General features: G+C 66.1%; 45 protein-coding genes (1 of these 45 only partly in view). 28 read left to right on the top strand and 17 right to left on the bottom strand.

Annotation, left to right across the window (positions count from 1 at the left end):
* The first annotated feature begins 263 nt into the window (after window positions 1-263).
* The 3 genes from ACFU4Z_RS03545 (at window position 264) to ACFU4Z_RS03535 (ending at window position 3,671) form a co-directional block, all read left to right on the top strand.
* The gene (locus ACFU4Z_RS03545; RefSeq protein ID WP_379059435.1) at window positions 264-2,594 is read left to right on the top strand and encodes a transglycosylase domain-containing protein; all 2,331 of its coding nucleotides are present in this window, start codon (window positions 264-266) and stop codon (window positions 2,592-2,594) included.
* Window positions 2,595-2,777: 183 nt separating this feature from the next.
* Entirely contained in the window at window positions 2,778-3,236 is a 459-nt protein-coding gene (locus tag ACFU4Z_RS03540) for an effector binding domain-containing protein (RefSeq protein WP_328407426.1), read from the top strand.
* Window positions 3,237-3,245: 9 nt separating this feature from the next.
* The gene (locus tag ACFU4Z_RS03535; protein ID WP_379059434.1) at window positions 3,246-3,671 is read left to right on the top strand and encodes a GyrI-like domain-containing protein; all 426 of its coding nucleotides are present in this window, start codon (window positions 3,246-3,248) and stop codon (window positions 3,669-3,671) included.
* 558 nt (window positions 3,672-4,229) lie between these two features.
* Here the strand turns inward: ACFU4Z_RS03535 and ACFU4Z_RS03530 are convergent.
* From ACFU4Z_RS03530 to ACFU4Z_RS03515, 4 genes are all read right to left on the bottom strand, one after another.
* Window positions 4,230-5,318, bottom strand: coding sequence for an inositol-3-phosphate synthase (locus ACFU4Z_RS03530; protein ID WP_379059432.1), 1,089 nt, complete (start codon window positions 5,316-5,318; stop codon window positions 4,230-4,232).
* A complete protein-coding gene (locus ACFU4Z_RS03525) occupies window positions 5,311-5,868 on the bottom strand; it encodes a PadR family transcriptional regulator (RefSeq protein ID WP_379059431.1) in 558 nt (185 codons plus the stop codon). The genes ACFU4Z_RS03530 and ACFU4Z_RS03525 overlap by 8 nt, the downstream gene beginning before the upstream one ends.
* A 126-nt stretch (window positions 5,869-5,994) precedes the next feature.
* Window positions 5,995-6,804, bottom strand: coding sequence for a DUF1707 domain-containing protein (locus ACFU4Z_RS03520; RefSeq protein WP_379059430.1), 810 nt, complete (start codon window positions 6,802-6,804; stop codon window positions 5,995-5,997).
* Window positions 6,805-6,811: 7 nt separating this feature from the next.
* On the bottom strand, window positions 6,812-7,930 hold the full coding sequence (locus ACFU4Z_RS03515) for a DUF1707 domain-containing protein (protein ID WP_379059429.1): 1,119 nt from the start codon (window positions 7,928-7,930) through the stop codon (window positions 6,812-6,814).
* Between the two features lie 114 nt (window positions 7,931-8,044).
* Here ACFU4Z_RS03515 and ACFU4Z_RS03510 point away from each other — a divergent pair, with 114 nt between their 5' ends.
* On the top strand, window positions 8,045-8,461 hold the full coding sequence (locus ACFU4Z_RS03510) for a DUF5318 domain-containing protein (protein WP_328407434.1): 417 nt from the start codon (window positions 8,045-8,047) through the stop codon (window positions 8,459-8,461).
* A gap of 436 nt (window positions 8,462-8,897) precedes the next feature.
* Window positions 8,898-11,372: a transglycosylase domain-containing protein gene (locus ACFU4Z_RS03505; RefSeq protein WP_379060311.1), complete on the top strand. Its 2,475-nt coding sequence runs from the start codon at window positions 8,898-8,900 to the stop codon at window positions 11,370-11,372.
* A gap of 134 nt (window positions 11,373-11,506) precedes the next feature.
* Here the strand turns inward: ACFU4Z_RS03505 and ACFU4Z_RS03500 are convergent, their stop codons facing one another.
* On the bottom strand, window positions 11,507-13,174 hold the full coding sequence (locus tag ACFU4Z_RS03500) for an amidase (RefSeq protein WP_379059428.1): 1,668 nt from the start codon (window positions 13,172-13,174) through the stop codon (window positions 11,507-11,509).
* A 458-nt stretch (window positions 13,175-13,632) separates the two neighbouring features.
* On the opposite strand from ACFU4Z_RS03500, the gene ACFU4Z_RS03495 reads away from it, so the two are divergent.
* Window positions 13,633-15,339, top strand: a complete 1,707-nt coding sequence (locus ACFU4Z_RS03495; protein WP_379060309.1) for a glycosyltransferase family 87 protein — start codon at window positions 13,633-13,635, stop codon at window positions 15,337-15,339.
* 27 nt (window positions 15,340-15,366) lie between these two features.
* Here the strand turns inward: ACFU4Z_RS03495 and ACFU4Z_RS03490 are convergent, their stop codons facing one another.
* Window positions 15,367-16,974 (bottom strand): TerD family protein, encoded by a 1,608-nt coding sequence (locus tag ACFU4Z_RS03490; protein ID WP_379059427.1) that lies wholly within the window; start codon window positions 16,972-16,974, stop codon window positions 15,367-15,369.
* Window positions 16,975-17,005: 31 nt separating this feature from the next.
* Window positions 17,006-18,376, bottom strand: a complete 1,371-nt coding sequence (locus tag ACFU4Z_RS03485; RefSeq protein WP_379059426.1) for a TerD family protein — start codon at window positions 18,374-18,376, stop codon at window positions 17,006-17,008.
* A gap of 209 nt (window positions 18,377-18,585) precedes the next feature.
* Here ACFU4Z_RS03485 and ACFU4Z_RS03480 point away from each other — a divergent pair, with 209 nt between their 5' ends.
* From ACFU4Z_RS03480 to ACFU4Z_RS03470, 3 genes are read left to right on the top strand one after another with little or no spacing between them, the layout of a single operon-like run.
* On the top strand, window positions 18,586-19,209 hold the full coding sequence (locus tag ACFU4Z_RS03480) for an AIM24 family protein (protein ID WP_328407445.1): 624 nt from the start codon (window positions 18,586-18,588) through the stop codon (window positions 19,207-19,209).
* A gap of 9 nt (window positions 19,210-19,218) precedes the next feature.
* A complete protein-coding gene (locus ACFU4Z_RS03475) occupies window positions 19,219-19,917 on the top strand; it encodes an AIM24 family protein (RefSeq protein WP_379059425.1) in 699 nt (232 codons plus the stop codon).
* Between the two features lie 3 nt (window positions 19,918-19,920).
* Window positions 19,921-20,685 carry an AIM24 family protein gene (locus ACFU4Z_RS03470; RefSeq protein ID WP_379059424.1) on the top strand — a complete coding sequence of 255 codons (765 nt, stop codon included), beginning with the start codon at window positions 19,921-19,923 and terminating at the stop codon, window positions 20,683-20,685.
* 68 nt (window positions 20,686-20,753) lie between these two features.
* On the opposite strand, the gene ACFU4Z_RS03465 is transcribed toward ACFU4Z_RS03470, so the two are convergent.
* The gene (locus ACFU4Z_RS03465; protein ID WP_379059423.1) at window positions 20,754-21,452 is read right to left on the bottom strand and encodes an HAD family hydrolase; all 699 of its coding nucleotides are present in this window, start codon (window positions 21,450-21,452) and stop codon (window positions 20,754-20,756) included.
* A 129-nt stretch (window positions 21,453-21,581) separates the two neighbouring features.
* On the opposite strand from ACFU4Z_RS03465, the gene ACFU4Z_RS03460 reads away from it, so the two are divergent.
* A complete protein-coding gene (locus ACFU4Z_RS03460; protein ID WP_379059421.1) occupies window positions 21,582-22,019 on the top strand; it encodes a MerR family transcriptional regulator in 438 nt (145 codons plus the stop codon).
* 43 nt (window positions 22,020-22,062) lie between these two features.
* Here ACFU4Z_RS03460 and ACFU4Z_RS03455 read toward each other — a convergent pair whose 3' ends face one another.
* Window positions 22,063-22,809, bottom strand: coding sequence for an IclR family transcriptional regulator (locus ACFU4Z_RS03455; RefSeq protein WP_379059420.1), 747 nt, complete (start codon window positions 22,807-22,809; stop codon window positions 22,063-22,065).
* Between the two features lie 114 nt (window positions 22,810-22,923).
* On the opposite strand from ACFU4Z_RS03455, the gene ACFU4Z_RS03450 reads away from it, so the two are divergent.
* From ACFU4Z_RS03450 to ptsP, 4 genes are read left to right on the top strand one after another with little or no spacing between them, the layout of a single operon-like run.
* On the top strand, window positions 22,924-23,673 hold the full coding sequence (locus ACFU4Z_RS03450) for an MIP/aquaporin family protein (protein ID WP_379059419.1): 750 nt from the start codon (window positions 22,924-22,926) through the stop codon (window positions 23,671-23,673).
* 11 nt (window positions 23,674-23,684) lie between these two features.
* On the top strand, window positions 23,685-24,686 hold the full coding sequence (dhaK, locus tag ACFU4Z_RS03445) for a dihydroxyacetone kinase subunit DhaK (RefSeq protein ID WP_379059417.1): 1,002 nt from the start codon (window positions 23,685-23,687) through the stop codon (window positions 24,684-24,686).
* 2 nt (window positions 24,687-24,688) lie between these two features.
* A complete protein-coding gene (dhaL, locus tag ACFU4Z_RS03440; RefSeq protein ID WP_379059415.1) occupies window positions 24,689-25,303 on the top strand; it encodes a dihydroxyacetone kinase subunit DhaL in 615 nt (204 codons plus the stop codon).
* Window positions 25,300-28,020 carry a phosphoenolpyruvate--protein phosphotransferase gene (gene ptsP / locus ACFU4Z_RS03435; RefSeq protein ID WP_379059414.1) on the top strand — a complete coding sequence of 907 codons (2,721 nt, stop codon included), beginning with the start codon at window positions 25,300-25,302 and terminating at the stop codon, window positions 28,018-28,020. The genes dhaL and ptsP overlap by 4 nt, the downstream gene beginning before the upstream one ends.
* A 68-nt stretch (window positions 28,021-28,088) precedes the next feature.
* On the opposite strand, the gene ACFU4Z_RS03430 is transcribed toward ptsP, so the two are convergent.
* From ACFU4Z_RS03430 to ACFU4Z_RS03415, 4 genes are read right to left on the bottom strand one after another with little or no spacing between them, the layout of a single operon-like run.
* Window positions 28,089-28,937: an HAD family hydrolase gene (locus tag ACFU4Z_RS03430; RefSeq protein WP_379059412.1), complete on the bottom strand. Its 849-nt coding sequence runs from the start codon at window positions 28,935-28,937 to the stop codon at window positions 28,089-28,091.
* Complete coding sequence (locus tag ACFU4Z_RS03425) at window positions 28,934-31,582, bottom strand: phosphoribosyltransferase (protein WP_379059411.1); 2,649 nt, start codon at window positions 31,580-31,582, stop codon at window positions 28,934-28,936. Before ACFU4Z_RS03425 ends, ACFU4Z_RS03430 begins: the two co-directional genes overlap by 4 nt.
* On the bottom strand, window positions 31,579-32,790 hold the full coding sequence (locus tag ACFU4Z_RS03420) for an HpcH/HpaI aldolase/citrate lyase family protein (RefSeq protein WP_379059409.1): 1,212 nt from the start codon (window positions 32,788-32,790) through the stop codon (window positions 31,579-31,581). The genes ACFU4Z_RS03425 and ACFU4Z_RS03420 overlap by 4 nt, the downstream gene beginning before the upstream one ends.
* Before the next feature lie 13 nt (window positions 32,791-32,803).
* Window positions 32,804-34,018, bottom strand: coding sequence for a hypothetical protein (locus tag ACFU4Z_RS03415; protein ID WP_379059407.1), 1,215 nt, complete (start codon window positions 34,016-34,018; stop codon window positions 32,804-32,806).
* A gap of 204 nt (window positions 34,019-34,222) precedes the next feature.
* Between ACFU4Z_RS03415 and ACFU4Z_RS03410 the strand changes: the two genes are divergently transcribed.
* The 3 genes from ACFU4Z_RS03410 to ACFU4Z_RS03400 all read left to right on the top strand — a co-directional run bounded on the left by ACFU4Z_RS03410 (window position 34,223) and on the right by ACFU4Z_RS03400 (window position 36,803).
* A complete protein-coding gene (locus tag ACFU4Z_RS03410; protein WP_379059405.1) occupies window positions 34,223-34,798 on the top strand; it encodes a TerD family protein in 576 nt (191 codons plus the stop codon).
* 191 nt (window positions 34,799-34,989) lie between these two features.
* Entirely contained in the window at window positions 34,990-36,090 is a 1,101-nt protein-coding gene (locus ACFU4Z_RS03405) for a DUF475 domain-containing protein (RefSeq protein ID WP_379059404.1), read from the top strand.
* An 89-nt stretch (window positions 36,091-36,179) separates the two neighbouring features.
* A complete protein-coding gene (locus ACFU4Z_RS03400; RefSeq protein ID WP_379059402.1) occupies window positions 36,180-36,803 on the top strand; it encodes a Tellurium resistance in 624 nt (207 codons plus the stop codon).
* Between the two features lies 1 nt (window position 36,804).
* Here ACFU4Z_RS03400 and ACFU4Z_RS03395 read toward each other — a convergent pair whose 3' ends face one another.
* Window positions 36,805-37,704 carry a DMT family transporter gene (locus ACFU4Z_RS03395; RefSeq protein ID WP_379059401.1) on the bottom strand — a complete coding sequence of 300 codons (900 nt, stop codon included), beginning with the start codon at window positions 37,702-37,704 and terminating at the stop codon, window positions 36,805-36,807.
* Between the two features lie 83 nt (window positions 37,705-37,787).
* Here ACFU4Z_RS03395 and ACFU4Z_RS03390 point away from each other — a divergent pair, with 83 nt between their 5' ends.
* Window positions 37,788-38,327 (top strand): CGNR zinc finger domain-containing protein, encoded by a 540-nt coding sequence (locus tag ACFU4Z_RS03390; RefSeq protein WP_379059399.1) that lies wholly within the window; start codon window positions 37,788-37,790, stop codon window positions 38,325-38,327.
* 24 nt (window positions 38,328-38,351) lie between these two features.
* Here the strand turns inward: ACFU4Z_RS03390 and ACFU4Z_RS03385 are convergent, their stop codons facing one another.
* Window positions 38,352-39,740, bottom strand: a complete 1,389-nt coding sequence (locus tag ACFU4Z_RS03385) for a hypothetical protein (RefSeq protein WP_379060307.1) — start codon at window positions 39,738-39,740, stop codon at window positions 38,352-38,354.
* Between the two features lie 224 nt (window positions 39,741-39,964).
* On the opposite strand from ACFU4Z_RS03385, the gene rpsF reads away from it, so the two are divergent.
* The 5 genes from rpsF to ACFU4Z_RS03360 all read left to right on the top strand — a co-directional run bounded on the left by rpsF (window position 39,965) and on the right by ACFU4Z_RS03360 (window position 45,391).
* Window positions 39,965-40,252, top strand: coding sequence for a 30S ribosomal protein S6 (gene rpsF / locus ACFU4Z_RS03380; RefSeq protein WP_328407491.1), 288 nt, complete (start codon window positions 39,965-39,967; stop codon window positions 40,250-40,252).
* An 83-nt stretch (window positions 40,253-40,335) separates the two neighbouring features.
* The gene (locus tag ACFU4Z_RS03375) at window positions 40,336-40,887 is read left to right on the top strand and encodes a single-stranded DNA-binding protein (RefSeq protein ID WP_379059398.1); all 552 of its coding nucleotides are present in this window, start codon (window positions 40,336-40,338) and stop codon (window positions 40,885-40,887) included.
* A gap of 56 nt (window positions 40,888-40,943) precedes the next feature.
* Window positions 40,944-41,195, top strand: a complete 252-nt coding sequence (gene rpsR / locus ACFU4Z_RS03370; RefSeq protein WP_328407495.1) for a 30S ribosomal protein S18 — start codon at window positions 40,944-40,946, stop codon at window positions 41,193-41,195.
* A 17-nt stretch (window positions 41,196-41,212) separates the two neighbouring features.
* Complete coding sequence (gene rplI, locus ACFU4Z_RS03365) at window positions 41,213-41,665, top strand: 50S ribosomal protein L9 (RefSeq protein ID WP_379059396.1); 453 nt, start codon at window positions 41,213-41,215, stop codon at window positions 41,663-41,665.
* Window positions 41,666-42,295: 630 nt separating this feature from the next.
* Window positions 42,296-45,391 (top strand): replicative DNA helicase, encoded by a 3,096-nt coding sequence (locus ACFU4Z_RS03360; protein WP_379059394.1) that lies wholly within the window; start codon window positions 42,296-42,298, stop codon window positions 45,389-45,391.
* A gap of 358 nt (window positions 45,392-45,749) precedes the next feature.
* Here ACFU4Z_RS03360 and ACFU4Z_RS03355 read toward each other — a convergent pair whose 3' ends face one another.
* On the bottom strand, window positions 45,750-46,994 hold the full coding sequence (locus ACFU4Z_RS03355) for an esterase/lipase family protein (RefSeq protein WP_379059393.1): 1,245 nt from the start codon (window positions 46,992-46,994) through the stop codon (window positions 45,750-45,752).
* 493 nt (window positions 46,995-47,487) lie between these two features.
* Between ACFU4Z_RS03355 and ACFU4Z_RS03350 the strand changes: the two genes are divergently transcribed.
* Window positions 47,488-47,781, top strand: a complete 294-nt coding sequence (locus tag ACFU4Z_RS03350) for a hypothetical protein (protein ID WP_379059392.1) — start codon at window positions 47,488-47,490, stop codon at window positions 47,779-47,781.
* 449 nt (window positions 47,782-48,230) lie between these two features.
* On the opposite strand, the gene ACFU4Z_RS03345 is transcribed toward ACFU4Z_RS03350, so the two are convergent.
* Complete coding sequence (locus tag ACFU4Z_RS03345; protein WP_379059391.1) at window positions 48,231-48,956, bottom strand: helix-turn-helix domain-containing protein; 726 nt, start codon at window positions 48,954-48,956, stop codon at window positions 48,231-48,233.
* 281 nt (window positions 48,957-49,237) lie between these two features.
* Here ACFU4Z_RS03345 and ACFU4Z_RS03340 point away from each other — a divergent pair, with 281 nt between their 5' ends.
* The 4 genes from ACFU4Z_RS03340 to ACFU4Z_RS03325 all read left to right on the top strand — a co-directional run.
* Window positions 49,238-50,065: an alpha/beta fold hydrolase gene (locus tag ACFU4Z_RS03340; protein WP_379059389.1), complete on the top strand. Its 828-nt coding sequence runs from the start codon at window positions 49,238-49,240 to the stop codon at window positions 50,063-50,065.
* A 159-nt stretch (window positions 50,066-50,224) separates the two neighbouring features.
* Complete coding sequence (locus ACFU4Z_RS03335; RefSeq protein ID WP_379059388.1) at window positions 50,225-50,623, top strand: hypothetical protein; 399 nt, start codon at window positions 50,225-50,227, stop codon at window positions 50,621-50,623.
* A gap of 116 nt (window positions 50,624-50,739) precedes the next feature.
* Window positions 50,740-51,378 carry a TetR/AcrR family transcriptional regulator gene (locus ACFU4Z_RS03330; RefSeq protein WP_379059386.1) on the top strand — a complete coding sequence of 213 codons (639 nt, stop codon included), beginning with the start codon at window positions 50,740-50,742 and terminating at the stop codon, window positions 51,376-51,378.
* Window positions 51,379-51,756: 378 nt separating this feature from the next.
* Window positions 51,757-52,093, top strand: the 5' end (the start) of a protein-coding gene (locus ACFU4Z_RS03325) for a cutinase family protein (RefSeq protein WP_379059384.1). Its footprint extends 1,436 nt past the window's final position; 337 of the gene's 1,773 nt are visible here — the first part of the coding sequence; the start codon lies at window positions 51,757-51,759; the stop codon falls past the right edge of the window.

Genomic DNA, 52,093 nt, shown 5'->3' with positions numbered 1-52,093 from the left:
GCCGAGACTCGCGACTTCGTCGCATGCGCTTCGGCCGCTCGGACGCGAGTCGGCCGCGAACGGTCGCTCGTAAGACTCGCTCCGCGGTGGTCAATTCTTTCGGGATCACTCAGAACAAAAGCAGGCCGAAAGGGCCATTTGGGCTGACTTGCGGTGATATGCTCGCGGGTCGCTGCGGCCTGGCGGGGACGGCAATGTGCCAGGGTTGTAGCCCGGTTCCGATCGTTCCGTGCAGGTGAGTTTGACCGACGCTCCGGGAGGAGATGATCGTGAGCTCGTTCGGCAAGCGACGAAGACGCGGTAAACCCCGGCGTGCGCGGAGCAAACCGTCGGCCGCACCCTATGCCTCCATCGCCAGATGGAACGAGCGGACGAGCGCCTCCGCCGACCGCAAGCGGTCCACTCGCCCGCCGAGATCACGCCGTAAGACCACACCGGCCACGCCGGTCCCCGCCGCGGCCGAGCGGACGCAACGGACTCGCGGCGAACGATTCCGGCGGCTGCTGCTTGCCCTGTTCGTCATCTTCGTCGCGGTGCCGTCGGTGCTCTGTGTCCTCGTCTACTGGAGCGCGGAGATCCCCGATCCGACGTCGATGCAGACCAACCAGATCGCCACCATCCTCGCCTCGGACGGGACCACGGTCATCGCCAAGGTTGTTCCCCCCGAAGGCAATCGGACCCCGGTACCGCTGAGCGACGTACCGAAGCCGGTGCGCGACGCGGTGCTCTCCGCCGAAGATCGCAATTTCTACAGCAACCCCGGCTACTCGACCTCCGGATTCCTGCGCGCCGGTCGCGACAACCTGCTCGGGCGCGAGGACGCGGGCGGCGGTTCCACCATCACCCAGCAATATGTGAAGAACGCCTTCCTCGGCTCCGAACGCACCCTCACCAGGAAGATGCGCGAGCTGGTCATCGCGGGGAAGATGGCGCGGCAGTGGAGCAAAGACGACATCCTCGGCGCCTACCTCAACACCATCTATTACGGGCGCGGCGCCTATGGCATCGACGCGGCGGCGAAAGCGTACTTCGGCAAGCCGGTGCCACAGCTGACCCTGGCCGAGGGCGTAGTGCTCGCCGCGGTCATCCGCACGCCCTCGATCCTCGACCCGGAAACCCATCTCCCCGAGCTCACCGCCCGCTGGAAGTACGTGCTGGCCGGCATGGTCGAGATGGGGGCGCTCGCGCCGGGCGACCGCGACGCGACGGTGTTCCCGCCGATCGTCCCGATCTCCCAGATCCCCGACGAGAACGTGGCCCGAGGTCCGGAGGGCCTGATCCGCGCGCAGGTGTTGCGCGAGCTGCGCTCCTCCGGGATCAGCGAGCGGGATCTGAACACCGGTGCGCTACAGATCACCAGCACCATCGACGCGCGCGCCCAGCAGTCCGCGTTCGGCGCTGTGCGCGACCGGCTCGATCCACAGCCGCCCGAGCTGCGCAGTGCGGTGGTATCGATCGACCCGCGTTCCGGAGCGGTGCGCGCGTACTACGGCGGCGACGACGGCCTCGGCTACGACTTCGCGCAGGCGCCGCTGCAGACCGGGTCGGCATTCAAGGTGTTCGCCGTGATCGCCGCGCAGCAGCAGGGCATTCCGCTCTCACGCGTGCTCGACAGTTCACCGGTGACCGACCGCGGCATCAAGATCACCAATGTGGACGGCGAGTCGTGCGGCAGGTGCACCATGGCCGAAGCATTGAAGCGGTCGCTGAACACCAGCTTCTACCGGCTGACGATGACGATGTCCGACGGACCGAAAGCCATCGCGGACGCGGCCCATCAGGCGGGCATCCCGGAGGAGATCCCCGGTGTGGCAGGCACGACGCTCGCCGAGGAGGACGGACATCCGCTGAACGGAATCGTGTTGGGCCAGTATCTGGTTCGCCCCATCGACATGGCCTCCGCGTACGCGACGATCGCCAATTCCGGTGTCTACCACCAGCCCTACTTCGTACAGCGGGTGGTGACCGGCGACGGCCGGGTGCTGCTGGATCGCGGTGCGCCCGAACAGCAGATCGGCGAGCAGCGGCCGCCGGGACAGCAGCGCATCCCGCGCGCCGTCGCCGACAGCACCATCCAGGCGATGACGCCCATCGCCGCGTATTCGAATGGCCACAACCTGGCAGGCGGCCGCCCCTCGGCCGCCAAGACCGGCACCACCCAGCTCAACGACACGAAGTCGAACAAGGACGCGTGGATGATCGGCTTCACCCCGTCGCTGTCCACCGCGGTATGGATCGGCACCGAACAATCCCAGCCGATCCAGACCGCACGCGGAGCCGACATCTACGGTTCCGGGCTGCCCGCCGACATTTGGAAACAGACGATGGACGGCGCGCTCGACGACACACCCATGGAGCAATTCGCCGCCGCGGGCGGCCAAGAGGCGAGCAAGCCCTCCGATGGTAGCTACGACATTCTGAATCCGCCGAAGAGTCAGTCGCAGGAGCCGAGCAAGCCGTCCGGTGGTAGCTACGACATTCTGAATCCGCCGGAGAGTCAGTCGCAGGAGCCGGTCGTCGTAATCCCGCCCGCGCCGCGAGACCCCAAAAAGGTGGAGATTTTCCCAGGATTGAGCGTCCCGGTACCGGGATGATGTCGAATGTGCGCCCACGCTCCCACCGGGAACGGATGACGTGGCAGCATCGTTTGCCAGAGTGAGAGCGAAAGCGAGGGCGTCGACCCGGCACCGAACCGGGTCGACGCCGATGCCGCAGGCACGATGCGGAAGGATATGCGCTCGAGCGACGACGAAAGACTAGACATAGGGGCTACGCCGGTGGATTTCAATGTCGTTGACCGTCCCGAGACGCTGGTGGCGGGAACAGTACTTCGCAGCCCCGCGCTCGCGGTCGAGGGGCCGCGCCGCGCGAGGGTCGAAGAAGCGTGGAAGCGCAATCTGGCTCGCTCGTTGCCCGGGCCGCCGACGACCGCATATGTCGACCACGCGCCCGAGATCAACTCGTATCTGACCCACATCGTCGGCTACCGCTGCCGGTCCCTCGCCGACCTGCTGCCCGGTGATGTGCTCGCGCGGGTGCCCGCGGGCAGATTCGCCCGGTTCACGGCGAGCGGGGACAACCTCGGTGACACCATCGTGTCGATCTGGCGCGCGGTGTGGGACGCGGAGGCCGCAGGCCGGTTCGTGCGCGCCTACACCGGCGATTCGGAACACTATCCGGATGCCCGCACGGTCGAGGTGTTCGTGGCATTGGCAGACGATCAGATCGACGAGTAGGAACGGGCTGTGGACTTCGAGATAGTCACATTGGACGAGAGCCTGGTCGCCGGGCTCACGGTGCCGCTCGCCGGTCGCGAAGTGAGCGCACGCGACCTGGACCTGGTGAACTTCACCTGGGACAGGTACCTGGCACGAGAGAAGAACGTGTCGCGCGTAGCCGCCTACATCGGCCAGAACGATCACGCGGTCGCCGTGCTCGGATACGAGGTCGCGGCGATGGAGGACATGGACGCGGGCGACGTCGTGACCAGGGTGCCCCAGGGCCGCTACGCGAAATTCGTCGTCTCCGACAAGCCCTACGACCTGCTGCGCACCGCATGGGCCAAAGTCCGCAAGGCCGAGAGCGCGGGCACCATCACCCGCTCCCACACCGCCGAAATCGAGCGCTACACCGGCCCGACCTCAGTAGAGGTATACGTCTCACTGGATTAATGAGAGGTATACGTCTCACTGAATTAATGCCAGAAACGATTGCGGGCTGGGTGCGGAATCCGCACCCAGCCCGCAATCGTGCGCCGTCCTACCCACCCGGCAAGGGGCGGCCTGTGGAATCGCGAGATCCTCACCGACTCCCCCACTCAGCACGATGACACCGCCCGAACGCAGCGAGCCCCAGCCCTGGAGTGCGCTGCCGTCTCATGCCGGCAGCGCCCGAGGCGCCTCCACCGAAGTCGGCAAGTTCGCGACAGACACATCAGTTCGGCACGATGACGCCTGCCGAGCGAAGCGAGACCGACCACCAGAGATCGCGGCCCGCCTCGCGTCCACAACACCCGAGACGCGTCCACCAAAAGTCGCAAGCTCAGCCACCAACGCCCCCACTAGGCACGATGACACCTTCCGAGCGAAGCGAGACCGAGCATTAGAGTTCGCGGCCCGTCTCGCTTCCGAGCCGTCGAAGCGCATGCGACGAAGTCGCAAGTCTCGACGGTTCGGAAGCGAGACCAAGGGGGCCGCGAACACGCAGCGCCGCAGGCGCTGCCAAAAAACTCAAGCGCCGATGATGAATGCTTCGAGTTGGGTGCGGGCGACGTCGTCGGCCAGCTGCTTCGGCGGGGACTTCATCAGGTACGCCGAAGCCGGGATGACCGGTCCGCCGATGCCGCGGTCGAGGGCGATCTTGGCGGCGCGCACGGCGTCGATGATGATGCCCGCGGAGTTGGGCGAGTCCCACACCTCGAGCTTGTACTCCAGGTTCAGCGGCACGTCACCGAAGGCACGACCCTCGAGCCGGACGTAGGCCCACTTGCGGTCGTCGAGCCAGCCGACGTGATCGGACGGGCCGATGTGCACATCGTTGGCGCCGAGTTCCTTCTTCAGGTTGCTGGTGACGGCCTGGGTCTTGGAGATCTTCTTCGACTCAAGCCGCTCCCGCTCGAGCATGTTCTTGAAGTCCATGTTGCCGCCGACGTTCAGCTGCATGGTGCGGTCGAGTTGCACGCCGCGGTCCTCGAACAGCTTGGCCATCACGCGGTGGGTGATGGTCGCGCCGACCTGGCTCTTGATGTCGTCGCCGACGATCGGGACACCGGCATCGGTGAACTTGGCGGCCCACTCCGGGTCCGAGGCGATGAACACCGGCAGCGCGTTGACGAAGGCGACACCCGCGTCGATGGCGCACTGCGCGTAGAACTTGTCGGCCTGTTCCGAGCCCACCGGAAGGTAGGACACCAGGACGTCGACCTTGTTGTCCTTCAGCACCTTCACCACGTCGACCGGCTCGGCCTCGGACAGCTCGATGGTCTCGGCGTAGTACTTGCCGATGCCGTCGAGGGTCGGGCCGCGCTGCACGACGACGTCACTCGGCGGCACATCGGAAATCTTGATGGTGTTGTTCTCGCTGGCGAAGATCGCCTCGGACAGGTCGAAGCCGACCTTCTTGGCGTCGACGTCGAAGGCAGCGACGAACTTGACGTCGCGGACGTGGTACTTGCCGAACTTGACGTGCATAAGGCCCGGCACGGTCGCGGTTTCGTCGGCATCCTTGTAGTACTGCACGCCCTGGACCAAGGAAGAAGCGCAGTTGCCCACGCCCACGATGGCCACGCGAACTGTGTCAGCCTGGTTCGTTTCAGTCATGGCCGATGTTTCCCTCTTTCTGTGGTGCCGCATTCGTCGATTGCTCCGCTGCAATCAACTCGTTGAGCCAGCGCACTTCGCGCTCGCTTGATTCCAGACCGAGTTGGTGGAGCTGACGGGTGTAGCGATCCAGCGACCCGCTGGCCTTTTTGATCGCCTCCCGCAGTCCTTCTCGGCGCTCCTCGACCTGCCGCCGCCTGCCCTCCAGAATTCGCATCCGCGCTTCCGCGGGGGTGCGACTGAAAAACGCCAGGTGGACGCCGAAGCCGTCGTCGGTGTAGTTCTGCGGTCCGGTGTCGGCGAGCAGTTCGGTGAACCGCTCCCGCCCGGTCGATGTCAGCTGGTAGACCCGCCGCGCACGGCGCATGGCGACGCCTGCGGCGTTCTCCTCCGCGATCAGCCCGTCCGTCTGCATTCGGCGCAGCGTCGGGTAGAGCGACCCGTAGGAGAAGGCCCGAAACGGCCCGAGCAGTCCGGTGAGCCGCTTGCGCAGCTCGTACCCGTGCATGGGCGATTCGAGGAGCAGCCCGAGAATTGCCAGCTCTAGCATCGGGCTTCACCTCCCTGACTTGTGTACAGACCTAACCGATGGATGCGACTTCCCACTATATCGGAGCGATATAACCAGGGATAGTCTTGTGGACGGATGAGGTGTTCGCGCAGGTGGCGTGAAGTGTCAGTGACTGGAGGTGGAGACCCGGAGGGGCTCGCCGGTGAACGTTACGGTCACGAAGCCCGAGGCATTGGCCTCGTTCTTCGTATAGATCTGGAGGACGGGCTCGGCATCGGCAGGAGCGCTGGAGTCGAACTCGGCGCTGGCGTGGGTCACGGTGCCGCCCGGCGTCTTTGTCGTCTGCGCAGCGCCCGCGAGGAGCCCCGCCAGCGCACGCACATCCATGGCGGCGAGATCCAGGGTGCGCACATCGGGTTTGCGCCCGGTGGCTGTCGTCGGCTTCCGGAAACTTCCGTCGTAGTGATAGCGGGCGGTCACGGTCGGGGTGTCGGCCGCCTGCCGGTCGAAGAGCACGTATCCGGGATACAGCGTCACCTTGTCGACCTTCGTATCCCCGAATTCGGCGCGATATTCGGCGATGAAGTACGCGAGACCCGCACCGGTAGTGAGCACCGGCACGTGCTCCGACGAGCCGAGCGACCCGGGCCCGTCGGCAGCGCACCGGGTGACGCCGCCGACCGCCGCGCCGAAAACCGCGGCAGCGATGACGCCGGCCAACGACACGAACCAGCGCCGAGGGCGGCGGCGATCCACCCGGACCACGGGAGCATCGACGAGGTTGCCGGGGATCTGCAGATCCCCGGCAATGTCGTCCAACTCGCCGAAGGTCGTGGCCCGCATGGCCTTTGCGGTGCGCGCGGTGTGCTCGTCTTCGGTGAGCTGGCCCTCGGCCAGTGCGGCGTCGAGCAGGCCGCACACATCCGCACGGTCGGTGTCGCGGGCTCGGATTCCGCCGTAGCGCGTTGTCGCCATTACCTGGTCATCCTTCGAACGGCCACGCACGAGCGACCTCGCCCGCCGGGGTCAGAATCATGTGGCCGGACTCGCTGAACTTGTTGCTCGCATAGATCGAGACGAACGGCCGGTCCTTGGCGATGCCGTAGTAGCTGTAGGCGCCAGAATCGTTGACCTCGACCGCCATATGGGTCACCGCGCCGTTCGGCACCCGCAGGGCGCCCGGCGCTTTCGCAAGCGCGTCGGACAGCGCCGCGAGATTCAACTCGGCCAGATCGGCGGCGGGCGTGTCGGCCTTGCGGCCGGTGACCGCGCCGCTCTGCTGGAATCCACCGCGATAGTCATAAGTGACCACCCGGTTCGGCTGACCGGGCAGCGCACGTGAGATGCGGGCGTGCTCGTCGAACAGGGTCAGTTCGTCGACTTGCAGGTCGCCGAACTTTTCTCGGTATCGCCGCAAGAACAGCGTAAGACCCTCGGCGGTAAGGATATCGGGCGTCGCGACCACCACCGGTTGGACAGCGCCGAGATCGGGCGCGGGAGCGGCGACGGGCGCCACGGGCGCTGCATCGGTTTCCGAGACTCCGCTGGTCACCGTGAACCCGACGGCCGCCGCGCAGGCGATGGCCGCTGAGACCGCGATCAGGTACCACTGACGTCGACTCGAATGCGGCGGCCGCGCTAGCGGCGTCGCATCGGCCGGTCGCTGTAGATCGTCGACGAGTCCGGCCAGATCTCCCAGCGTTGTGGCCGCTGCGGCCAGTTCGGTGAGTGTCTCGTGTTCTTCCTCGCTGAGCTGGCCGTCGCGGCGCGCGCTGTCCAGTAGCTCGATGGTGGCGGCGCGATCGAGGTCGCCGGCCCGAGTGTGACCCGGATAACCATCCGCAGATCTGTCGCGGCGCAACAGATTTCGCGGCGGGGCCGGCCGGGCCGCGACGAGATCGCGGACAGCCGCAGGCATTTGCAGATCGCCGACGACCCGCTCCAGCTCGCCGAGCGTCTTCGCCGCCGTGGCCTGCGCTGTTCGGTCGTGATATTCGTCGGCGCCGAGCTGTCCTTCGGCATACGCGGCATCCAGCACGCTGCAGGTATTCGCGCGGTCGAGGTCACGCGCTCGCGTGCGCCCGGATGCGGCTGTGGACACAGCCGAATAGTAGTCGGCTCACACCCCCGACGCCCCAGTTCGGGCCCGGTTATCGACCCGGCAATCCCGCATTGCCCGGCGCGGCCCGTTTCCATCACCGCTACTCTGGTTCTCGTGCGAATTCAGCGGCAAGTGGTCGACTACGCGCTCCGGCGTCGGTCGCTGCTGGCTGACGTCTATGCGGGCCGTGTCGGTGTCGCCGAGGTGTGTGATGCGAATCCCTACCTGCTGCGTGCGGCGAAGTTCCACGGCCGGGGGAGCGAGGTCACATGCCCTATCTGCCGGAAAGAGCAACTCACGCTCGTATCCTGGGTCTACGGCGACGGCCTCGGGGCTATGGCAGGTTCGGCTCGCACGCCGGAGGAATTGGTCCGGCTCGCCGAGAGTCGCGAGGAGTTCTCCGTCCATGTCGTCGAGGTATGCCGGAGCTGCAGCTGGAATCATCTGGTGCAGTCCTACGTGCTCGGTACCGCTCCGGCGCCAACGCGCCGTCGCACAGGTACCAGGGCCAACCGGCGCGCTGCCGAATAATGTGCCTAGTCATCTGCCCACCGGATGACATGCGGAGCCTGCACGCGTCCGCCGCGGTGAACATGACCGCATCGAGCCATTCAGACCGTTACGAGTTATGGAGATCTTGTCAGTGAATTCGCCCTACGAGACTTCCCCCTACGGCGATGAACCGCACGGCGGCCGTACTCCGCGAAGCTCACAACCTCCGTACCCGAATCAGCGGCCTGCGGGTCCCCCGCCCGGCGGCGGCAGGCCGGTCCCGCCGCCCGGTGGACCGCGCCCGCAGCCGCAGGGTGGCCCCTACCCGGGCGAGCCGCGCGGCCCACAGCCGCCGCGCCGCCAGGGACCGCCGCCCCCGCAGCGTCCGCCGCAGGGTCGGCCGGTGCCCGGTGGCGCGCCCAATGCCGTCCAGCCGACTCATAAGATCCAGCGGCCCGGTTCGCTGACCGAGGCGGTGGCCGAGCGCAACCGACGCGCCGGGGCGCCGACCGGATCGCGACCGGCCACCGGTCCGCGGCCTGCCATGGACCGGCCCACCCGCGCCGACGGCGCTCCCGGCACGGGTCCCAACGGCGAGCGCCGTGTCAGGCCCGCAGGCGCACCGCCGTCCGGACCGCCGCCGCGCCGCAATGGTGGCGGTGACGACGGGTCCGACGGGCCTGGCAGGCGCGGTCCCGGTGCGAAGAAAAGGAAATCGCCGTGGCGGATCGTGCGCCGGGTGTGTTACGTCGGTCTCGCACTGGCCATCCTGCTGCCGAGCGCCGTCTTCCTGGTCGCCTATACGACCGTCTCGGTGCCGAAGCCGGGCGATCTCAAGACCAACCAGGTCGCGCTGATCTACGCGGCTGACGGCTCCACGGTGCTCACCAAGGTCGTTCCACCCGAGGGCAACCGCACCGACGTGACCATCGACCAGATTCCGCCGCATGTACGCAACGCGGTGATCGCCGCCGAGGACCGGGACTTCTACACCAACCCGGGCTTCTCCATCTCCGGTTTCGCCCGCGCCGCGAGGGACAATGTCCTCGGCAAGGAAAGTGCCGGTGGTGGTTCGACGATCACCCAGCAGTACGTGAAGAACGCGCTGGTCGGTGACGAACGCTCGCTCACCCGCAAGATGCACGAGCTGGTCATCTCGGCGAAGATGGCGCGGCAGTGGAGCAAGGACGAGATCCTCGCCGCCTACCTGAACACCATTTACTTCGGCCGTGGCGCGTATGGCATCGATGCGGCGGCCAAGGCTTACTTCGGCAAGCCTGTCCAGGATCTGACCTCCGCCGAGGGCGCGGTGCTTGCCGCCACCATCCAGCTGCCGTCGGCGCTGGATCCGGAGAAGAACCCCGAAGGCGCCAAGACCCGCTGGGGGTACGTACTCGACGGCATGGTCGCGGGCGGCAGCCTGAAGGCCGAGGAACGCCAGGGCATGCAGTACCCGCAGGTGGTACCGGTGTCCACGACCAAGGACAAGAGCCTGGATTCGGGTCCGGAGGGCCTGATCAAGTCTCAGGTGCTCACCGAACTGTCCGCCGCTGGCATCAGCGAACAGCAGCTCAATACGGCGGGCCTGCAGATCACCACCACGATCGATCCGAAGATGCAGGAAGCCACCGTCAACGCGGCGCGAAGCAAGATGCAGGGCGAGCCGGAGAAGCTGCGCACCGCGGTGGTGTCGGTGGATCCGAAGACCGGCGGCGTACGCGCCTACTACGGCGGCGAGGACGGCCAGGGCTACGACTTCGCCAACGCCGGTCTGCAGACGGGCTCCTCGTTCAAGGTGTTCGGTCTGGCCCAGAACCTGGAGCTCGGCATCCCGCTGTCGCAGATGTACGACAGCTCACCGGTGACGGTCAACGGCATCAAGATCACCAATGTCGAGGGTGAGGCCTGCGGCCAGTGCACGATCGCCGAGGCACTGAAGCGGTCGCTGAATACCAGCTTCTATCGGATGCAGCTGGACATGAAGAATGGTCCGGAGAAGATCGCCGCGATGGCGCACAAGCTCGGTATCCCGGAGCAGATCCCGGGTGTCGGCAAGACTCTCACCGAGCCCGACGGGTCCGGCCCGAACAATGGCATCGTGCTGGGCCAGTACCAGTCCCGGGCCATCGACATGGCTTCCGCCTACGCGACCTTGGCAGCGTCGGGCGTCTACCACGCACCGCACTTTGTGCAGAAGGTGGTGAGCGCCGAGGGGCAGGTACTGCTCGATCGGGGCGAGGTCGCGGGCGAGCAGCGGGTTTCGGCGGCGGTGGCCGACAACGTGACCGCCGCGATGAAGCCGATCGCCGGATACTCGCGCAACCACGGCCTGGCAGGCGGCCGAGAATCGGCGGCCAAGACGGGCACCGCCCAGCTCGGGGACACGGGCGAGAACCGGGACACGTGGATGGTCGGGTACACGCCGTCGCTGTCGACCGCGGTCTGGGTCGGTACCGAGCAGGGCGAGCCGCTGCGCAACTACGGCGGCGGCATGATCTACGGTTCCGGGCTGCCATCCGACATCTGGAAGGCCGCGATGGACGGTTCTTTACAGGGCACCACTAACGAGGCTTTCCCGAAGCCTGCCCCGATCAAGGGTCAAGCCGGTGTACCGGAGTGGACCGCCCCCTATACCGCACCGTCGACCACAGAGATGCCGTTCCTGCCGCCCGTTGTGGTCGTGCCGAGCCAGGTCGAGATCCTGCCCGGCATCACCATCCCGGTGCCCGGCGTGCAGCCGCAGCCACAGCCACAACAACGACCGCAGCAGCGACAAGAGACCGCACCGGGACCGCTGCCGGGGCAGCCGGTGGCGCCGGCCGATGGCTCGTCACCGACGGCGACCGGAGCGCCACGTCCCAACGGGAACGGGAACGGGAACGGGAACGGGAACGACAATTCCGGTGAGGGACAGTCGGGTAACGGGACCCAGCCGACGCGTAGCCGGTAGTTGCTCCTGGATGCAGCAGCGAACAGGCCCGTTCCCCGCTGGGAACGGGCCTGTTCGCTTGCCAACGGTGGTACTGCACGAGAATCCGGCGGGTCACCGACTCGCATACCGTCGCGTGTGCGACGCCTCGCGGCCTAAATCGGCGCGGTACTCGTCGTCGGGACGAAACTGAACGACGGTGCCGCAGCACCCGTGTTCGTCGGATCGGGGCCGGGCCCGGGTGCGCACACGGACACCTGGGGCAAGGCGCGCGCATTGGGCGACAGCGGCGGAATGTCACGCCAGACCGGGGCAGCAGCCTGCAGTTCGAGTCCGATCGCGATCAGCTCCGCTTCCGCCCATGGGCGTCCACCGAGCTGGACACCGAATGGCAGCCCGGTCACGGCGGAGCGTTCGGCCGGTAGCGAGAGCACCGGAACACCGGTGTAGTTCGCCCACGCGAAGGGAACGGTGCTCGCCCCGAGGATCGAGACGGCCGCGGCCGTGCGGCGCGGCAGACCATCGGTGATCGCACCGGGCAACACCACCGCGTCCAATCGGCTGTCCTCCAGCATTCGGTTGTAGTCACGCTGATAACTCGCGCGCGCTCGTGCCAGCTGCCACCAGTCCACGGCGGGCGAGGCCAGGGCGGCGAGGCCCATCCCGACGATCGCTGCGGTCGGTGGTTGGTAGGACGACAGCCGATCGGCCCACTGCCGGTGATACAAACCGACTTCCACCGCGTCCTTGCTGAGCAACCCTTCGGGCTCGGCGGGCATCGTGACATCACGGGTCTCGCCGCCCAACGCTGTGAACAGGTCCAGAAAGCGTGCGAACAAGGTCGCGAGCGCGGCGGGCAGCCTCTCGGTGACCTCCCTCGGCACACCGAGTCTCTTGCCTGCCAACGGTTTATCGCCACCCACCGCGGCGATCGGGAACCCGCCGTCGGGAACCGGCGGCGCGATAGCTGTCACCGGGTCGAACGCGTCGGCTCCCGTCATGTACGACAACAGCAACGACGCGTCGGCGATACTGCGTCCCAGCGGCCCAGGATGGTCTCTGGTCCAGACCACCGGAATGATGCCGTATTTGCTGCACCGCCCGAAGGTCGGCTTGATCGCACTGACGCCGCACCTGGAAGCCGGGATCCGGAGGGAACCACCCGTATCGGTGCCGATCGACAAAGGCGCGAACCTCGCGGCCAGTGCGGCCGCACTGCCGCCGGAGGACCCGCCGACGGATTCGTCGATGTGCCACGGATTCCCCACCTGCAGCGTGTCCGTCATGATCGCGAACTCGTCGTTGTGCACGTGCCCGAGCAAGACCGCGCCGCTATCGCGCAGACGCCGCCAGACCGTCGAATCACCCGCGGCGATATTGCCGTCGAGAATGCGACTCGATGCGGTGAGCGGAAGCCCGGCAACGGCATACAGGTCTTTCACCGCAATGGGCAGGCCGCAGATCAGCGGCGCGTTCCCGGCCGCGAGCCGATCAGCCGCACGCTCGGCCTGTTCGTGAGCGAGCTCGGGGTAGGTACGGACCCACACCCTGGTCGCGCCGTCGAATGCCGAGCTTCGCTCGATGCAGGCGTCCAGTAGCTCCACCGGGTGCAACTTTCGGGCCTGCAGCAGGCTGGCCGCCTCCACCGCGGACAGCATCGCCGGATCCGTCGCCGCAATGCTCGCGGCATCGGGAAGTCCCGGAGCGCGCCGAGCGATCGGCGGCGCTGCCGCGACCACGGCGTTGGTCAGCCCGGTCGCGGCAACTCCGGCGCCGATGCCCGCGGAGCGCACGAACGACCGCCGCGACAAAAGCAATTGCATTCCCATCCGAACCTCTGTCTCCGTGACCCACTGGAAGTCACGGTTTCGTTGGTGATGCGAGTAGCCCGGAAAACCCGGACTCGGCCCGATAATCGAAACACTGACAGGTTTTACACAAACATCACATTCAGTCGTTAACAGGCTGAAATCGACGCTTATTTCGCTGCAATATCTCGCGAAGATTCACAGATAATAGAATCCACATTCGGAAATGCAATATCGAATATCGAAGAACATTTTCGATCCTGGTAACATCTGTTACACATCTAATAAATCGACCTCCTCCTGAACCACCGGTCGATCATCGGCATACTACATCTATCGACCCGCCGAAAAGATGCATTTCCAGCCATGACGAGCCGCGACGGATGCGATCCACCATGGGCGAACAGCACCCGCTCGATCCGGACCGGCAGCCACGGCCGGTAGCCTCGGATGCCGTGACCGATCAGCAACTGATGGACGAGGCGACGAACGGGAGCGCGCCGAAGTTCAGTGGGGGGCAGTCCGCCGGGCCGCACTACACGGCCCCGGCCCCGCTCGCGCCGGATCTGCGGTCGGCCGACGGACGAGACCGGCCCAGCCGCAACGATTCCCTGACAGCGCAGCTGTGCACCGTGATCGGCGGCCCTGTCGGTGATCACGCACTGATCGGCCGCGTCCGGTTCTGGACCCCGATGCGGGTGCTGCTGGCCGTCACCCTGGTGTTCCTTGCCCTCGGGTGGACAGCCAAGGCGCCCTGTATCCAGCAGACCAGCACCGCGGACGGCTCGCTCACCCTGGACTGGAACAACGGACGCCAATACATAGCCATGTGCTATTCGGACACGGTGCCGCTGTACGGGGCGGAGCGCCTGAACGAGGGCGCGTTCCCCTACAAGAAGTCCTGGTCCGAGCAGACACCCGATGGCGGCACCGAGACAAGGTACATGGAGTATCCGGTGCTGTCGGGCCTTTATCAGTACATCTCCATGGAGATCGCCAAAACCTGGGACGCACTGCCGCTGCCCGGTGCGCTGCAGGTGGTCATCTATTTCAATGTCGTCGTATTCGGGCTCGTCATGGCCTGGCTGGTCACCGTATGGGCCTCGGCCGAACTGGCCGGGCGCCGGATCTGGGACGCGGCGATGATCGCCTGTTCGCCCTTGGTGATTGTGCACGCTTTCACGAATTTCGACGCGCTGGCGACGGCATTCGCGGCGACCGGTCTGCTCGCCTGGGCTAGGCGACGACCGCTGCTGGCCGGTGTGCTGCTCGGACTCGGCGGTGCGGCCAAGCTGTACCCGCTGCTGCTGCTCGGCCCGATCGTGGTGTTGTGCCTGCGCGCCGACCCGCTGCACCGGGTGCCGAGCGCGCAGGCCGGACTCCGGGTGCGCGATATCGACAGTCCGCACACCGCACTGGCCTGGCTGCGCGACCGCATGCAGCTGCTCAACTCACGCCCGCTCGGCGCCGCCGCACTCACCACCGCGGCCGCGGCAGGGACCTGGGGGGCAGTGAATCTGCCGATCGCCCTGCTATACCCGACCGGATGGCGCGAATTCTTCCGGCTCAACACCACCCGGCACGCCGACCCTGACTCCATCTACAACGTGATCACCTCGTTCACCGGCTGGGTCGGCTTCGACGGGGAGCTCACGCACAACCAGCCGCCGACCATCCTGAACGCGGTGTCACTGCTGGTGTTCGTCGCAGCCTGCCTGGTGATCGGCTACATCGCGCTTACCGCGCCGCGACGGCCGCGGCTCGCGCAACTGTGCTTCCTGGTGGTGGCCGCGTTCCTGCTGACGAACAAGGTGTGGAGCCCGCAGTATTCGCTGTGGCTGGTGCCCTTGGCCGCGCTTGCGCTGCCGCACCGGCGGATCCTGTTGGCGTGGATGACTGTTGATGCGCTGGTGTGGGGCCCCCGGATGTTCTACTACCTCGGCCTCGACCACAAGGGCCTGCCCGAGCAGTGGTTCACCGGCACCGTCGTGCTGCGCGATCTCGCGGTACTCGCCCTGTGCGTCTTGATTATTCGACAGATCTACCGGCCGGAGGAGGACCTGGTGCGCCGCGACTTCATCGACGACCCGGTCGGCGGCATCGTCGATCGAACACCGGACCCGCTGCTGCCATGGCTGCCCGAATCACTGCGCCCGAGAGTCACGGTGGCCCGCACCTGAATACACCGGGTGCGGACCGCCGCGGCGTCACTGATGCACGCGTAGGTAGCGCGCCTGCCGCTCGGGCTCACGCGGCAACAGGTCCAGATCCAGCTGCCATGGGCTGCCGGTCCACGGATCGAACAGCGGGGTGCCGTCGACTGTCGGGAGATGCCTGCAGGCTTGAGACAACGCCGCGACCACGGGATCGCTGGAATCGGATTCGTCGCTGCCGACGATCATGGTCGACAAACCGATCAGATCGCCGCGCACCATCAGCGACCCGATGCGTTGCGCATCGGCGGCCTGGTAGCCGTGCGGGAAATCCGCGGCGAGCAGTACTCGATGTTCGACCGGTGGCGTGAAAACCCCGCCTTCATAGGCCAGTTCGGCCAGTTCCGCCGCGGCGACAAGGGCCTGCAGCCGCGCCGAGATCTCGGTGTGGTCGGTAACCGGCGGTCCGTTCAGCACCGGTGTCAGCGGTCCGACCAGCCCACGGAACGCCCCGGTCAGATCGATCATGTCGACGCGCACGCGCCGCCCGGGATCGGCCGCGAGCAGCCGGGCCAGCAGTGCGCCGACGACCGGGGCTGCCGCACTGCTGGATTCGGTGTCTATCCACAGCGGCCGATTCAACGGCACCGGCACGCAGTACGGCACCCGCAGCGGGCCGCGCTCGATCGCGTGCAGCTCGCCGAGCCGGATTCCGTCGCTCACCGCGGGCGGACTGTCCCAAGCGGGCGACTCCCAGGACGCGAGCGACGGTGGCAGCAGCCGGTCCGCGTCGGCGAGTTCGCGCAGGAGGTGTTGGCTGTCGCGGTGGTGGTTGCCCTCGGCGATGGCGATCAGCTCGTCGCTGCGGCGATGCGCGGCCTGCCGCGCTGTCTCGGCGGCCGGGGTGTTCCTCGTGGTGGGATCCGATACCGCGGCGGACAATTCGTGATCGAGCCGTTGGGCGGCGTAGTCGCGGGCCGAGATGAGCGCGGCCGCCGAACGCGCGGCATCCTCGAAGATCATCCACAGCCGGTCGAGTCCGTGCGCGACCTCCACCGGCACGGGTCCGGCCGCGCGGGCATCGGCCCCCGGGCCGGAGATGGTGTCCTGACCATCCGATCGCGCGCCCGGCGAACCGGGACCATCCTGCGGCGCGGCCGTGGCGGCCTGGTCTATCACGCGGTCGACCTCGATCCCGTGCGCGGTCAGCAGCTGCGCGAGTCCACCCGCGTAACCCTGACCGACCGCACGCAGCTTCCAGCCGGTGCCGCGCCGATACACCTCCAGGCAGATCAGCGCGGTTTCCCCGGCCAACGGTGTGATCGCGAATTCCGCCGCGACCACGTCGTTTTCGAATAGCTCCGCCGTCACCGGCCCGAGACCGCCCGGCTGAGCAGGCGCAGCCGGATCGGCACTGACCACCAGCAGCACCGCGTTGGCGTCGGCGCGGACCTCGGCGAGCCGGATCGCCACCGATCCGTCGGACAGCGTGACACCCTGTGTCCGCGGCTGGTCGAGGAACACGAAGTCCGCTGCGGCGAGCACGCGCAGGTTCTGCGCCACCACCAGTGCGGAAACATCCAGCGCGGCACCGGCTTTCGCGCTGAATCGAACGACATCACCGGTCAGCGGCGTGTTCTGACCGGCCTTGAGCTGAATCACGTTGTCTGCCCCCGTTGTTCGTGCTGTCGTATCACCCGGCCGAAAGGAACCGGCCGAGCTGCGGGACCGCCTCGCCCGGATGCTTGGCCTGGAAGCCCTCACCGAGGGCCTGCATCTTCCAGTCGGCGCCGACGCGGTACACCTTGGCCATCGCCATGGCGGTGAACCGCATGCCGCCCGCCATGGTGTATCTGGCGAGTTCGGCGTTGTTGGTGCCGTCGACCAAGCGGCAGAAGGCATTCTGGACCTGCTCGAAAGTGTGCCCCTTGTAGGAGGTCACCATGAACAGCAGCGTGCTGACGTGCGCCGGGATACGGGTCAGGTCGACCAGGATCACCTCGTCGTCACCCTCGCCCTCACCGGTGAGATTGTCGCCCTGATGCCGGACCGAGCCGTCCTTGGAGGTCAGCTGACCGTAGTAGGCGACGTCGACGAGGTTCGCGTCGGCGAACATCGCGACCGAGGCGTCGAGGTCGACATCGACGGTCCGGTTGCCGAACATGCCTCGCGTCTGCACCGGATCCCAGCCCAGACCCATCTTGACGAAAGTCAGCGCCGCGCCGCCTTCCTTGCGGAGGGTGACCCGCTGGCCCTTCTGCAGGCTGACCGGACGATCCTTGCTCAGGCTCACCTCGGCGGGCGCCTGCTGCGGCGCGGCCTGCTGCGGGGGCGGCGGGTAGCCCGGCCCCGGTGCGGGCGGCGGCGGGTAGCCGGGCCCCGGCGGCGGGTAACCCGCGGCGGGCGGCGGCGGGTATCCGGGTCCGGGCTGGGCCGCCTGAGTCGGCGCGTACTGCGGCGCGGGCTGGGCCGGATAGGCGGGTGTGGTCGGCGGCGGGTAATTCGGCGCGGGCTGGGCCGGAGGCGGCGCAGGCGCAGCCTGCGGCGTCGCGGCAGGGGCGTCGTCGACTGACACGCCGTGGTCGGTGACCAGTGCCGCGAACCCACCCGCGTACCCCTGGCCGACAGCGCGGACCTTCCAGGAACCCTGCCGCCGATACAGTTCGAGCGCGATCACGATCGACTCGCTCTGCAAACCGTCAACCTGATACTCGTACAACCGATTACCGGACGAGTCCGACACGATCGCGGTCGGCGCGGGGAAGCGGCCGAAGCTGCTCGACGCGTCGTCGAGGGTGATCACCGCGCGAATCTGATCAATATCCGCGGGCACCGCGTTCAGCGACACCGCCAGCGACGCGGGCTGCCCGGACGGCGCGGGCTGCAGGTTCACACCAGGCCCGTTCGGCTGGTTGAAGAAGACGAAGTCCTCGTCGGAACGGACCTTGCCCCGCTCGGTAACCAGCAGCGCGGACAGATCCGCTGGTGCCGTGAGTTGGACGGAGATCACCACGTCGTTGGTGGCCAGTGGACCGTTCTGGCCCTTGGCGAGTGTTGCGGACAAGGTCGACCCTTCGCTTGTCGGTGCGTACGTTGCCACTCTACGAGAAACGAACCGAACGGATGCCGCCACGACACCGACTCCGCGAAAGCGTGGTCGCGCGCGAGTCGATAACGGACTGCGTCCGGCTATGTCCGTTAAGGTGACCGCAGGCAGTTGGAATGTGGCGAATACTCCCATGTTCCCGATCGAGACAGCAGGCAAACTCCCCTATGGCGCAACTTTTCGAGCAGTCGAAAAAGGTGATCGAGGCCCACCTCGCCGGAACGAGCATCCGTGCGATCTCCGGCTCGATGATCGCCTACGAAGGAAATGTGCAGTTCAAGTCTGCCGGTTTCGGCGGCGGTGACGGTGTGATCGCCGGGCTCAAGCGACGTGCCACCGGCGAGAAGCTGTCGCTGATGGAGTGCAACGGGCACGGCAGGGTCTTCTTCGCGGTGAACGGCCAGCACGTCACCGTGGTGAACCTCAACAACGAGACGCTGCAGGTCGAATCGCAGCAGCTGCTCGCCTTCGCGGGCAACCTGCGCACCGATGTGCGTTTCGCCGGGGTGCGCGGCGCCTCCACCGGTGCGGGGCTGTTCACCACCACGGTGTCGGGACAGGGTCAGGTCGCGCTGCTTTCGGCGGGCGGGCCGCTGATCCATCTCGAGGTGTCGCCGCAGTACCCGCTGGTCGTCGACCCCGACGCCTTCGTCGCGGCGCGCGGCAATCTCAACCACTCGTTCGTCACCGACGTGTCGTGGCGCAGCCTCGTCGGCCAGGACGCGGGCGAGGCGTTTTCGCTGCGCTGGGATGGTCAGGGCGTCGTGCTGATCCAGCCGGCGGAACGGTAGGGACGGGCGATGTTCGAGAAGGTCAACGGCAAAGTCGTCAAGGTCGATGTCAGCAGGGCGGGCGGCGTCGTCGCCCGCAACGGCGCGATGCTGTTCTACACCGGCGATATCTCCTTTGCGCCGCACCAGATTCCGGGCGGCCAGGGCATGGGCGGTGGCGGCGGGCTGATGCGGATGGCAGGCCGCATGATGGCCGGCGAGCACGAGCGCACCATGCTGGCCCAGGGCCCCGGTGAGGTGCACTACGGATTCGCCGGGCTCGAAGTGCACGTCGTCCACCTGCAGCAGGGCGCGACGCTGCGCGTCGAGGCCTCGCGACTGCTTGCCAACAGCGCGGGACTGCAGAGTTCGATTGTGTCGGTGATGAGTTCGGGTGGCGGCGGCGGTGGCGGCGGCCTGATGGGTGCGCTGCGCGGCGCCGCGGGCGGCGCGCTGACCGGGCAGGGCATGTTCACCACCCAGCTGGCGGGTCAGGGATCGGCGGTGCTGCTCGCGCACGGCGGATTCCTGGAACTGCAAGTGGGCGGGCCGAATCCGATCGTGGTCGATCCGCAGGCATTCGTCGCCACCTACGGCAATGTGCAGACCGAGCTGAAGACGGCGATGAGCTGGCGCGACGCGGTGGGACGCGGAGCGGGCGAAGCGATGCAATTGCACTGCGTCGGACAGGGTGTCGTGTATGTGCAGGCCTCCGAAGAGAAGTTGTGAGCCATGTCCCAGATTTTGAATCCGCTGAATCTCGGTGAGAGCGACAATATTCCGGGGAACAGCTACGCCTACTGCATCGACCTGAACAAGCCGTGGTTCATGCGCAAGGGCGCGATGATCGCCTACTACGGCGATATGCGCTTCCAGATGCTCACCCACGGCCTGCAGGGTGGACTGCTGCACATGGTGTCCCAGCAGTTCTCCGCACCATTGTTCACCGGTGACTACGTGGTCGCGGAAGGCCACGGCAAGCTCATCATCGGAGACCGCGGCTACGACATCAATTCCTATGACCTCGAGGACAACGGCAACCTCACCATCCGCGCGGCGAACCTGCTCGCCTTCGAGCCCGGCCTGTCGCTCAACCAGTCCATCGTCCCCGGGTTCCTCACGCTGATCGGCACGGGCAAGTTCCTCGCCTCGTCCAACGGCCCCGTCATGTTCGCGGAGCCGCCGCTGCGGGTCGACCCGGAATCCCTTGTCGGCTGGGCGGATTGCCCGTCACCAAGCCATCATTACGACCAGCGGTGGGTGACGAATTTCCTCGCGGCGGGCGCGGCCCGGTTCGGCGTCAACTCCGGCGAGGAACGACAGTTCGACTTCACCGGCAGCGGAACGGTATTGATCCAATCCAGCGAAAAAGTGCTCAGCGACTCCATGCTGGTGCGCACCATCGAGGGGCAGCTGCAGAGCGGCATGACAGTCGGCGGCCTGCAACGCTTGCAGGGTGTCATCGCCCAGCAGCTGGGTGGTCAGCACTACGACTGAGGCCGATCACGGGGCGTGGCCTGGTCTCGATGCGCGACGCAGACCGATTCACCACCGACCACGTGCGACTAACCGCGGATCAGCGGCGGCAGCTCGGTCAGACTCTTGATGCGCTTGGCCGGGGTGGCGACGCCGGTATCGCGGCGATCCAGCCAAATCCCCTGCAGCCCAGCGGCGATCGCCGCCTCGGCATCCGTCCGCAGACGATCGCCGATGTAGACGACCTTCGAAGGCGGCAACCGCAGTGCATCGCACGCGGCCAGGAAGATCGCCGGATGCGGCTTGGCGACACCTACCTCACCGGAGATGGTTACGTGGTCCAAAAGGCCTGTGAGACCGACCTTCGCGAGCTTGCGGCGTTGCTGTAGCGAATCGCCGTTGGTGATTACACCGAGCCGCAGCTTCCCGTTCTCTGTAGCGAGCGCCGCGAGGGCAGGCGCCACATCGGGATAGGTCCGCCACGCCGCCTCGTACTGCGTCAGATATTCGGCAAACCAGCTGTCCGCCCGGTCATCCGACCAAACGCCCTGGCCGAACTCGTCGGCGAGATGAGTGATTCGCAGGCGTCGTTGCTCCGTGAAAGTCAGTTCACCCGCCAGGTAGCGATCCATCGCCCATGTTTCCAACTCCCGCCACCGGCGCGCGAGACCGTCGCGATCGGGGACGTAGGGGAACCCCGCGCGGACCGCCGCCTCCGCGGCAGTCTCGTGGTCGACAAGCGTTCCGTCCACATCGAACAGGACGGCTTCGGCGGAAGAGGTCGGCACAACGATCCATTGTCGCAGTCGCAACGAAAGCGCAGAAGGATTCGGGGATCCTCCTTGGGATACCGCGACTTTGTCGGTCACCTGGACTAACCTCCAACTTGAAGCGCGATTCAAGTCAAGGAGAACACCATGGCCGACACCCTGCTGGATATCGCCGAGGTGGCCGAGCGCGCGGGTCTCGCCCCGTCTGCACTGCGCTTTTATGAGAAGCGCGGCCTCATCGCCGCCGACGGACGCAACGGACTGCGGCGCACCTACCGTCCCGACATCCTCGGCCGCCTCGCCTTGGTCGCTTGCGCACGCGGCGCGGGGTTCACCATCGCCGAAATCGCCCGCTTCATCCGAGCCACCCCCAGCGACACCGAACTGCGCGCCCGCATGGCCGACAAAGCCCGCGACCTCGACGACGACATCGCCCGGCTCATCCGGATGCGCGACAGCCTCCGCCACGCATCGACTTGCACCCATGAGCCCTTGGTCGAATGCCCCGACTTCAAGAGCACATTCGAAACCCCTGAATCCCAGGCCATTCGGACGCCGGTGACCGCGAGAACCGGACTGCGATAGCCAGCCGATCAAGCATCGCCGGGACGCGATCGCGGGCGCCGGATCACCGATCCGGGGTGGCGGGCCAGCGGGTGGAGCCGAGTTCACGTGAGATGGTGCGGGCGGTGGTGCGGACTGCGTCGACGGTGGCGTCGGAGGCGGGCCAATCCGGTGTCGGGATGACTGCGCCGACCGCCCCGACGACGCTGCCCGTGCGGTCGAAAATGGCTCCCGCCACACAGGATTCGCCGAGCACGGCCTCGTCGCATTCGTAGGCGAGACCCGACGATGCGACCGGTCGCAGGTGTTCGAGGAAGGCCACGGGATCGATGATCGTCTCGCCGGTCATGCTGCGCAGCGTCGTCGCGTCGAGCGGCGCCAGGAACGCGAGCATGGCCTTGCCGAGAGCACTTGCGTGGGAAGGTATTTCGATGCCGACCTCGGGCATTTGCCTACTGCCGTCCGGCCGGGGTTCGTGATGGATGATGACCACATCGTCGCCGAAGAGCACGCCGACCCGGACGGCGAGTCCGGTGGTCCGCGCCAGTTCGTGTGCCCAGGTGAGGGCTCTGGCCCGCAGGTCGAGCGTGTCGAGGTAGACGTTGCCCAGCCGCAGCACGGCGGGCCCGAGCTGATAACGCCCGCCGCCGTGTTCCTGCACGACGACACCGTGAGCGGCGAGCGTCCGGACGATGCCGTGCACCGTTGTCGCCGCGAGCCCGAGCTCCGCGGCGAGCTCGGACAGGGTCATCCGCCGCGCGCCCTGCAGCGCGAACAGTATGCGAACGGCCCGGTCGACCGACTGGATCACGCGACTTCCTCCATCGAATCCCACCGACTCTTGTGACCTGCGCTACATCCACGTACTCTACGAATTACATTCGACATTGTCGAATATCGTTCGAAACAATCTCGGGAGTCTCCCATGGATGGACTGCGGACGCCGCAGAAACTTGCGGCGGAAGTGCTCGGCACGGCGTTCCTCGTCTTCATCGGCGTCGGATCGGTACCTGCCACGCTCATGGTGAACGGCGACGCACCGTTCACGATGGCCGACCTCGGCATGATCTCGCTTGCCTTCGGCACCGTGGTCCTGGCCACCGTGTATGCCTTCGGGCACGTCTCAGGAAACCACATCAATCCGGCGGTGACCCTCTCGCTCGCGTTGAACGGGCAGTTCCCGTGGCGGCAGGTCCCGGCCTACCTCGCCGCCCAGGTCGCGGGTGCGGTGCTGGGCGCGTTCGCCATCATCGGGGTGCTCGGCGACCGTGCCAGCGAGGTCGGTCTCGGCGTCGCCGCCTACGGCCAAGGCGTCGGCGCGGGGCAGGCGTTCATCGCCGAGTTCGTAGGCACCTTCATTCTCGTGCTGACCGTGCTGCTCGTCGTGCACCGCGCCGCTGCGCCCGGCTTCGCAGGCGTCGCCATCGGACTCGTGGTGTTCGCGGCCATCATCCCTGTCGCACCCGCCACCGGCGCGTCCATCAACCCGGCGCGCACGCTCGGGCCGATGCTCGTGCAGCAGGTGTGGGGCGCGGATGTCGCCTGGGGACAAGCCCCCGTGTATCTCGCCGCCGAATTCCTCGCCGGTGTCGCCGCGGCCTTCGCCGCCCGCGCCCTGACCCACATCAAGACCTCGGCAGGCGCGAATCACGACGCGCTCGAAACCGCTGCATAACAGGAGAATTGATGAAGAAACTGATCAACGATCCGGCCGGCGTCGTCCGGGAAGCGCTGTCGGGCATGGCCGCGGCCCACCCCGAACTGCGGGTCGATATCGAGAACAAGGTCGTGTTTCGCGCCGACGCACCGAGACCGGGCAAAGTCGCGTTGCTGTCGGGCGGCGGTTCCGGGCACGAACCGATGCACGGCGGCTTCGTCGGCGCGGGCATGCTCGACGCCGCCTGCGCCGGAGAAGTCTTCACCTCCCCTGTCCCGGACCAGATCCTCGGTGCCACCACGGCCATCGACGCCGGTGCCGGTGTCCTGCACATCGTCAAGAACTACACCGGCGACATCATGAACTTCGAGATGGCTGCCGAGCTCGCCGCCGCGGAAACCGGGGTCGAGGTCACCGCGGTGGTGGTGAACGACGATGTGGCCGTGCAGGACAGCCTCTTCACCGCGGGCCGCCGTGGCGTCGGCGCCACCGTCGTGCTGGAGAAGATCGCGGGCGCCGCCGCCGAACAGGGCAGGTCGCTCGCCGAGGTCGCCGAGGTCGCCCGCACCGTGAACGCCAACTCACGCAGTATGGGCATGGCGCTGACCTCCTGCACCGTCCCCGCCGCCGGTAAGCCGACCTTCGCGCTGAGCGAGACCGAGATGGAGATCGGCGTCGGCATCCACGGGGAACCCGGCCGCCATCGCGCGCCGCTCGCGCCCGCGCGGGAGGTCGCCGCAATGCTGGTGGAGCCCATCCTCGCCGATCTGCCGTTCACCAAGGGCGACACGGTGATCTGCTTCGTGAACGGGATGGGCGGCACGCCCCTGCTGGAGCTGTACGTGATGTACAACGAGGTGGCCCGCATCCTCGGCGGCCACGGGATCGGCATCGCCCGCTCCCTGGTCGGCCCGTACATCACGTCGTTGGAGATGGCGGGATGTTCGGTGACATTGACCAAGGTCGGCGACGACCTACTGACTCTGTGGGATGCGCCGGTGCGCACGCCCGCCCTGCGCTGGGGAGTGTGACGATGATCGATCCGATCCACTGGGTGCGCCGCTTCGCCGAGCTGATCGACGAGCACACCGACGAACTCACCGAGCTCGACGCGGCCATCGGCGATGCCGATCACGGCAGCAATATGCAGCGCGGGACGGCGGCGGTCGTCGCGGCGCTCGCCGAGGACGCGCCGAGGACACCGACCGAACAGCTGAAACAGGTCGGCATGACGCTGATACGAACGATCGGCGGTGCGAGCGGGCCGCTCTACGGCACGTTCTTCCTGCGCTGCGCGGCAGCCGCGGGCGAAACCGACTTCGACGCGGCGGGTTTCGCGAAGGCGTTCCGGGCCGGGCTCGACGGGATCGTGGCACGCGGCAAGGCTGAGTCCGGGGACAAGACGATGTTCGACGCACTTGCGCCCGCAGCCGACGCGCTCGACGAGCGCCTCGCTGCCGGGGACGATCTCGCCGCGGCACTCGAGGCCGCGGTAGCCGCGGCCGAGGCCGGACGCGACGCGACCATTCCGATGCTCGCACGCAAGGGCCGCGCCTCCTACCTCGGCGAACGCAGTGTCGGGCATCAAGATCCCGGCGCGACCAGTGCGGCACTGCTGGTGCTCGCCGCGAGACAGGCGGTTCGATGATCGGCATCGTCGCCGTCTCACACAGCCGTGCCCTCGCTACCGCCGCCGTTGCGCTGGCCACCGAGATGCTGCACGACCAGCCGATCCGCATCGAGGTGGCGGCCGGGCTCGACGAGCACACCTTCGGTACCGACGCGATCGCCGTCGCCGAGGCGATCGCCGACGCCGACTCCGGCGACGGCGCACTGGTATTGATGGACCTCGGCAGTGCCGTGCTCTCCGCCGAGCTCGCGGTGGATCTGCTCACGACGCCCCATCAGGTGCGCTTGTGTTCGGCGCCGTTCGTGGAGGGCCTGATCGCGGCCGCTGTCGCTGCGGCCGGTGGCGCGGGGCTCGCGGAAGCCGCGGACGAGGCCGAGAACGCCTTGGCGGGCAAGCAAACTCACCTCGAAGGACAGCCAGCCGCGACAGCGGACAGTGCGCCCGAACCGATGCCGGCCGAAGCCGAGGGTATGCCGCGAGTACTGTCCGGAAGCGACCCGACAGCGTCGTCGGCCGTGAACGCGGGCATCAACAGCTCAGAGCCGACCGCGACCGGCACATTCGTCGTCACGAACGACCATGGGCTGCATGCCCGCCCGGCGGCACGCCTCGTTGCCGAGATACGCCGCCTCGCGGCGACCGTCCGGCTGCGCAATCTGACGACCGGCGCTGGGCCCGCCTCGGGAACAAGCTTGAGCCGCGTCGCCGCCCTCGGCGCGCTCTTCGGCCATGAAATCGAGGTCGTGGCAACAGGTTCGGGCGCGAAGGAGGCGGTGGATGACGTACTCGCACTCGCCGCGCGCCGATTCGACGAGACGGCCGGTCGGGCCATCGCTGAGCCGGACGCTGCCGGGTCTTCCACTCGCATCGGCAAGGCGGCGGGCACGTATCCCGCGCCCGCCGGTCGCCCACTTGCCGCGCCGATGGATCACGGCACAGACCAATTCGCCAGGCCCACCGGTTATGGCGAAGGTCCATTTCCCACACTTGCGGGTCAGGGGGCAGGCGCAATCCCCTCACCCGCCGGTCAGGGCGCGGGCTCATTGCTCTCGTCCGCCGGTCAAGGCCCAGGCGCGACTTCCACACCCATCGAACAGAGCGCGGGGCCGATTCCCGCATCTGCGGGCGTCGGTATCGGGCGCGCTTGGCGGATCGGGCAGACCGAATTCGACCTTCCCGAAACTCCCTCCGGCCCACCACAAGTGGAGCACGAACTGTTCGACGCCGCGATCGCGGCCGTGCGTGCCGACATCGAGCGGACTCGCGCGCATGCGGGCGCGGAGGCCGAAATCTTCGAGGCGCACCTGCTGCTCCTCGATGACGACGAACTGATCGGCGCGGTTTATCAGGGCATCGATGCCGCGGGCTCCGCGCCCACCGTGTGGGCCCAGGTACTGGAATCCGCTGCCGCCGAACTGGATCGGCTCACCGACGACTACCAGCGGGCCCGCGCCGCCGACCTGCGGGCCATACGCGACCAGGTGCTCGCGGCCATGCTGGGCCACACCACCGAGATGATCAGTCGCGCAGGCATTCTCGTCGCCGCCGATCTGACTCCCGCCCAGGCGGCCGGACTCGACCGCGATCTCGTCACGGGAATCGTGCTCGCTCAGGGCAGCCCGACCTCGCACAGCGCCATCATCGTTCGCGCGCGTGGCATCCCCGCCGTGGCCGGTGCGGGTTCCCCCGTGCTCGAGGTCCCGGACGGGACGGTAATCGCGTTGGATGGCGGCACCGGCAGACTTGTGATCGAGCCCGAGGCGGCAACCCTCGCCGCCTTCACCGGGCTCGCGATCTGGCAACGCGAACAACGTCGAGCCGCCGAAGCGGAGGCCGACAAACCCGCGATCACCCGTGACGGGGCGACCATTCACATCGCGGCGAATGTGGGCGGCGACGTCGAGGCGACCGAAGCCGTGCGCAACGGCGCGGACCTGGCCGGGCTGGTGCGCACCGAGTTCTTGTTCCTCGGCCGCGCCGACGCCCCCTCCATCGAGGAGCAGGAGCAGGTATACCGTGCGGTGGCCGAGGCATTCGGTGGTCGCCGCATCGTGCTGCGCACCCTCGACGTCGGTGGCGACAAACCGCTCCCCTACATCGATCAACCGACCGAGGCGAACCCCTTCCTCGGCGTCCGAGGCATCCGCCTCGCCCTTGCCCGCCCCGCATTGCTGCGCGACCAACTGACCGCCATCTGCCGAGTCGCCGCCGACCATCCAGTGAGCGTGATGTTCCCCATGGTCACGCAACTGGACGAGCTGCTCGCCGCCCGCCGAATCCTCGACGACGTCGCCCCGTCCGGTGTCACGCCAGAGGTCGGCATCATGGTGGAAGTGCCCGCGGCAGCGGCGAAAACGGCGATATTCGCCGACCACGTCGACTTCTTCAGTATCGGTACCAACGACCTCACCCAGTACGCCCTCGCCGCCGAACGCGGTAACGAAGCCCTCAGCACCCTCGCCGACCCCCTCGACCCCGGCGTCCTCCGGCTGATCGCCATGGTCTGCGAATCAGCCGGATCCGCACGAGTAGCGGTCTGCGGCGAAGCCGCCGCGGACCCGGTGGCAGCCCCCCTGCTACTCGGCCTCGGCGTCCACGAACTCAGCGTCGCCCCACCCGCGATACCACTCGTCAAGGCCGCCGTCCGCGACCTGGACCTGACCGAATGCCGACAGGCGGCAGCCAAGGCGCTGCGTTGCGCGTCGGCCGCTGAGGTACGCGCCCTGGTTGGCTGAGGTGTTGTCCCGGTCAGCACGCCGACCGCTGGCCGGGTCCTACCGAGCCCCGACGACTTCGGCGCACCTCATTCGGTGGACAGCGGCGCGGCTTTGATGAACCAGTTGATGATTTCCTCACCGGCGAGGATGCCCGAGGCCCTGGTGATGGTGAGATTGGGATGGGTGAAGTTCAGTTGCTCGAGTTCGCCGTGGCGGGGTCGGATGGCCGAGTCGGCCGTGCGGAGCATCTCGGCATCCAGTGCGCCGTCGCCTGCGGCGAGAGTCATTGCGGCATGGGATAGCTCGCCGTTCTCGACCAGTCGGCGACGAACCTCCTGGACGGCGCGGCTCTTGCAGACGGCCGTCGGCATGGTGTAGATCTTGCGCCCCTGCTGGGAGGCCGACCACCCGCGAGAGCGGCACCAGGCGTCCCATTCGGCGAGAAAACCCTCCGGCACCTCTTTCGGCTTGACCACCAGATAGTTGAACAGGTGGTCGGCGACACGGAACTTGGTCACCCAGCTGTCATCGATGCGCGCACGGAGCTCGGCATTGATCTCCGACAGCGTCGCGCCGCCCGCACGAACCTGGTCGTCGATATCGATGCGCCAGCGCATATCGGGAACACCGTCGACGAGGATATTGCCGCCATTGCTGGTGATCGCGTATCGCCATGGCGCGCCTGGCAATTGGATGCGTTCGAACTGCTTGATGGTGCGGGTGGTCGTCGGAATGACGGCGGCGGGTTCGGTCAGGGTCTGCATCCGCAGGGCCGCCGCGGTTGTCATGAAAGACAGCGGCTCGCCTTCCAGATGCTCCACACACACCGTCGGCACCGCGGTGGCCGCGCTGAAAGCGTTGCGCGAGTAAATCATCGTCCGGTCCAGGTCGGTGGCTACCAGCGTCTGTCTTCGTAGACTTCGTAGGTCCATCATTGTTGTACGTCCTCGATCAATCCCATGCACGAATAGGCGAGGTCCGACACGACCTCCACCGGGACACCGCGGGCCGCGGCAAGCATGCGCAGGTGGGCGTGCTCGGGCGCATCGGCCTCGCGGACGAGCACCCGCCACGGCACGCGACGCAGCAGCACCCTGGTGGTCTCGCCGACACCGGGTTTCACGAAATTCACGCTGCCGATGCCGTACTGCTCGCGCACCTTCTCCACCGAGGCCCAGCCCGACCAGGTCGGTGTCCGATCGCTGTCGCGGATGGCGGCGACCTCGGCGGGCACCCGGTCTCGGACCGTGTCGAAAGCGCCGCTCACCGCGTCGAGCAGGCGCACCGAAACATCGTCGCCGTTCAGCTCGCGATAGAACTTCGCGCCGTGGAAGTCGCCGGATCCGATCAGAGTGTCGTTCAATACGGTGCGTGAAATCAGGCCGGAGACGGTCGAATTCAGGCAGGCCGACGCGATGAGGAAGTCATCGCGGGTGCCGTAGGTGCGCACGCAATGCCCCGGGTCGGCCAGGACGGCGAGTTCGTCGTTGAACCGAGCGCCACCGGCGGCGTGGTACGCGTCGAGGGCTTCGGTGAGTTCCCTGGCGATGGCGCCCTTGCCGGTCCAGCCGTCGACGAACACCACCGACGCCGGATCATGATGCCTGGCAAGGTAGTCCAATGCGACCGCGTCGATGCCGCGATCACGCACGATCGACACCGCATAGTGCGGCACCTCGAGACTCGGCAGGTCACTACAACGGCCTGCGGCCAGCCAGCGGCGCATGAGGATACCCACTGGAGTGCCCGCGCGAGCCAACGACACCAATACGATGTCGTTGCCGCGCTCGGCGACAACCAGTTCCGCCACTGTCGCGACGGCAAGTGCGAGCCGTTCGGCACTGGCCTCGAGCACGTCGTCGAACAACGACCGATAGGCCGCGTCCGGCTGGTATTCGATCGGCAGCGATTCCGCGTAATGCGCGACCCCCGCTTGGATCCGTTGCTCCCGCTCGGCGACGTCCGCCTCGAGGTCGACGTCGGAAAGATCCTTCAGGAGCCAGGAAACCTCTTCAGGCGCATACGATCCGAAGTCCGGACCGTGCAGCGGGGCGGGAAGTTCGACTGCGGGGACGGTATTCACAGCAGCTGACCTCATCATCGCGTCGGTGTCGGGCAACGCCGTACCCGACGGCAATTGATCGACCCGCTCTGCGTGCAGCATGCGCGGATCAGCACCCGGCAGCACCGCGACGACGACATCCGCGCCGGAGGCGGTGAGCACATCGATCAACCCACCATCGGCGACGAGTTCTGCGGTGTCGGCAGGGGAATCGACGACGACGACCAGGACCGGATCGACCTCCGCCGCGCCGCCCGCTGTGGAGTTGTCCGAGAGCCTGCCGAGACTTTCGCCGGCGCCGGCGAGTCGGCCGGACCGCCGCACCGACTCCGGATCGCGCGCTCCGGAGAACTCCTCGGCCCAGTGCGCGTTGTACAGGTAGCGCGGCTGCTCCTGACCGACCTCCGGTGCCAGGAAACGGAATCCACGGCGCAGTGGATAGCCGGGTTCGTCCAGTACATACGCCGGTGACCGGGTAGTGGTCTGATACCTGGTCGGCAGGCCGGATTCGGCGAGTTGCGCCGCCAGCCGAAGCGGCATGTACATCAGCTCTTCGTGCGCGAGCACGATGACCGCCCTGCCGGGGAATTCCGCATCGAGCTTCGTCCGCACCACCCCGGTCGCAGCGGCGACAGCGGAATCGAACGCGATCATGTCCGAACGCAGAATCCCATGCCTGCCGCCCTCCGGCACCGCCGCGGGCCATGGCAGTTCCATTCGCGTGAACGAACCTCGCTGCTCGGCAATGGGATTCAGCTCTGGCTCGGGTAGCGCGGCGACCGCGTCCACCAGTCCGTCCGGCAACGCGGTGCGGCCGGACGCGAGGCACACCGTGTCGATCCGCGCGCCGATTCGCTGCGCCGCCGCCTCGAAGGAGGCGCGATCGTTCTCGGTGCGCATATCCACCAGCGAAGCAAGCAGGTAGTGCGACCTCGGCGAGAACGCGTGCAGCGCATAGATCGCATCGAGAGCCGTAGCGCCGGTGGATATCTCGTCGTCCACCAGCACGAGAGGGAGGTCGTTGGCGAAAATATCGGCCGGTGCGGGTTGTAGCTGGTGCGACGTGGCGTGCGAATGCCCCTCCTCGAACCCGGTGAGCGTCTCCGCTTCGGCGACGTCTCGCCGGGTCGAATGCAGGTAGCAGCCCGCACCGATTCGCGCCGCCACACAATGGCCGAGACCTGTTGCGGTTTCGGCGAACCCGAGCACGACCGCTTCCCGCTCACCGAGCACTCCGCGCACCAGGTCGCCGAGCCGGTTGCCCGCATCGAGCACCACCCGCGGGTCTGTCGGAAGATGCTTGCCGAGCACGGTCGACACCAGCAGATGCGCACGTCGCGGGTTGCGGCGCAGGCCGGGCTGGATCAGCGACTCGATCGACAGTTCTACCGGTAACGCACTCGTCGCCGCGTCGGGATCGACCGGCCCGTAGGAATCGTCGTGGAACAGTTCCATACCGAGCGTCCTCGTCGCCCAGGGGATGGCAGTCCCGATCAGGTCAGTAGACGCGCCACTCATACCTTCACCATCGCCGACAGCAGATCCACGAACGAAACTCCCTTATTCGCCACACCGAACACTCGCGCCCGCAGCAGCGTCTGCCGCGCCCAACTGCGGTGCGGGCGCATCTCGTTCATCTTGTTGCGGTATCCGGATGCCGCAACGCCACCCACGTCGACCTGCAGGATGTCGAGCGCGTCGGAGTACTCCTCGTGCGTCACCACCGACAGCGCGTGCACGGCGGCCACGTGCGAGGGGTGGATCACCGTCTTGCCTTGGATGCCGTTGGCCCGGTCCAGCGTGATTTCGCGCAGCAGCCCGTCCAGATCCCGGCTGACCAGATATTGCCGAAACGGCACCGCGTCGGACTCCGCGAAGGGCGCGGTGCGCAGCAGCGGCCGGAACATCCGCTCGTGATCGGCGAAGTACTCCCATACCGGACCGGTGATGACGAAACCCGTACCATCCGCTCGCCCAAGGTAATTCACGATGTCGGCGATGACATCGGCGACCACTCGCACGTCGTAGATGGTCAGATCCCGGTCGCGCCGGATGCCGAAGGTCGAGCACATATCCGTCGCGCCGACCCGCACCGCGAGCACCCGCTCCCGATGCTCGGCGAGCAATGTCGCGATCTGGGTCAGCTCGTCGTCGCGGGTCTGCCGATGCACCAGTCCCGCCGATTCGAGCACCGGCATCCCGTATATCGGCCGGTCGAGCAGCTCCGCGGCGGTCTCGAGCGCGTCGAGATATTTGGTTCCGGTGGTGCTGTCGAATTTGGGGAAGACGAATCCGGTGAGCACCGCGGCACCGGCCCCGAGCTGCTCGACGATCTCGGTGATCGCGTCCGCGTCGCGAACCCGGACGAACAGCAGCGGATTCGGATCCTCGCTGCCTGCCAGCAGATCCAGCGTCGCCACCGTCTGCTGCTTGGCGAATTCCACCTCGTGGTCGGCGACCGCGTCCTCGAGATCGATCACCATCGAGCACACGCCGCGCTCGGCGCGTTTGGCGATCGTCACGGCCAGATCCGGCCGGGTCGCGGGTGCGTACAACGTCGCGCCGAGTGCGATCGCCAGCAGCTCCCGGTCGGCGTGGTCGCCGAAAGGTTCGGGCTGCCGATGGAAAAGGTGCCGTGCCTCGGGGCCGTGCAGCTGCCGAAAATGGCGCAGCGGCAGTCGTTTCCGCAGGGAAACCGCCTGCGGGACGGCGATGCCTGCGGTCATCGTTGCCCCATCCTCATTCTCGTCGTGGTCCTGCTTGTTTTCTCATTCGATCCACTACCCCGGCTATGAATTCGGTGACGGAATCCAGTTGCGTCACATAGGCCCAGTAGTCGGGGTGCCGCCCCGACAGTGTTTCGGCGATTCGGTCGATTCGGTCCACCTGTGCATCGAGCACAGATCCCCATTCGGCGGTGAGCCCCCGGCCCACCGCGAGCATTTGTGCGTCCCGCAGCCGAAATCGTACGGCCTTGGCCTTCTCTTGCGGATTGTCCCGGACTTCGCGCAGCGTGGTGAGCCGTTTGGTCACGGCGTCGACCTGCTGCTCGGCCTCGGTCAGAGACCCGCGCGCGGATGTGGTCAGATCAAGTGCAGACTCCGGGTTGTTCTTGGCCAATGCCACGCGCGCCTGTACCAGATCCGCGTCCGCGGCATCGATGGCCCGTTGGCTTTCCCGCCCATTGTTAGCCAGATCCGCGGAACTTGCAGCATTGAACTCGCGCAGCAGCGTAGAGAAGGCCGGCACCAGCCGTTCGGCTCTGGTGCGCACGGCCGCCAACCTGGTGCTCGCCGAGCTGATCGCGGTGGTCGCGGCCTGTTCGCGAGATGGGGCCTGCGCCAATGCTTCTGTCAATTCCTTGGTGGCCGCTTCGAGTCGATTGGCAGCGGCCCTGACGGTCGCGGCAGCCTCGGGACCTGCGGCTTCCAGTGTGATCATGGCCTCATCGAGGGCGGTGGCGGCCCGTCGCACCGACGGATAGCCTGCGTATTCGGACTCGGCCGCCTGCCTGCGAACACCCGCCGCGGTGATCTTCACCTGCTCGGCCAGTTGCGGCACCGTCCGATACACGGCCAGGGCGCGCTCGAGTTGTGCCTGATTGCCGCCGTAGAACTCGTCCACCGCGACTGCCGCCGCATTCAGCTGCCGGACCAGCGCATCGGCGCGGGCCTGCCCCTGCTGGACGGGGGCGCCGTCGCGGTCGGCCGTATCCAGCTCGTCGTTGAACGCCAGGTACGCCCCCGCCGCGTCATAGCACCGGCTGCGCACTGTTTCCCAGTGCGCGCTCATCCGTCGATCCGGGAACACCTGCTCGGCGGCGTGCACGGCCGCCTCGGCCGCGCTCTGGCGCCGATCCATATCGAGGAACGCAGCAGTCAGCGCCGGTCGGGCCTGCTGAATCCATTCATTGTGCCCCGATGACCGGAACCATCCACGCCTGCGGCCTGCCACGTCCCGATGGTAAGCGGTGGACTCGCCCGCGCCCGCCCGACCGCGAGACTGCCCTGCGGCCGCGCCGCTCCCGGCGATGTTCCAGTTCGCCAGGGGTTCCACGGGTTCCTACGCAAGTTCGCCGAAACCTACTACTGTCGTATGGCGTACCCGGCGATTCGGACATGCTGGGAACCTCAAACGTCTATTGAAAGGGATTTCCGCATGGGTGTCAGTTTGTCCAAGGGCGGCAACGTCTCGCTGACCAAGGCGGCGCCGAACCTGACCGCCGTGGCAGTCGGTCTCGGGTGGGACCTGCGGTCCACCACCGGCACCGACTTCGACCTCGATGCCAGCGCCATCGCGACCGGTGCGGACAAGAAGGTGCTGTCGGACCAGCACTTCGTCTTCTTCAACAACCTCAAGTCCCCCGAAGGCGCCATCGAGCACGCCGGTGACAACACCACCGGTGAGGGCGAGGGCGACGACGAGGTGATCAACGTGGACCTGGCGGCCACCCCGCCGACGATCGAGAGCATCTTCTTCCCGGTCTCGATCTACGACGCGGACGGCCGTCAGCAGTCCTTCGGTCAGGTGCGCAATGCCTACATTCGCGTTGTCGACCGCAGCAACGGCACCGAACTGGCTCGCTACGACCTCACCGAGGACGCCTCCACCGAGACCGCCATGGTCTTCGGTGAGCTGTACCGCAACGGGGCCGAGTGGAAATTCCGCGCCATCGGTCAGGGCTACGCTTCGGGTCTGGCCGGTATCGCCCGCGACTACGGCGTGAACGTCTAAGCACGACCTTGCCTGTCAGGGGGCTCGGCGACGGGCCCCCTGCTCGTGCGACAACGCGCCGAGACGCACGCAACATTGTTGGACAACCGCCGATTCAGCAGCCACGCTGGAACTAGCCGTCACCAACCCGGTCGCTTCATTCACACGTGCTCGGACGAACGTCCGAGTCGCCGCATAGGAAAGGTCCCCGCGTGGTCCTGCGCATTTTCGGCATGTCCTTCATCGTCACGGTGGTCTCGCTTATCGCGGCGTTCCTGTACGGCGGACCGACCGCGTTCGCGCTCGCCGCGATCCTCGGTATCCTCGAGGTCTCGCTGTCGTTCGACAACGCGGTCATCAATGCGACTGTGCTGGAACGAATGAGCCAGTTCTGGCAGAAGATCTTCCTCACCATCGGTGTGGTGGTCGCAGTGTTCGGCATGCGCCTGGTCTTCCCGCTGGCGATCGTATGGATCACCGCGGGCCTCGACCCGGTGAAAGCCTTCGATCTGGCGCTGAACCCGCCCGCCGACGGCGCCGCTACCTTCCCGGACGGCAGCAAGAGCTATGAGACGTTGCTCACCGACGCGCACCCGCAGATCGCCGCGTTCGGCGGCATGTTCCTGCTGCTGCTGTTCCTGAACTTCATCTTCGAGGAACGCGACATCACCTGGCTGTCCTGGCTGGAGCGGCCGCTGGCCCGAATCGGCAAGCTCGACATGCTTTCGGTGGTCGTCTCCGGCATCGCGCTGATCCTCACCGCGGAGATCATCGCCACCGAGCACGAGCGCGCCACCGTTCTGGCCGCGGGCCTGCTCGGCATGATCACCTACATCGTGGTGGACGGGCTCGGCTCGCTGTTCCACACCGAGGAACACAGCGAAGGTCCTTCGGAGCTCGCCAAGGCCACCGGCAAGGCCGGGTTCTTCTTGTTCCTGTACCTGGAAGTGCTCGACGCGTCGTTCTCCTTCGACGGCGTGATCGGCGCCTTCGCCATCACCTCCGACCCGATCATCATCGCGCTCGGCCTCGGCCTGATCGGCGCCATGTTCGTCCGCTCCATCACGGTCTACCTGGTACGCAAGGGCACGCTCTCGGAGTTCGTGTACCTGGAGCACGGCGCACACTGGGCGATCGGCGCGCTGGCCATCATCTTGATGATCTCGATCGGCGTGCACGTCAATGAACTCATCACCGGCCTGATCGGTATCGCGTTCATCGGCGCGGCGTTCATCACCAGCGTCATTCGCAACCGTCGCGAGGATGATGCCGAAGAAGTGAAGAGCGAACGGGAACCGACGCCGGTAGGCTGACATTCGGCAGACAGCCGACGGACTTCGAGCGGCAATGGCTGAATTTCAGCCATTGCCGCTTTCTTTTGTGTACGAGGGGAATCGCTCCGATGGCGAAGGACAACACTCCCGGCGGCGTCGACCAGCCGACATTGACGCTGTCGAAAGCAACGCCGAGCACCACCCTCGTCAAACCCGGTGACCAGCCCGGAGTCATGCGGGTGAACCTGAATTGGACCACCGGCTCGAAGGGTTTCTTCCGCAAGTCCAAGCCCATCGAGCTGGAGCTCGGTTGCCTCTATGAGCTGTCCAACGGGACCAAAGGCGTGATTGCGGCGATCGGAAACAACTTCGGCGCACTGGATTCCGAGCCGCACATCGTCCTCGACGGAGACGATCGCGGCGATGCCGCGAACGCCTGCGCGAACCTGCACATCGATCTCGCCAGGCCAGAACTGTTTCGGCGCATCCTGATCTTCGCCGCCGGCTCCGACGGCGTGCCGGACTGGGCCGCCGCCCATGGCGTCGTCACCCTGTTCCCCACGTCCGGCCCGCAGATCGAGGTTCGCCTCGACGCCCCGGTGCGCGTCGCCGACTCGTGTGCCGTTGCGCTGCTGCAGCATCAGGGCACCGGCATCACTGTGCACCGCGAGGTCCACTATGTCGAGGGCGCCCAGCGCGCCATCGACAAGGCCTACCGGTGGGGCATGGACTGGCACGGCGCGAGCACGTAGCTCAGCGCACGCCCACCACCACCGCTTGCGGCTGTTCGACCGCGGCAACGGGTCGCCGGGACGCGAGCACCATGCCGATCACGCCGATCGCGAGTCCGCCAACGGTCAAGGGCCGCAACGGTTGGTCGACCAGCAACCAGGCGAGGGTCGCGGTCACCACCGGCGTCGCGAAGAACAATCGGCCGACCCGGGTCGCATCCCAGCGCCGCAGCATGTGGTTCAGCAGCAGGAACGCGACCATCGAGTTCATGAACACCATCCAGGCCACTGACTGCGCGAAGCGGCCCATATCCCAGATGTGCAGTTGGCCACTGGCCCAGGCCGATACGCCCGCGATGGGCGCGCTCGCCACCACGTGCACCGTGGTCGCGGCGCGTGGATCGACCCGCGGGACGAACCGTTTCTGATACACGGTCCCGATGCTCAGGCCGAGCAATCCGACCACGCACAGCAGCAACCCGACCATCGACATGGTCGACTGGTCCAGCACGGCCAGCCCCACACCGACGCCGCCGATCCCGAAGCCGAACCACTGTCGCACCGTGACGGTTTCGCCGATGAATCCGGCGAACAACGCGATGACCACCGGATTCAACCCCTGCACCAGCGCGATGACGGCGCCTGAAACATGGTGGCTCATCGCGGTATAGAACGCACCGAACTGCACGATCTGCATCAGCAGACCCGCGACGACCACATGCCGGAGCTCCGCTCCTCGTGGCCATCGGGCCCCCACCGCTCGCGCGTACAGCGCGAGCAACAGGCCCGCGATGGCGAACCGCACGAACAACACCATCAACGGCGGCGCGGCGCCGACTCCGATGATCCCCGCGATGAACGCGCTGCTCCACAGCACAACGAAGAGCGGCTGCATGGCCACCGTCGCGATGCGATCCTTCACGAGTCCTCCCGATGCAACCGGCTAAAGCGGTTACTACCGTCGCACCTTCTTCAATAACCTGTCAAGGCGGTTACTATGGGAGGGTGTTCGTCTTCGTAAGCGGTAACCTCGCCCTGGACTTCGCAGGCACGGTCAAAGCCCGGGCCACGACGTTCGACGACTACCTCCGCACGCCGGCCGACTTCGACGAATGGCTCATCGCCGCCGATCTGCTCGACGGCGAACCACACTGCGACACAGCGACATTCGACCGCGCCGTGCGCCTGCGCGAAGCCGCCTACCGGCTGGCCCTAGCCGCCGCCGACAACGAACCTTTGCCCGAGCCGGACCGAAGCATCGTCAACGAGTTGGCAGTCGGCGAACTGCCCCGTCTGACACTGCAATCCGATGCCACGCTGATCCGCACCGGAACTCCCGAGGCCGCCATCACGGCCATCGCCCGCGCCGCCGTCGAAATGCTCGGTGGACCCGATCGGCAACTGATCAAGGAATGCGGCCGCACGGCGTGCACCCGCCTCTATGTGGACACCTCACGCGGCAAGTCGCGCCGCTGGTGCGATATGACCCAGTGCGGCAATCGCGCCAAGAGCGCCGCATTCCGCGCCAGACAGGCCGCGGACTGAGCAAGCCACCCGATCGCCCGGCCTCTAAGCCACCGGCATCAAATCACCACGGTCCACACGCGAGATCGGCGGCGGCGCGGGCCGGAACCCGCGCGGCATCGCGCGCGCGAACAGGAAGAAGAACACCACGAGCAGAACGGCGCGACCCCAGACGCCGAACTGGACCACGTTCTCCATCAGATCCACCGAGGTGCCGGAACCGATCGAATAGAAGTACCGGAACACCCCGATGCCGATAGCCGCGTCGGCCACCAGGTACGCACCGATCGCCGACCACGGCACTTCGAGCAACACCAGGAACGGAATGAGCCACAACGTGTACTGCGGCGAATGCACCTTGTGGAACAACAGGAATCCACACAGCATCGCGCCGCTGACCCCGATCCACGGGAAAGCTCCGGTCGTGGTGAATCGCTTCCAGCCCAACCACATCGCGAGCGCGAAGGACGCGAGCACCAGGGTGGGCGAGGCGATCGACACCGCGTGCTGAAACGCCGTCTCGCTCTCGGCGTCCTGCCCGAACAGCTGCCGTCCCCAGTACCAAATGGAATTCGTGGTGATATCGGCCTGGCGCAGCTGCTGGAAGGTGATCGACGCCCGCCAGCCCTCGTAACCGGCGAGCGCGAAAGGCAGATTCACCGCCACCACAGTGCCGACGGCAGCGGCAGCCGCCATCACCGCACCGCGCACATCGAGCCGCGCAGGCTCGGGATCTTCCGCCTCGCGCTGACCACCGGTGAGCACATAGGCCAGCAAAGGCAGCACGAAGATGCCCGGGTACAGCTTGAAACAGAAACCGATGCCGAGCAATATCGCGGCCAGTATTCCCCTGGTGCGCAACGAATATCGGGTCATGGCGGTGACCACGTACACGGCGGCCACCGCCGTGCACACCACGGGTAGCTCCCAGTTGTGGAATGCGTACAGCACCAACGGCGGCCCCGCCGCCCACAGCAGCGCCGCACGTCCGGACAGTCGAACGAGCAACCACGCGGTCAGCAGCGCGAACGGCGCCAGCAGCAGCGCGGAGTGCAGCAGGAATTCGGCGTCATTGTGGGCGCCGACCGCACCGAGCCACATCAGCACACCACTGAGCACCGGATATTCGACCGCACCCCCGGTCAGGGTGCCGTCCTCGGTGATGCCGCCGTCGATATAGGGAAATACATGGTTGTCGATGTCGCGCCCGAGCCACAGGAATTGGATATCGGAATAACAGACATCCGAATCCTTGAGCACGTCGAACACCGAGCTGCGACCGTCTTCGGCGAACGGGGCGCCCGCACAGCGCGCCTTGTTCAGATACGCGAGCGCCAGCGTGAGCCCGCACAGCAACACCACCACCGCGGTGAGCGCCGCGGTGCGCGTCACACGGCCTGCGATCCTGTCGCTGGCGGCCAGTCCGGTCGGCATGAAGACCACCCTAAGTGGCCGGGCCGGGCCATGCCGGTGTCCCCCGTGAATGCGGTCACCCGCGCACCCACCCACCAGGGTGAAATTCGCGGGAGCCAGGCGGCGGTGGGGGCGTTTCGGTGCGGAAGGGCCGCTCATGTAGCCTTGTCGGGTTGCTGACGCAACGACCCTCCTGCCACGGAAAGTCCGTGGCCGTTTCCTAGTCCACAGGAGGTGATTGGTCCGTGCGTCATTACGAAGTGATGGTTATCCTCGATCCGAGCCTGGACGAGCGCACCGTAGCCCCGTCCCTGGAGACCATGCTCGGCGTGGTTCGTACCGAAGGCGGCAAGGTCGACAAGGTCGACATCTGGGGCCGCCGCCGTCTCGCCTACGAGATCGCCAAGCAGGCCGAAGGCATCTACGCGGTGGTCGATCTGACCGCTGAGCCCGCCACGGTCAAGGAACTCGACCGCCAGCTGGGCCTCAACGAATCGGTGCTGCGCACCAAGGTTCTGCGCCACGGCAAGTGACTCTCGATTGCGTCGGAGCCTGTCTCTAGGCTCTAGCGCAACAGCGAGTGCATTGCGGACTGCAACCGAGCAGGAGGAACCACATGGCAGGCGACACGGTCATCACCGTCATCGGAAACTTGACGGCCGACCCCGAGCTTCGATTCACGCCCGCGGGCGCAGCGGTGGCGAATTTCACCGTCGCTTCGACTCCCCGCGTGTTCGACCGTAATTCGAACGAATGGAAAGACGGCGAAGCGCTCTTCCTGCGCTGCAACATCTGGCGTGAAGCTGCGGAAAATGTCGCTGAAAGCCTGACACGTGGTTCCCGCGTCATCGTGAGCGGACGACTGAAGCAGCGCTCCTATGAAACCCGCGAGGGTGAGAAGCGCACGGTCGTCGAGCTCGAGGTCGACGAGGTCGGTCCCTCGCTGCGCTACGCCACCGCCAAGGTCGCCAAGGCCAATCGCGGCGGCGGCGGTGGCGGCGGATTCGGTTCCGGCGGCAGCGGTGGCGGCGGTGGCAACTTCGCCCCTGCCGGTGGCAGTGGTGGCGCAGGACGTTCCGGCGGCGCCGAGGACGACCCTTGGGGCAGCGCACCTGCGGCAGGTTCCTTCGGGGGCAACAGCCGCGTAGACGACGAACCGCCGTTCTGAGAACGGCATTCATCGGCCCGGATCCACTTGGGCCATCAATGATTACGGAGTAAGACATGCCTAAAGCGCCAGCGCGCGAGAAGGTGCTGAAGAAGAAGGCTTGCACCTTCTGCAAGGAAGCCAAGACCGGCACCGTCAATATCGATTACAAGGACACGCAGCTGCTGCGTAAGTACGTCAGTGATCGCGGCAAGATCCGCGCTCGCCGGGTGACCGGCAACTGCGTGCAGCACCAGCGCGACGTCGCCGTTGCCGTGAAGAACTCGCGTGAGGTCGCACTGCTGCCTTACGTGTCGACGGCTCGCTGAGACAGGGAGGCATCGCAATGAAGTTGATTCTGACTGCTGATGTGGACAACCTCGGTGCTCCCGGCGACACCGTGGAAGTCAAGGACGGCTACGGCCGCAACTACCTGCTGCCCCGCGGCCTGGCGATCGTTGCCAGCCGTGGCGCTCAGAAGCAGGTCGAGGGCATCCGCCGGGCGCAGGACGCCCGCAAGGTGCGCAACCTCGATCACGCCAACGAGCTGAAGCAGGCCATCGAAGGCCTCGAGGCCGTGGCGCTGTCGGTGAAGACCGCGGGCACCGGCAAGCTGTTCGGCTCGGTGACCCAGGCGGATGTCGCCGCGGCCATCAAGTCGGCGGGCGGCCCCGTTGTCGACAAGCGCAGCATCGAGCTGCCGAAGTCGCACATCAAGTCGACCGGCAAGCACGGCGTTGTGGTGCACCTGCACCCCGATGTTGTCGCCAAGTTCGACCTTCAGGTCGCCGCGAACTGAGTTCGCTCCGAAGGCCACTCTCGTGTTCGGCACGAGAGTGGCCTTCGACTGTAATAGCTAAATGTTTGCCCTCTGGCAAAAAAGGTGATCTGGGTCATTCCGGGCAAATCGCCGCAACGGTTCTACCTCCGGTTATTCCACTTGTGGATCGCCGAGAAAACCAACCGTCCGTAATGTGACCCAGGCCATATCGATAATCCACACTGTTTTACTCAACACGCCCGGCTGTTCAACTGGACCGACACGCCGACCTGACATTCATCCACACGTGGATAGATTCGGAAATCAATATCTATCAGCACGTTTGAATGGGATGACCTGGGTTTTCCCCAAGTAGTACACAGGGGGTGCACACCGTTGGGTAAACAGTCCCCAACTTATCCACAGGTGTGTGCACAGTCCGGTTTGGTGACCGCCCATCCGGTCGCCTAGGTTCGTCGCAATGTCATGAACGAACCAGCAGGACCGTCATGATTCGGTACCTTGCCGCAACGGTTGCTGGAACCCGCTGACGGCGCCCGCGAACGGTCGCAGCAGCACCCGCTACTGCGCGCCGAACGTGTCGGTACCCGGGAGTACAACGAGTCATCGATAGTGTGAATCCCGGTGGGGAAAGGACGGTCGAGTCTGGTGGCAGTCGTCGACGACCGCGGACACGCGGAATACTCCGAGCCGCCCGGCGAGGACTTCGGCAGGCAGCCTCCGCACGACCTAGCGGCCGAGCAGTCGGTGCTCGGTGGCATGCTGCTCAGCAAAGACGCCATCGCCGACGTCATCGAGGCGCTGCGGCCAGGCGATTTCTACCGTCCCGCCCACCAGGCCATCTTCGACACGATCCTCGATCTGTACGGCCGCGGCGAACCCGCCGACCCGGTGACCGTCGCCGCGGGCCTAGACCGCCGCGGCGAACTCAAGCGCATCGGCGGCGCCCCCTACATCGTCACCCTCACCCAAACCGTCCCGACCGCCGCCAACGCCGGCTATTACGCCGAGATCGTCGCGGAGAAGGCCATCCTGCGCCGCCTCGTCGAGGCAGGCACCCGCATCGTCCAATACGGCTACGCGGGCGCCGACGGCCAGGACATCGCCGAGGTGGTCGACCGCGCCCAGGCCGAGGTCTACGAGGTCACCGAACGCCGCACCACCGAAGACTTCCTCCCCCTCGAAGAACTCCTTCAGCCGACGATGGACGAAATCGACTCCATCGCCAGCCGCGGCGGCATCTCCCTCGGCGTCCCCACCGGCTTCACCGAACTCGACGAGGTCACCAACGGCCTGCACCCCGGGCAGATGATCATCGTCGCGGCTCGACCCGGTGTGGGTAAAGCACTGGCCCTGGACACCCCGCTGCCGATGCCGACCGGTTGGACCACCATGGGTGAAGTCCGCGTCGGCGACGAGCTCCTGGACGCCAAAGGCCGACCCACCCGCGTCGTCGCAGCCACCGACATCCTGGCCGACCGGCCATGCTACGAGGTCGAGTTCTCGGACGGCACTGTGATCGTCGCCGACGAAGAGCACCAGTGGCTCACCGAATCGAGCCTCCACAGGTTCAATCCGGTCGCGGTTCGAACAACCGGAGAGATTCTCCACTCTGTTCGCGGTATCGAGGGCGACCTGAACCACGTGGTGCCAGGTACGGCCGACGCTGGTCCCCGCCACATTGTGGACGTTCGTAAGATCGACACGGTGCCGGTGCGGTGCGTCGAAGTCGACAATGCCGAACATCTCTATCTCGCCGGGCAGTCGATGGTGCCGACACACAATTCCACCCTCGGCATGGACTTCATGCGCAGTTGCTCGATCAAGCACGGGCTCCCGAGCGTCATCTTCTCCCTGGAAATGAGCCGCACCGAGATTGTGATGCGTCTGCTGTCGGCAGAGGCGAAAATCAAGCTCGGCGATATGCGCTCCGGCCGAATGAGTGACGACGACTGGACGAAACTCGCGCGACGCATGAGTGAGATCAGCGAAGCGCCATTGTTCGTCGACGACTCGCCGAACCTGACCATGATGGAGATTCGTGCCAAAGCACGCCGACTCAAGCAACGCCACGACCTGAAACTCGTTGTCGTCGACTACCTCCAGCTGATGACCTCCGGTAAAAAGGTCGAATCCCGACAGCAGGAAGTCTCGGATTTCTCACGAAATCTGAAGCTGCTCGCCAAGGAGCTCGAAGTTCCTGTCGTCGCCATCAGCCAGCTGAACCGTGGTCCCGAACAGCGAACCGATAAGCGACCTATGGTCTCCGACCTGCGTGAATCGGGTTGCCTGCCTGCCTCGACTCGTATTCTGCGTGCCGACACCGGCGGCGAAACCACCCTCGGTGAACTGCTCGCCAACGGCGACCAGCCACTGGTGTGGTCGCTGGACGAGCGGATGCGCATGGTGGCGCGACCGATGGTGAAAGTCTTCCCGAGCGGTCGCAAAGAGGTTTTCCGTCTTCGTCTGGCTTCCGGTCGTGAGGTCGAGGCAACCGGCAATCACCCGTTCCTGACCGTCGACGGCTGGCTTCCGCTCGAAAAGTTGTCCGTTGATGACCGGCTGGCAACCCCGCGGCTTGTGCCGGAACCTGTACACACCACCCGGATCCCGGATGCCGAGGTCATCCTGCTGGCTCACATGATCGGCGACGGTTCGTGCGTCAAACGCCAACCGATCCGATACGCCAGCATCGATGAGGAGAACCTCACCGCAGTCACCGAAGCGGCGACCCACTTCGGAGTCACAGCAGTGCGCGACGACTATGCGGCGGCCCGAGTGACGACGCTACGATTGCGGGCCCCCGAGCACCTCACCCACGGAAAGCGCAACCCCATTGCGGCCTGGCTCGATGAGCTCGGCATGTTCGGCTTACGCAGCTACGAAAAGTTCGTGCCCCAGCCAATTTTCGCATTGCCTAACATCCAGATCGCGCTGTTCCTGCGACACCTCTGGGCTACCGACGGCTCCGTTCGCTGGGACGTCAAAGCGCGTCAGGCTCGTGTCTACTATGCGTCGACCAGCCGCCGCCTCATAGATGACGTAGCGCAGTTGCTGCTCCGGCTGGGGGTTCACGGCCGGATCAAGAAGATCACGAAGGCGGGTAACCGCGACTGCTGGCACTTGACCATCGACGGAGCCGACAATCAAACCATCTTCCTACGCGATATCGGCGTCCATGGTGCCCGCGGCAATGCAGCACGATCTGCGCTGACCGAACTGGAACCAATGGTCCGCAACACAAATGTCGACACGGTCCCCAAGGAAGTCTGGACCAAGATCCGCGGTCTGCTGTCCGCCAAACACATGACCCACCGGGAATTCTCCGCAGCAATGGGCTCCCGCTTCTGCGGATCAACCATGTGGAAGCATTCTCCGAGCCGCTCCCGTCTTGCCCGAGTAGCCGCTGTCCTGGACGACGCCGAAATCGAAATGTTCGCTACCAACGACGTCTTCTGGGACCGAATTGTCGAAATCACCAGTCTCGGCCGACAAGACGTCTACGATGGCACCGTTCCTGGCACACATAACTTTGTGGCCCAAGGGATTTCAGTGCACAACTCGCTGGAACAGGACGCCGACATGGTCATCCTGCTGCACCGCCCGGATGCTATCGAGCGAGACGACCCCCGCGGCGGCGAGGCCGACCTGATCCTCGGCAAGCACCGTAACGGCCCGACCGCCACCATCACCGTCGCCCACCAGCTGCACCTCAGCCGGTTCGTGGACATGGCACGGGGCTGAGCGGCCTTGTAGGGTCTCACGCCACGCTGCATAATCTCACGATCAACTTCGTCACTACTTCAGATATGAAGTCGGCGTGAGACAGGTTGCCGAAACTGCGAGGCGACATGAGATGTCAGTGGCGGTCCGGCCGGAAGCGCCCCTGCTGAACTGGGTTTCCGCGGTTAGGTGGACATGTTCGGTTACCAGCGCCCCGGCCTCATCGAGCTGGGCCGGCCGGTCTTGTCTCGGGACGAACAACACGCTGTGGTCGATCGATCGTCGAACCGGCATGGCGGTGGACGCGGAGCAGCCGCACCGTGACGCGTATCGGTGCGGCTGCCACGTTCAGCGGTGAGTGGATCTGCTCACCGTGTCCTCAGGAGTTGGATTCGATCTCGTTCACCAGCCATGCGCCCAGTTCCTGGGTCATAGCGGTGTGTCCCTCGTTCTTGCTGGCGCAGGCGAAAGCGTCGAGTTCGCTATCGCTGTCGCGGATCTCGCGATACAGCGCGTCACGGTTGTCGATCTCGCCGGTGGCGACGGCGCTGATGGTGGGAATGAAACAGGAGGTGTTGTACTGCAACTCGACCTCGGAGCCGAGCAACCCCATGAGCACGGCGGCCATCCCGAAACTGGCTGGGTTTCCCGGCAGTACCGGGTTTTCGGGGAACAGGCCGCCAGGGGCGCCATCGATATCGGGTAGTCCGTCGGTGCGGACCTCGATCAGGGGTTGTTCCGCCGCGTGCAGGGTGGCCACGACCTGCTCACCCTGCGCCTGGGTGCGCAGTGTGCCGTCGAGCAGCAGTTCGCCGCGACCGCTCACCGCCGTCAGCGCGGGACCGATCCCGTTTCCGTTACCGGTCCTGACTCCGTTGGCGACACCGATCTTGTGGATGCCCTGCGGCCATCCGCCCACCGCATCCAACTGCTGCAGGAAGGTGCGTCGTTCCGACGCCTGGTCCGGCTTGTCGCCGACCTTGCCGAGGTGCCAGCGAGCCATCTGCCGCGCGGCCGGGCTGTTGATCAGGTCGGAGAACTGGCCGAAGATGGGCGATGTCGCTCCCCACTTGTCCTTGAGGAAATGCGCGAAAGCCTGCATCGAGATCGGTAGCCATGCACCGTGATGCGGCGTGTCGTAGGACAAGTACACGCTTGTCTCGGGGTCGTCCAGGTCCCCATCATGCTGCATCTTGGCCAACGCGTAGCGGGTCACCATCCCGCCCATGCTGAAACCACCCACCACCAGTTTCGCCTTACCAGCACGCTTGCGAATGGCGGTCTCGATGCACTCGATGGCGGTGTTCGCGTTGTCCAGGATCGACGCTGTCCGGTTGGCGTAGCCCAGCACGATCACATCCCGGCCTATCGCGTGCAACTCGCTGATGAAGCGGTATCTCCCGTTATTCTCCAGACCGGCCCAGAGTTCGCCGAGGTCACTCGCGCCCAGCGAGAACCCGTCGGCGAGGATGACCGGTTTGACGAGCTGCCGCCGGTTCAGCGGGCTGTAGTAGACCCATGCGGTCCCACCGTGGAGGGGCCACTCATCGTCTGGCTCCTGCGGCGTGGGATACGCGGCGCGTGCCGCGGGACTGAGCGAACCCCAGATATTCACAACAGGCATCGTCCTGCTCCTCGACTGGTCGATTGACGCGTGGATTCACTGGACTGAGAAGGTCCGGGCACTCATGAGCGAGCGCGCGAACCGTTCATAGCGTATGACTATTTCCTTGCTGCGTGGCCCATTCGCTGGTCCCGAAAGCAGCGCCGACTGGTGACATTTTGATGTCACGTCACCGCCCGCACCTGCTGCGACCGACGACGAGGCCACATCGTGAGACAACCCGGACAACCACTCGTCGATAGCTTCGGGAGCTGCCAAGGGTGGCGAGAACCTACTGCTCTCCATAGGGGGACACCGCAGGCGGCGACACCGGACCGCAGGGCAGATTGCCCCTTCACCGGCGGGCGCGCCCTCTCGAGGGGTGCCAAATCGACAGCCCTCGGGTGTCGATCCAGCACCCGAGGGTGCCTGGGTACCTCAACCGATTCGGCGAAGACTTCAGGGGACAAACACCCACAGCAATCGAAGGACGAGTTTGAGTACACGCCGCGTAATGAAGACCTTGACCGTCTCCCTGCTGATCGCCGGTGGCCTGATCGGCGCCTCGGCCGCAGTCGCCCACACAGACCCGGTGACGAAACCGGCCGGGGTTGTCGCCTACTTCTGTACGTCGAACGGATCCACCTACGACGTCGGCAACAAGGTCTCCTATTCCGACGGCTCCTACGAGGTCTGCCAATTCGACGGCAGCTGGAAGCGGGTCGCGCCGCCCAGCAACCGCGGCCCAGGGCAGGTCACCCCCGGCTACGGCTCCTCGACTACCGGCATCACCCCTGGGTTTCGATGAACCTGCCCGCCCCCGGTAAGCAGGACGCCTAGCCGGCCCGGCGCGTGCGCCCGGCAGGGTGGACGCGCCCCGCGCAGGTCGAGCTATTGTCTAGCAATCGTGATGTGAGTTGCTGTCGCACTGAGTAGTCGCTGAGCAGCCGAGCTCCCTCGCTCGAGTGAGCCCCCGATTCAGGCAGGGCAGGTTCACATGAAGGTGTCTTCGGCGAAAGCTTCCACGCAGATTTCATGATCGGCGCCGCCATGGCTGGGCCGTTGGCGGTATTCGGCGCCACCGTCGCGGCGCGCTACTTCACAGACCCCGGCGGCGATGGCGTTCTACTGTGCGGTACTCGCCGCGCCGGTGGTTGCCCTGTCCATGGGCTACTTCCCGATCGGCGCAATGTAGCGGCACTGCTGTGGATTTCGCGCGCACTTCCTTGGATCCACACCGGCAGCAGCGAGGGATCGTTACTCGAGCCCAGCGCTCCGGGCGGCCAGGGTCTGCCGCCATTGCTCCATGGCCTGCCGGAAGGCCTCGCTCACGAGGAGAAGGAGTTCGGCGGAGGATTCGAAGCGGGCGCCCGCCGGGGTTGTGGCCCCGAGAATCTCGGCTGCGCGCTGCGATGCGGCCGCCAGGGCGTTGCTCATTTGTAGAGATGCGATGAGATTCCGGAGCCAGATCTCATCGTCGATGACGTAGCGTTCGCGGCGCTCGCCGGGCACCCGTTCCCGCCTGAGCATTCCCTGCTGTTCGAGGAAGGCGACGGCGTGCGAGACGGACGCAGGGCTGACGCGAAGCCGCGCGACCAGGTCAGCGGCGGTGAGAGCGCCGGAGTCGGTGATGTGCAGGCAGGTCAGCACCCGGGCCTCCATCCTGGGCAGCCCCTGCTGAACGAGGAGATCGGTGAAGGATTCCGTGAAGTCCTGGACCGCTTGGGGATCGCGCCCATATCCACTGTCGGGGATCGGCGGCGCGGGAGGCTGAGCCTGCTTGTGCCTGCGCGCGCGATGGCGTGTGGACTCGTGCGCCAGGTCCGCCCGGTAATCGTCGGGTCCGCCGTTGCGGGTGACCTCTCGCATGATGGTCGAGGCGGGCCGCTCTAGACGTCGGCCGATTTCCGCGTATCCGAGTCCCTCGGCCAGCCCCGTGGCAATGTGCCGGCGGTCCTCATCGGTGAGTCTGCCTCCGGGCATCGGTGCTGGTCTCCTGTCTGCCGACATGCGCGCAGTTCGGCGTCCGCGCACCGCTGCCAGTATGCATCCACTCGGAGCTCATTGCAAAGCTCAATGCGGATCATTCATTGCATTTACTGTCATTATCATTGCAAAGACAGCCGATACACCTTGCGTAGCTGGGAGAATAAATCAATCCATGTGTTGACGAATCTCTGAACGCAATGTAACTTTGCGGTCGTTCAGAGATTCCCAAACATTGACGGGTCTCGCAGATCGAAACACCGCACGCAAGGAGATTGATGATGGGAACCTCGGCTACTTCGAACTCGACCACTTCGACCTGGTCCGGCATGGTGCTGGTGGACGACACGGCGCTGGCCGTGACCGACACCGGCGGGTCCGGCCGTCCGGTCGTCTATCTGAACGGCTCCTATGCCGACCAGCGGCCGTGGCGGCCCGTGATCGCCGAACTCGGCACCGACTACCGGCACATCACCTACGACGAGCGCGCCCGCGGCAAATCGAAGCGGTCGGCGGACTACTCCTTCGAGGCGTGCCTGCGAGATATCGATGCCGTCCTCGAGGCGACCGGCGTGGACCGGCCGATCCTGGTGGGCTGGTCCTACGGTGCACTGCTCGCGGCACACTGGGCCGAACAGAATCCCGACCGTATCGCCGGGGTGGTGTCCGTGGACGGCGCCATGCCCTACGGCATCACCGGCGAGGAGGCTCGTGAGCGAATCCGGAAGCTGTTCCGCCGGATGCGGTTTCTTATGCCGGTGGCGCGCCCGCTGGGCTTGGCCGCCCGGATGACCGCCGACCAGCACGCCGAAGTCAACATCGAGGCCAACGAACTCCACGCCGCCCTCGCCCCGGTCCTCGACCGCGTGAGCTGCCCGATGCGGTACGTCCTGGCTACCGGTGGCAACCTCGGCGGCGCGGAGGAGGAGATGCAAGCAGTGCGGGCCTCACTCGATCCAGTACTCGACCGCAACCCGAACATCCAGGTCAGCGCGAAGGTCGCGAGCAACCACTCCCACATTCTGCGCAAGGACTTCCGAGCCGTCGCCGAGGCCGTCCGCGAGACGGCGGCGGCCCATGACCAGGAGGGTCCGTCGAGCCGATGACGGACGAGCTCACGATCGGCCGGGCGGCGGCATACAACGCCACGACGTACTCCGACCCGCCGTGAGCAATCCATATACCCGGGCACCAACCCGTCCGTACTCCACCATCCATCCGTTCAATCGAATTTCACCACAACAGATTTGAAGGAGCACACAACCATGTCCGTCACCCTCACCGACCAGGACAAGCTCACCCTGCGCACCGCTGCCTACGGTGCGGTGTCATTGCTGGCCGCCGCTGGTAGCTCACCCCACAAGGCCGCCACCGACGGCACCATCGCCCTGTCCTCCGCGACCGGCCTGGTCGGGCACGTGCTCGCCGAGAAGTCGAAGGGCGTGAACCTGACAGGCAAGTCGGTAGCCGGGCTCGCCGACCAGGTGCTGCCTGCCCTGACAGCAGCAGTGAGCCTGCTCGAGAAGCAGGCTCCGGCAGAGGCCGACAACTTCCGCAGCACCGTCCTCGTCGCCATCGAAGCCGCCAAGACCCACCAGGGCGCGTCCAGCCCCACCATGGCCGAGATGGCCCGCAAGATCACCGCAGCCCTCGACGCCGCTTGATGGGATGCCGACCCGCGCGGCTGCAGCTTGTCACGGGGTCCTCCCCGGACTCCGTGACATGGTGATGTTTTCATCAGTTATGATTCTTCGCAGGTTTTCGAGTGGAAGAAGGAGCGATGGCCGCCGAACCCGCAGTGCGCAATCGCATCGATCGGCGTCGTGAGCGCACCCGCAACGCCCTGCTCGCAGCGGCGCGAAAGTTCCTGTCCGAAGGCCGTTCCACGGTGAGCATCCAGGAGATCACCGATGCGGCCGATGTCGGTTTCGGCTCCTTCTACAACCACTTCGAGTCCAAAGACCAGCTGTTCGACGAAGCGGTGCGCTCGGTACTGCAGGTGTACAGCGAGATGCGCGACGGCATCGCCGCGTTGTACGACGATCCCGCCGAGGTCTTCGCGGTGAGTTTCCGTATGACCGGCCGGCTGCAGCGGCAGGTGCCCGAGATGGTGCGGGTGCTGCTGAATTCCGGCATGTCGGTATTGCTGCGCGACGAGGGCCTGGCGCCACGCGTCCGCCGCGACATCATCGCCGCGCAGGAAGCGGGCCGGTTCGAACCGATGGATCCCGGTATGGCGGTCATGGCCGCGGGTGGCGCTCTCCTCGGCCTGCTCCAGATGCTCGATGCGCAACCGGACGCCGACGCCGACGCATTGATCGACGAGATGAGTTTTCATGTGCTGCGCATGTTCGGCATGCGCAAGCAGTCGGCACAGGAGCTGACCACCAACCCCCTGCCACCGCAGCCGCAGTTGTAACGGCCGCCCTGTGTGATCCCGGCAACTGATCAGCCGGGACCTGGACTGGCTCGGCTGGCTACGCCGCCGACCTCACTGAAGTAGATCTCACGATCGCCGACCCGGACCGTCCGTCCGGTGCCGACACCCTTGTCGATGCTCGTCACAGCTACCTCCAGCATTGATATTGATCAGACCATCAGTTACGACCAAATCCTCCGTCAAGAGAAAATGATGAAATTATCACAATTGATCGCTTGACCTCGAGAGGGCGAAACAAGATCGACAACCGATTGCCCGAGTAACGCTCGACGCCCCGACCACGACGTTCTTGGTGACGCATGGCCCGTCGGGGGGCTTGTCCGTCCACTTGTCGGTAATTTGAATGGGGATCAGGACATGGCTTTTCGCGAGTTCTTCGCGCGACATCGCATCGCTTCGGCCGTTGCCGGACCGGCGATATTGGGGGTGGCGGCGGTCGTCGCCGCCTCGTGGGCACTGACATCGACGCCACAGACCAGGGATACGCAGCTCACCACGTCGGTGACCGAATGCCACGACATGGTGACCATCTCGGTGGCAGGCCGCGGCGACACTCCGGTCGCGGGGACCACGAAGCTGCTCGTCGGGGCCAACGGTGAGGAATTGCCCGCCGCGCTGTCCGGTGACCATTCCAGCGAGTGGGTCGATCCGGTCGTCAACGCACCGGCCGGTGCGGTCGACCCGGGCTCCTACG

The sequence above is a fragment of the Nocardia sp. NPDC057440 genome, assembly GCF_042802915.1.
In the GTDB taxonomy this organism is placed as follows: domain Bacteria; phylum Actinomycetota; class Actinomycetes; order Mycobacteriales; family Mycobacteriaceae; genus Nocardia.
This window is presented reverse-complemented; position numbering and strand designations above follow the sequence as displayed.

What these genes read in the sequence shown, in the direction of transcription:
- ACFU4Z_RS03545 (WP_379059435.1), top strand. Translation starts at nt 264, where the DNA reads ATGATCGTGAGCTCGTTCGGCAAGCGACGAAGACGCGGTAAACCCCGG.
- ACFU4Z_RS03530 (WP_379059432.1), bottom strand. Translation starts at nt 5,318, where the DNA reads ATGACTGAAACGAACCAGGCTGACACAGTTCGCGTGGCCATCGTGGGC.
- ACFU4Z_RS03525 (WP_379059431.1), bottom strand. Translation starts at nt 5,868, where the DNA reads ATGCTAGAGCTGGCAATTCTCGGGCTGCTCCTCGAATCGCCCATGCAC.
- ACFU4Z_RS03520 (WP_379059430.1), bottom strand. Translation starts at nt 6,804, where the DNA reads ATGGCGACAACGCGCTACGGCGGAATCCGAGCCCGCGACACCGACCGT.
- ACFU4Z_RS03500 (WP_379059428.1), bottom strand. Translation starts at nt 13,174, where the DNA reads ATGCAATTGCTTTTGTCGCGGCGGTCGTTCGTGCGCTCCGCGGGCATC.
- ACFU4Z_RS03495 (WP_379060309.1), top strand. Translation starts at nt 13,633, where the DNA reads ATGGACGAGGCGACGAACGGGAGCGCGCCGAAGTTCAGTGGGGGGCAG.
- ACFU4Z_RS03480 (WP_328407445.1), top strand. Translation starts at nt 18,586, where the DNA reads ATGGCGCAACTTTTCGAGCAGTCGAAAAAGGTGATCGAGGCCCACCTC.
- ACFU4Z_RS03475 (WP_379059425.1), top strand. Translation starts at nt 19,219, where the DNA reads ATGTTCGAGAAGGTCAACGGCAAAGTCGTCAAGGTCGATGTCAGCAGG.
- ACFU4Z_RS03470 (WP_379059424.1), top strand. Translation starts at nt 19,921, where the DNA reads ATGTCCCAGATTTTGAATCCGCTGAATCTCGGTGAGAGCGACAATATT.
- ACFU4Z_RS03460 (WP_379059421.1), top strand. Translation starts at nt 21,582, where the DNA reads ATGGCCGACACCCTGCTGGATATCGCCGAGGTGGCCGAGCGCGCGGGT.
- ACFU4Z_RS03450 (WP_379059419.1), top strand. Translation starts at nt 22,924, where the DNA reads ATGGATGGACTGCGGACGCCGCAGAAACTTGCGGCGGAAGTGCTCGGC.
- dhaK (WP_379059417.1), top strand. Translation starts at nt 23,685, where the DNA reads ATGAAGAAACTGATCAACGATCCGGCCGGCGTCGTCCGGGAAGCGCTG.
- dhaL (WP_379059415.1), top strand. Translation starts at nt 24,689, where the DNA reads ATGATCGATCCGATCCACTGGGTGCGCCGCTTCGCCGAGCTGATCGAC.
- ptsP (WP_379059414.1), top strand. Translation starts at nt 25,300, where the DNA reads ATGATCGGCATCGTCGCCGTCTCACACAGCCGTGCCCTCGCTACCGCC.
- ACFU4Z_RS03430 (WP_379059412.1), bottom strand. Translation starts at nt 28,937, where the DNA reads ATGATGGACCTACGAAGTCTACGAAGACAGACGCTGGTAGCCACCGAC.
- ACFU4Z_RS03425 (WP_379059411.1), bottom strand. Translation starts at nt 31,582, where the DNA reads ATGAGTGGCGCGTCTACTGACCTGATCGGGACTGCCATCCCCTGGGCG.
- ACFU4Z_RS03420 (WP_379059409.1), bottom strand. Translation starts at nt 32,790, where the DNA reads ATGACCGCAGGCATCGCCGTCCCGCAGGCGGTTTCCCTGCGGAAACGA.
- ACFU4Z_RS03410 (WP_379059405.1), top strand. Translation starts at nt 34,223, where the DNA reads ATGGGTGTCAGTTTGTCCAAGGGCGGCAACGTCTCGCTGACCAAGGCG.
- ACFU4Z_RS03400 (WP_379059402.1), top strand. Translation starts at nt 36,180, where the DNA reads ATGGCGAAGGACAACACTCCCGGCGGCGTCGACCAGCCGACATTGACG.
- ACFU4Z_RS03385 (WP_379060307.1), bottom strand. Translation starts at nt 39,740, where the DNA reads ATGCCGACCGGACTGGCCGCCAGCGACAGGATCGCAGGCCGTGTGACG.
- ACFU4Z_RS03375 (WP_379059398.1), top strand. Translation starts at nt 40,336, where the DNA reads ATGGCAGGCGACACGGTCATCACCGTCATCGGAAACTTGACGGCCGAC.
- rpsR (WP_328407495.1), top strand. Translation starts at nt 40,944, where the DNA reads ATGCCTAAAGCGCCAGCGCGCGAGAAGGTGCTGAAGAAGAAGGCTTGC.
- rplI (WP_379059396.1), top strand. Translation starts at nt 41,213, where the DNA reads ATGAAGTTGATTCTGACTGCTGATGTGGACAACCTCGGTGCTCCCGGC.
- ACFU4Z_RS03355 (WP_379059393.1), bottom strand. Translation starts at nt 46,994, where the DNA reads ATGCCTGTTGTGAATATCTGGGGTTCGCTCAGTCCCGCGGCACGCGCC.
- ACFU4Z_RS03350 (WP_379059392.1), top strand. Translation starts at nt 47,488, where the DNA reads ATGAAGACCTTGACCGTCTCCCTGCTGATCGCCGGTGGCCTGATCGGC.
- ACFU4Z_RS03345 (WP_379059391.1), bottom strand. Translation starts at nt 48,956, where the DNA reads ATGCCCGGAGGCAGACTCACCGATGAGGACCGCCGGCACATTGCCACG.
- ACFU4Z_RS03340 (WP_379059389.1), top strand. Translation starts at nt 49,238, where the DNA reads ATGATGGGAACCTCGGCTACTTCGAACTCGACCACTTCGACCTGGTCC.
- ACFU4Z_RS03335 (WP_379059388.1), top strand. Translation starts at nt 50,225, where the DNA reads ATGTCCGTCACCCTCACCGACCAGGACAAGCTCACCCTGCGCACCGCT.
- ACFU4Z_RS03330 (WP_379059386.1), top strand. Translation starts at nt 50,740, where the DNA reads ATGGCCGCCGAACCCGCAGTGCGCAATCGCATCGATCGGCGTCGTGAG.